This is a genomic window from Terriglobales bacterium (assembly GCA_035487355.1).
In the GTDB taxonomy this organism is placed as follows: Bacteria; Acidobacteriota; Terriglobia; order Terriglobales; family Acidobacteriaceae; genus QIAW01.
In genome coordinates this window covers 1-49,116 of sequence record DATHMF010000079.1, presented here as the reverse complement: position 1 = coordinate 49,116, position 49,116 = coordinate 1, and the positions used below count along the sequence as shown (strand labels likewise).

34 protein-coding genes are annotated in these 49,116 nt (G+C 56.0%); 7 read left to right on the top strand and 27 right to left on the bottom strand.

Translation table 11 applies throughout. From position 1 onward, the window contains the following. The 9 genes from VK738_14225 to VK738_14185 form a co-directional block, all read right to left on the bottom strand. Positions 1-342, bottom strand: a 342-nt coding sequence (locus VK738_14225) for a cytochrome c oxidase subunit II transmembrane domain-containing protein (protein ID HTD23812.1), incomplete at its 3' end; no start/stop codon positions are given. A gap of 151 nt (positions 343-493) precedes the next feature. Next, positions 494-1,330 carry an SCO family protein gene (locus tag VK738_14220; GenBank protein ID HTD23811.1) on the bottom strand — a complete coding sequence of 279 codons (837 nt, stop codon included), beginning with the start codon at positions 1,328-1,330 and terminating at the stop codon, positions 494-496. 118 nt (positions 1,331-1,448) lie between these two features. Continuing rightward, on the bottom strand, positions 1,449-1,961 hold the full coding sequence (locus VK738_14215) for a hypothetical protein (protein ID HTD23810.1): 513 nt from the start codon (positions 1,959-1,961) through the stop codon (positions 1,449-1,451). After that, positions 1,951-3,186, bottom strand: a complete 1,236-nt coding sequence (locus VK738_14210) for a hypothetical protein (protein HTD23809.1) — start codon at positions 3,184-3,186, stop codon at positions 1,951-1,953. The genes VK738_14215 and VK738_14210 overlap by 11 nt, the downstream gene beginning before the upstream one ends. Then, on the bottom strand, positions 3,183-3,800 hold the full coding sequence (locus VK738_14205) for a cytochrome c (GenBank protein ID HTD23808.1): 618 nt from the start codon (positions 3,798-3,800) through the stop codon (positions 3,183-3,185). The genes VK738_14210 and VK738_14205 overlap by 4 nt, the downstream gene beginning before the upstream one ends. Before the next feature lie 40 nt (positions 3,801-3,840). Then, entirely contained in the window at positions 3,841-4,377 is a 537-nt protein-coding gene (locus tag VK738_14200) for a DUF3341 domain-containing protein (GenBank protein ID HTD23807.1), read from the bottom strand. After that, positions 4,374-5,780 carry an NrfD/PsrC family molybdoenzyme membrane anchor subunit gene (gene nrfD, locus VK738_14195; GenBank protein ID HTD23806.1) on the bottom strand — a complete coding sequence of 469 codons (1,407 nt, stop codon included), beginning with the start codon at positions 5,778-5,780 and terminating at the stop codon, positions 4,374-4,376. Before nrfD ends, VK738_14200 begins: the two co-directional genes overlap by 4 nt. Then, positions 5,777-8,905, bottom strand: coding sequence for a TAT-variant-translocated molybdopterin oxidoreductase (locus VK738_14190; GenBank protein ID HTD23805.1), 3,129 nt, complete (start codon positions 8,903-8,905; stop codon positions 5,777-5,779). Before VK738_14190 ends, nrfD begins: the two co-directional genes overlap by 4 nt. 34 nt (positions 8,906-8,939) lie before the next feature. Further along, positions 8,940-9,683, bottom strand: a complete 744-nt coding sequence (locus tag VK738_14185; protein HTD23804.1) for a cytochrome c3 family protein — start codon at positions 9,681-9,683, stop codon at positions 8,940-8,942. A gap of 488 nt (positions 9,684-10,171) precedes the next feature. Between VK738_14185 and VK738_14180 the strand changes: the two genes are divergently transcribed. Both VK738_14180 and VK738_14175 read left to right on the top strand, forming a co-directional pair. Next, complete coding sequence (locus tag VK738_14180; GenBank protein HTD23803.1) at positions 10,172-10,516, top strand: PilZ domain-containing protein; 345 nt, start codon at positions 10,172-10,174, stop codon at positions 10,514-10,516. Positions 10,517-10,673: 157 nt separating this feature from the next. Beyond that, positions 10,674-11,336, top strand: a complete 663-nt coding sequence (locus VK738_14175; protein ID HTD23802.1) for a response regulator transcription factor — start codon at positions 10,674-10,676, stop codon at positions 11,334-11,336. 122 nt (positions 11,337-11,458) lie between these two features. Here VK738_14175 and VK738_14170 read toward each other — a convergent pair whose 3' ends face one another. From VK738_14170 to VK738_14160, 3 genes are all read right to left on the bottom strand, one after another. Then, positions 11,459-12,565, bottom strand: a complete 1,107-nt coding sequence (locus VK738_14170; protein HTD23801.1) for an ATP-binding protein — start codon at positions 12,563-12,565, stop codon at positions 11,459-11,461. 102 nt (positions 12,566-12,667) lie between these two features. Next, positions 12,668-13,030 carry a response regulator gene (locus VK738_14165; GenBank protein HTD23800.1) on the bottom strand — a complete coding sequence of 121 codons (363 nt, stop codon included), beginning with the start codon at positions 13,028-13,030 and terminating at the stop codon, positions 12,668-12,670. Positions 13,031-13,245: 215 nt separating this feature from the next. After that, on the bottom strand, positions 13,246-16,785 hold the full coding sequence (locus VK738_14160; protein HTD23799.1) for a polysaccharide deacetylase family protein: 3,540 nt from the start codon (positions 16,783-16,785) through the stop codon (positions 13,246-13,248). Positions 16,786-16,922: 137 nt separating this feature from the next. On the opposite strand from VK738_14160, the gene VK738_14155 reads away from it, so the two are divergent. Then, complete coding sequence (locus tag VK738_14155) at positions 16,923-18,353, top strand: glycosyltransferase family 39 protein (GenBank protein HTD23798.1); 1,431 nt, start codon at positions 16,923-16,925, stop codon at positions 18,351-18,353. A gap of 159 nt (positions 18,354-18,512) precedes the next feature. Here the strand turns inward: VK738_14155 and VK738_14150 are convergent, their stop codons facing one another. The 12 genes from VK738_14150 to VK738_14095 all read right to left on the bottom strand — a co-directional run bounded on the left by VK738_14150 (position 18,513) and on the right by VK738_14095 (position 30,801). Beyond that, positions 18,513-19,283, bottom strand: coding sequence for a LytTR family DNA-binding domain-containing protein (locus VK738_14150; protein HTD23797.1), 771 nt, complete (start codon positions 19,281-19,283; stop codon positions 18,513-18,515). After that, positions 19,280-20,344, bottom strand: coding sequence for a histidine kinase (locus VK738_14145; GenBank protein HTD23796.1), 1,065 nt, complete (start codon positions 20,342-20,344; stop codon positions 19,280-19,282). The genes VK738_14150 and VK738_14145 overlap by 4 nt, the downstream gene beginning before the upstream one ends. Before the next feature lie 30 nt (positions 20,345-20,374). Beyond that, the gene (locus tag VK738_14140; GenBank protein ID HTD23795.1) at positions 20,375-21,220 is read right to left on the bottom strand and encodes a hypothetical protein; all 846 of its coding nucleotides are present in this window, start codon (positions 21,218-21,220) and stop codon (positions 20,375-20,377) included. Between the two features lie 399 nt (positions 21,221-21,619). Next, positions 21,620-21,835: a hypothetical protein gene (locus tag VK738_14135; GenBank protein HTD23794.1), complete on the bottom strand. Its 216-nt coding sequence runs from the start codon at positions 21,833-21,835 to the stop codon at positions 21,620-21,622. A gap of 102 nt (positions 21,836-21,937) precedes the next feature. Further along, entirely contained in the window at positions 21,938-22,774 is an 837-nt protein-coding gene (locus VK738_14130) for an outer membrane lipoprotein carrier protein LolA (GenBank protein ID HTD23793.1), read from the bottom strand. Between the two features lie 93 nt (positions 22,775-22,867). Then, a complete protein-coding gene (locus VK738_14125; GenBank protein ID HTD23792.1) occupies positions 22,868-23,623 on the bottom strand; it encodes an outer membrane lipoprotein-sorting protein in 756 nt (251 codons plus the stop codon). Positions 23,624-23,631: 8 nt separating this feature from the next. Then, positions 23,632-24,003 (bottom strand): hypothetical protein, encoded by a 372-nt coding sequence (locus VK738_14120; GenBank protein HTD23791.1) that lies wholly within the window; start codon positions 24,001-24,003, stop codon positions 23,632-23,634. A gap of 142 nt (positions 24,004-24,145) precedes the next feature. Then, positions 24,146-24,751 (bottom strand): ribosome-associated translation inhibitor RaiA, encoded by a 606-nt coding sequence (raiA, locus tag VK738_14115; protein HTD23790.1) that lies wholly within the window; start codon positions 24,749-24,751, stop codon positions 24,146-24,148. 111 nt (positions 24,752-24,862) lie between these two features. Next, positions 24,863-26,626, bottom strand: a complete 1,764-nt coding sequence (rpoN, locus tag VK738_14110) for an RNA polymerase factor sigma-54 (GenBank protein ID HTD23789.1) — start codon at positions 26,624-26,626, stop codon at positions 24,863-24,865. Between the two features lie 195 nt (positions 26,627-26,821). Continuing rightward, positions 26,822-27,562, bottom strand: a complete 741-nt coding sequence (gene lptB / locus VK738_14105; protein HTD23788.1) for an LPS export ABC transporter ATP-binding protein — start codon at positions 27,560-27,562, stop codon at positions 26,822-26,824. Positions 27,563-27,585: 23 nt separating this feature from the next. Then, the gene (locus tag VK738_14100) at positions 27,586-29,844 is read right to left on the bottom strand and encodes an LptA/OstA family protein (protein ID HTD23787.1); all 2,259 of its coding nucleotides are present in this window, start codon (positions 29,842-29,844) and stop codon (positions 27,586-27,588) included. Between the two features lie 69 nt (positions 29,845-29,913). Next, positions 29,914-30,801 (bottom strand): hypothetical protein, encoded by an 888-nt coding sequence (locus VK738_14095; GenBank protein ID HTD23786.1) that lies wholly within the window; start codon positions 30,799-30,801, stop codon positions 29,914-29,916. A gap of 638 nt (positions 30,802-31,439) precedes the next feature. On the opposite strand from VK738_14095, the gene VK738_14090 reads away from it, so the two are divergent. Together VK738_14090 and VK738_14085 are read left to right on the top strand one after the other, a co-directional pair. Continuing rightward, on the top strand, positions 31,440-31,853 hold the full coding sequence (locus tag VK738_14090) for a hypothetical protein (GenBank protein HTD23785.1): 414 nt from the start codon (positions 31,440-31,442) through the stop codon (positions 31,851-31,853). A gap of 247 nt (positions 31,854-32,100) precedes the next feature. Then, on the top strand, positions 32,101-33,663 hold the full coding sequence (locus tag VK738_14085) for a serine/threonine-protein kinase (GenBank protein ID HTD23784.1): 1,563 nt from the start codon (positions 32,101-32,103) through the stop codon (positions 33,661-33,663). Positions 33,664-33,759: 96 nt separating this feature from the next. Here VK738_14085 and VK738_14080 read toward each other — a convergent pair whose 3' ends face one another. Next, on the bottom strand, positions 33,760-37,848 hold the full coding sequence (locus VK738_14080) for a winged helix-turn-helix domain-containing protein (GenBank protein ID HTD23783.1): 4,089 nt from the start codon (positions 37,846-37,848) through the stop codon (positions 33,760-33,762). A 574-nt stretch (positions 37,849-38,422) separates the two neighbouring features. Between VK738_14080 and VK738_14075 the strand changes: the two genes are divergently transcribed. Together VK738_14075 and VK738_14070 are read left to right on the top strand one after the other, a co-directional pair. Continuing rightward, on the top strand, positions 38,423-40,300 hold the full coding sequence (locus VK738_14075) for a hypothetical protein (GenBank protein HTD23782.1): 1,878 nt from the start codon (positions 38,423-38,425) through the stop codon (positions 40,298-40,300). A 16-nt stretch (positions 40,301-40,316) separates the two neighbouring features. After that, on the top strand, positions 40,317-42,410 hold the full coding sequence (locus VK738_14070; GenBank protein HTD23781.1) for an IPT/TIG domain-containing protein: 2,094 nt from the start codon (positions 40,317-40,319) through the stop codon (positions 42,408-42,410). Positions 42,411-43,452: 1,042 nt separating this feature from the next. Here the strand turns inward: VK738_14070 and VK738_14065 are convergent. Both VK738_14065 and VK738_14060 read right to left on the bottom strand, forming a co-directional pair. Beyond that, the gene (locus VK738_14065; GenBank protein ID HTD23780.1) at positions 43,453-43,920 is read right to left on the bottom strand and encodes a response regulator; all 468 of its coding nucleotides are present in this window, start codon (positions 43,918-43,920) and stop codon (positions 43,453-43,455) included. A 128-nt stretch (positions 43,921-44,048) separates the two neighbouring features. After that, positions 44,049-49,116, bottom strand: a 5,068-nt coding sequence (locus tag VK738_14060; protein ID HTD23779.1) for an Ig-like domain repeat protein, incomplete at its 5' end; no start/stop codon positions are given.

Here is a 49,116-nt window from a genome sequence, read left to right as displayed (position 1 = left end):
GTGCTGGAACTTCCACATCCATTGCTTCCCGGTCCCGTAGATTTCCATGGCATTGGCCGGCGGGCGATAGAAGTGGAAATACACCCACGCGCCCCAGACAAACATGACCAGCGAAATACCCAATGGAATAACGCTCCAGGCGACTTCCAGAATCATGGAGCCGTGAATCGGTTCAGATTTCGGACTCTTTTCGCGCCGGTAGCGGATAGCAAAGTAAACCACAAGGGCCGCAACCACACCTGCAAAGAAAAGCAGGTTCGCCACCTGGAAAAAGTACAGGTAGTCCACCTGGCTGGACATGCTGGAGGCGCTTTCGGGAAATAATGGAATGTTCGACTGCATAGTTATGTTATGAAAACCGTTGTTTCAACCTTCGTTTCTTTTACAAATCTCCTAATTTCGGTACGCCAGGGCTAAAGCTCAAAGTCTTGTAATCCTTGCCTCCCCCGGCTTAAAAGACGGGGCTCCCACCTTGCGCCGCAAAGCGGCGCGTTTATACCGTTCTGTGCGGCCGCAATTCGCGGCGCAAAGAAATGGTCACGAACAATACGAGAAGCAGCACAGTGATAATGCCGCCGAGCCGCACAATATTCATGACCGTAGCACCGTAATGCCCGGTCGCGGGATCGTAGTGAAAGCAATACAGCAGGACCTGGTCCACGACGGTGCCGATCTTGTTCTGCGACGACTGCACCAGGGACAACTGCAGGTCCCTGGGCGCATATTCAATCCCATAAAAATATTGCGACAGCTTACCTTGCGGCGTCAGCACCATAATGGCGCTGGCGTGCGCGTACTGATCCGTTTTCGGATCGTAGTTGTAGCGGAAGCCAACGGCTTTGGCCAAAGCGTCGATGCTGGCCTGGTCTCCGGTCAGGAAATGTACGCCTGACTCCGTTCCTGCGCGCTTATAACGCGCCAGAAATTGCTTCTTCTTCCTCTGCGCCGTCTCAAGCGGTTCGCGCGGGTTGATGCTCACCACCACCACTTCAAATTCCTGGCCGGCATTAAACTTCAAAATCGCCAGACTGCTGGCCAACCCGCTCTGCACTTCGTTGCACAACATGGGGCAGGTGTAATACACCAGCGTCAGTATCACCGGCTTGCTGCCGAAGTACCGGCCTAATTGAACCGGCTGCCCAGCTTCATCGCGAAACTTCAAATCCAGCGGAACCTGCTGATCGAGCCGCTGGTCAATGCCGATGTTCTGCAGCATCGTCGGCTTGCCCTGAGGGGCTACCGCTTTAGGCTCCGAGTAAAGCTGCGCCTGGGCTGCACTCGCAAGACATAGCAAGGCAACAGTCGCACAAAATTTACGGCACAACGTCATACATCCCTTTGCTCTCACGCAGAGACGTAGCAAGCTACGTCTCTACCTAACATCTTTGTGCTCGCGCGCGGAGACATGGCTTGCTACGTCTCCATACCCCACAAATTCTCCCCGCAAATTAATTGCGGCTGGCTACGAGCTTGGTCCGATTCTCCGAAGCTGGCGGCGTGCCTTGGGTTCGCGTACCAGCAGCAGGCTGCGCAGCACTCGTGCGTGCTGGAAGACCGCGCTCCAGCGTCAACCTCATAGCCTCATCAATGGGGATATGCACCACGCCGGCGTTTTTATCCTGCCATCCGTAGGTATCCAGTTGCGTCGCCCATTGTTTGCGGACTACGTCCAGGTCCCCGTAATAATTGGTTTGCAGGCGTGGGTTCGGAAAATCCTTCGGCGCATCCTCCGCTTCCACCGGCTCACGCACTCCTATCAGCGGACTGGGATGAACGGGCTGTACCGTAAAGTGGTCACGCAGAGAATTGAACCCCACGTAAAGCACCAGGGACGACAGGGCGATACACAACGCCAGGCCCAAGCCAAAACCTATAATGCCGCGTGCGTCAACATCGGACTCTTCGTGATGCAGCTCTGGGTTCTGTATGGGGGCGGAGGAACGTTCGTGTTTAGTGTCCATGGAGCTTTTCCACCTCCTTCCAGAGCGGATCGTAGACCGGGAACAGCGGGCGTGATTTCAATTGCCAGCAGAAGGCGGCAATCCACAAACTCACAACTGCAACCGGACAAGCCACGTCCAACCAGGAAAAAAGACCTCGCGGATCCGGGGCGCCGTTGATCGTGCCATTGAAGTTGGGGACCACATACCACAACAAATCAATATAGCGCGCCAGAAACAGTATGACCACGACAGGCACCAGCGTCTTCAGGTTGCGCTTGATCGGCTTATGCAATAACAAGAAGAAGGGGATGGCAAAATGAAGCAGCACAATGGCCAGCATCACTGCGCCCCAGCCGCCTTTAAGACGATCTATGTACCAGTGAATTTCTTCCGGCAAGTTGCCTGACCATGTAATCAGGAACTGCGAGAAGGAAAAATACGCGAACAGCATTACCATGGCCAACGTCAGGTTGCCCAGATCATGCAGGGTTTGAGGAACCAGCACCTGGGACATAGGCCGGTATTTAAACAGCGCGGCGGTCATCATGATCATGAAGCACATAGTAATCAGCCCCTGGCCGTCAATAAAGATCAGGCCATAGATGGTCGAATACCAGTGAATATCGAGCGACATGATCCAATCCACGACTGCGAAGGTGACGGTAATGCAGAAAATCACCAGACCCGGAGCAGCCAATGTTTGAAAGCGGCGGCTGCGCGGCAAATCGGGCACGTCATCGTAGTCCTGCTGCTTGCCCCATTTATTGAGGAAGAAGGCAATCACGATCCAAACCACGAAATATGCAACCGAGCGGACGATAAACCATTTGGGGGTCAGGTAAGCCTGCATCTTGAACTGGTGCAAATCTTCCTGACTGAGTTGTCCACCCCAGGGATACAGACCTTTGATGCCTGCCCAGATCGGCGCAAATAGCACGAACATCAGCGGGAGCACACGGCTGCCGGCCTCGAGTTGACGGCGGATGAGAAATCCCCAATTGCCCTTCGTCAGATATTGCACCATGAGCAGGCCCAGCGAGCCCAGGCTTAATCCCAAGCCCATCATGTATCCCACGAGGTAGGAGCGCAGGAACTGGTGCGGTGAAACCCGGGCACCCAGCAGACACGCCAGTCCGGCGATAACGCCGAGCAATAATGCGCGGCGCTGCAGGCGGTCGAGCATGATCGGCGGCATCAGATCTGCAATCGTACGTGCGGGCGAGGTTCGCGTGGTTTCGCTCATTTCGTTTGACCTCCCTCGCTCGGTTGTTCGGCTTCGGCCGGAGGCGCGTTGCCCAGTACTTTCACAGGTGTTGGCTCAGGCCAGTTTCCACGCTTGCCTGCGGGAACATCGGCCAGGGTGGCATGCTGGCTCAACTGCAAGGCCCGGATATAGGCGACAATTCTCCAACGGTCTTGCACGCTGATTTGCGCTGCATAGTCGGGCATAGCGCCGTAACCATTCGTCATCACGTCAAAGTAGTGCCCCACGGGGGTCTGCAACACTTTGGGATCGGTGTAAGCCGGCGGCTGTTTGTATCCGCGCTGTACCACGACGCCACGGCCATCTCCGACGGGAGAGTGGCAAGGTGTGCAATAAATGTTGTAACGCTGCTGGCCGCGCTTGAGATCATCCGCGGTAATAGGAAATGGAAAAACATCTCCCAAAACGCCGTTGACCTTGCCGGTATAGAGATACGTATCTTCATTCAGATGATCGCGCGCGACCACGCCCACAGGCAGCGGACGCGCGGAGCGCATGTCGCCGAAGAATTCGCTTTCACGCAGCGGAATGTACTTGGGCTGATCGTGCATGTCCTGACGGCAGCCGGCCATCAGCAGCCAGAGCGCTCCCACTGCAACCGCTCCCAGATAACGCAGGAATTTGGCGTGCGCTTTAATACGGCACCTCCCAAACTCCAGAAGGACTCAAACTCTTGAGAAAACTTTCTGTCGCTTGCGCGTCGAATTTCGGGTCGGTGGCCTCGATGATCAGGAAGAAACCGTCTTTGCTGGCATCTATAAAACGCTGCACATTGAACACCGGATGATAAGGCATGGGCAGACCGTTGAGCGCAAACATGCCGATCACTGCGGAGGCGGCCGAAAACAGCACGGTTAATTCGAAGCACACGATAATAAACGACGGCCATGAGTTGAAGGGACGCCCGCCGACGTTGATGGGGTAATCAATCACGGAGATCCAATACTGCATACCGAAGGCCGTGGCCAAACCTGTAAGGCCGCCGATCAGGACGATCAACGACAACCGACTCTTGTGAAATCCAACGGCTTCGGCAGCGGCTTCAATGGGAAAAGGCGAATAGGTGTCAATCTTGCGATAACCGTCGGCATACACCTTTTCGGCGGCCTGCACCAACTCGGTGGGATTTTCAAACTCCGCCAGGTATCCGAAAATTGAAGGATGCTTCATGCCTGCTTCACCTCAGCATGCTTCACCTCAGCCTCGGGCAGCAGAAGCTTCATCTCGGCAATCGAGATTGCCGGCAGCGTGCGCAGGAAGAGGAACATAAAGGTGGTAAACATTCCCAGGGTCCCGATAAAAATGGCCCAGTCGTAGCGTGTAGGGACATAGTGCCCCCAGGAGCTGGGCACGAAGTCGCGATGCAGGCTGACGACGACGATGATAAAGCGCTCGAGCCACATGCCCACCAGAATCACGCAGGAGATGACGAACAACCAGAAGGTGCTGGTGCGGAATTTCTTGCTCCAGAACACCTGCGGAATGACGATGTTGCAGGCAATCAGCGCCCAATAGAAGTATCTATACGGACCAAACAAACGATTGTTGGTCAGGAACCATTCAAACTTATTGTTGCCATACCAGGCCATGAAGGCTTCCACGGCGTAGCCATAACCCACAATCAAGCCGGTGGCCAGCATCAGCTTGGCGGAGTTTTCCAGGTGACGCATGGTGATCATGTCTTTCAGGCCGTACAGCGAACGGATGGGAATGGCCAGAATCACGACCATGGCGAATCCGGAGTAAATGGCGCCGGCGACAAAGTAGGGCGGGAAGATGGTCGTATGCCAGCCGGGAATCAGAGAAACTGCGAAGTCGAAGCTCACCACGGTGTGCACAGAGAGCACCAGAGGCGTGGCCAAGCCAGCCAGAATCATGTAGGCAGCTTCATAGCGGACCCAATGGCGGGCCGAGCCGCGCCATCCCATGGCAAGCATGCCGTAGATCATGCGCTGCCAGCGATGCGGAGCGTGATCGCGCAGCGAGGCCAGATCAGGAACCAGGCCAACAAACCAGAAGAGCGCCGACACAGAGAAATAAGTCGAGACCGCGAACACGTCCCAGATGAGCGGGCTGCGGAATTGCGGCCAGACCCCCATGGTCAAAGGCACGGGAAAGAGCCAGTAGGCCGCCAGCCAGGGACGCCCGGTGTGGATCAGCGGGAACAGGCCGGCGCACATGACGGCGAACAGCGTCATGGCTTCGGCAAAGCGGTTGATGGAGTTACGCCAGGATTGCTTCAGCAAAAACAAAATGGCGGAGATGAGCGTGCCGGCGTGGCCGATACCGATCCACCAAACGAAGTTGATGATGGCGAATCCCCAGCCCACCGGTATGTTGACGCCCCAGATGCCGGTACCTTTGATGAAAAGCCATGCAATGGCCATCAGCATCACATTCATGGCGCCGAAAGCCATCAGGAATCCCGCGAGCCACCACAGCGGCGTGCCACGGCGCACAATAATGGCGCTGATCTTTTCCGTAATGGTCGCAAATGTATGGCCCGGCTCAACCACCGGGAACACGCCCGCCTGGGTCACCTCTCCACTCGGGCTCTGGGGATGCGTACTCATGAATGCTCCGCCTGTTTTTCAGATTCTTCCATCAAATCCCGGTTGGGATTGGTAATCTCAGCCAGATACATTGTGCGCGGATGCGTATTCAGGTCCTCGGCCAGCATTCCGTAATTGTGCGGTAGGTTCTGTAACCTGTAGACCCGGCTTTGCTGGTCATTGAGGTTCCCAAACACAATCGCGTCAGCGGGACAGGATTGCTGGCATGCCGTCTTGACTTCACCATCAGCAATCTGCCTGCTCGCCTTCTCTGCTTCGATGCGTCCGCGATTGATGCGCTGAATGCAATAGGTGCACTTCTCCATGACACCGCGGCTGCGGACCGTCACATCCGGATTATTGAGCAACTTGAACTGCGGTGTCTCAAAATCGGAATACAACATGAAGTTAAAGCGCCGCACTTTGTAAGGGCAGTTGTTGGAGCAATAGCGCGTGCCCACGCAGCGGTTGTAGACCATGTCGTTCAGGCCTTCGGTGCTGTGTACGGTCGCCCCGACCGGACACACCACCTCGCAAGGCGCGTTCTCGCATTGCATGCAGGTCACCGGCTGGAAGTGGGTTTTGGGATTATCCAGGTCGCCCTGAAAATAATTGTCAATGCGGATCCAGTGCATCTCGCGTCCGCGGGTGACCTCAAACTGTCCCACAACAGGAATGTTGTTTTCCGACTGGCAGGCGACCACGCACGAGCTGCACCCAATACAGGAATTCAAATCAATCGACATGCCCCACTTGTAGGGAGTGGTTTGGGGGTCGTAGCGATGCTCCTGGGGCTTGTACATCGTGAGCTCTTGCGGTTTGTACTCGCCTTCGTGGGCAAACTGAGGGTTCGCTTTATATTCTTCCAGAGTTGCCGTGCGAACGATCCCGCGATTCTTCCACTCTTCACCCTTGGGCTCGAATTCTACGTTGTGATGGACGTGAACCGCAGCCACTTGATGCATCTCGTCGGTCAGAACAGGAGCACTTACGCCGGTGATTACAAGAGGGCTGCCGGTGGTAGAGAGCAGGTAGGCGTTGTAGCCATGTCCGTTGCCGTTGTGGCCTGCCCAAGTGCGTCCGTAACCGAGATGCAGGTTGATGCAATCATCGGGCATTCCAGGGATAAGCCAGGCCACGGTTCGCAGCTTTCGGCCACCAACCTCCAACTCAATCACGTGGTCGCTGGTGATGCCAAATTTCTTTGCGGTATTAAAACTAAACAGCGCTGCGTTGTCCCAGGTGAACAGCGTGATGGGCTTGGGCAACTCCTGCAGCCATCCGTTGTTGGCGAAGCGTCCGTCGTAGACATGCGGATCGGGACGCAGCACCAACTCTAATCCTTCGGCTGCCTTTGTCGGGGCTGGAATTCCGGCTGCGCGCGCGCTGACTTTCTTTTCGGGCAACGCCGGGCCATCTACATAACCATTGTGCAGCGCCTTGCGCCACCAGGCTTCAAAGTCGGCTGGGTTGTGCTGCGACTTCCAATATCCGCGCACCCAATCGTAGCTGCTGCTCCCCGGAGTCTCGGTGAAAGCCCCCAGAACTTCATGCGCCGTCTTGCCACCATACAAAGGATCAATCAGCGGCTGGATGATACCGAAGGTCCCATCCGGGGTGCGGGCATCGCTCCACGACTCCAGATAATGCGCGGCGTTGATGTGCCAGCGGCAAAACTGCGCGGTTTCATCCTGGTAAAGCCCAATATGCACGCAGTTCGGAACTTTTAGCAGAATGCTTTCCTGCTTCCACTCTGCCGGCGAATTATCGTCCATATGGAGATGAGCGAATTTCAAATCTGCCGGCGCGGTATACGCAGGATTGCTATCTATGATGACCAGCAGTTCAACTTTCTTGGCTTCGATATCACGGGCCAGATCGCGCAGCGATTCGATATGACTGGTGAAGCCATCGGGCAAAACAGTAACCGGATCAAAATATGTCACGGTTTTACCGGCATTCCCTAAAGCATCATTGATGGCATGGACAAGCGCGTGCACAGCCGGAGGCTGGGTTTCACCAGCCATCACCAAACTCTTGCCGCGATTCTTCTGGAGATCGGCGACTACCGCGTCAACAAACTTTGGGTTGCCGCTTTCTGCTGTAGCCCCGCCGCCAACTCCTAACTTGCCAGCAATGACGCGGGCAAAGCTCTCGATCTGCGTAGCCTTCACCGGCAGACGATGGTCTGCCTTTGCGCCGGTGGGGGAAAGTATGCTTTCAACCACATAAAGCCGGTTGAGATTTCCCGCTTCAACCTTGCGACGTTTACCGAAGGCGGCAGCGTAATGCAAAAATCCGGAATTATTGGCAGGTGAAAGAAAGTCGGCATCGAGCGAGAGAACAACGTCGGCGTTTTCAAGCTTGTATTGCGGCCTCAGCGTCTGACCAAAAGCCAACTGCGCTCCCGCGCGCCCGTTATCATGATTCACCGGCTCCCACACATGCCACTTGGCCTGCGGGAAGGTTTTGAGCACCGCCTTCATTTGGCTGGCCAGCGTGGGCGAGGTGAAATCTCCGGTCAGGAAACGCAGCCCTGCGCCTTTCGACGCCTTCTGCGCGTTCAGGGGCGCTTGCAAGGAGGTAAGAAAGTCTCCCCAGGTGCGAACTTCGCCGAGCTCGACGATAGTCTGCGAGCGATCGGGATCGTAGAGTCCTAGAATGGAAGCCTGGGTATAGACGTCACTGCCCGAACTGCCTGCAGGATGATCAGGATTGCCATCCACTTTGATCGGGCGACCCATATCGCTCTTAACCAAAACCGGCCGCGTAACAGCGCCCAGCGGCATGGAGGTGGCAAAATAAAGAGGCTTGCCCGGAATAATCTCTTCCGGCTGGCGAACATAGGGAACAATGTTTTCGACGGGCTGCTTGGTACAGGCGCTCAGCCCGGCCAGCGCCAGCGACGCGCCCATCAGTTGCATGAAGTTGCGGCGCGAAACACCATCGCTCCACTCGGAGGCGTGCCGCGGAAACTCGCGATGCAACATCTCCTTAAACTCTTCGGTCTCAGCCAATTCTTCCAGGCTGCGCCAATAGCGCTTGCCTTTGGCCTGGCTTAGTTTTTCACGCACAGCGGCCAGATCAAGCGGAGCCGCTTTCGGCGCCGGCGGCTTGAGTCTCTCGTCTTTGCAGTTATTGCTCATTCAGCTCGTTGTGATCCTGTTCCAATCCAATTTCCTAGCGGTGGCACGTGGAGCAACTGGTAATGTCTTCCACCTTGCGCAGGTTGTATTCCTTTTTCAGAATCTTCCCCAGTTCGATTTGGTCCGTGAAGGGCCGTATAGTTCCGTCGGCAAGCTTCACGTTCACCGGATTCATGCTGCTCGGCGACTCATACTTCATGCTAAAAATCTGATCGCCTTGCTCTTTGCCGTCCACAACGATGGTCTTGGGGCGCAGATACTTTTCAGGCTCGCGATGGCAGCTCAGGCACCACTCCATTTGCAGGGAGTGCTCCATATACATAAGAGGCATCTTATCCACCTGACCGTGGCAGCTCTGGCAACCGACGCCCTTGTTGATGTGAATGCTGTGGTCGAAATAGACAAAATCCGGCAGGTCGTGCACGCGGATCCACACCAGCGATTTGCCTGTGCGATAGCTCTCACGCACCGGCTCCAGCATGGGCTGGGTGCTCCAGATTTGCGCGTGGCAGTTCATACAGGTCTTGGTGGGCGGGATACCGGCAAAGTTGGAGTCTTCTACCGAGGTATGGCAGTAGCGGCAGTCCAACCCCATGCCCCCAACGTGGTGCTGGTGGCTAAAAGGAGGGTTTTGCACGCGGGCTTCGTGCTGACGGGTAACGTATGGAGAGCGTTGCAGTTCAGCCAGCACCGCACCAACGGTGACCAGAATGAACAGGCCCCCTAAAATTGACATCCGCGCCAAAGAATTGGCACTGCGATGAAAAATCTGCGCCATCGGGCGAATTATTCCTTGCAGCCTTCGCGCACCTGCGTCCAGGTCTGCGGTTGCACGTCTTTAAGGTATGTATTTAAGAGCTACGAACTATGATTAAAACAACAAGTACTAAGCAAACGCATGATTATAACAGGTGGAGCGAATTTGTCACGAGAAGAAAAATTTTTTGGAGACTCTGGCATGTTCAAATCCGTCCTGTTCAAAACGGGTTCAAAGAAACGGCTCCAGGTTTTGCATAAATGCCGCTCTGGTTCTGCGGATTGCTGTCGTAAATAAGTCTCTCGGTCATTGTATTGATCGGAAGGCACACACAACCGAAACAAAACAAAGCTGCTTGCACTGCGTTTTTCACTGCGGCGACAGCGGTGCTTTGGTTTACACTATGCTTTAAGCTGGATTTCTCCGCCCTATCTTTAAGGGCTATTTCGTGGTATAAAAACCGCCTAAGGGCTGGTTTCATTGTGGGAATCAGGGCCAGGAGGGGAATTGTGGCAGATTGGCGGACGGGAAAACGGTTCCCGCTGGAATTAAACGCGACCATTCGCGGCGTCAAGACGACCGCCAAGTTGGAGGGCAAGACGGCTGACCTGAGCGCAGCCGGGGTCTTTATTTTTGCTGACGGTAAATTCGACGTCGGCTCACCTATCGAGTTCGATATCACGTTGCCGGCCGAATTCATCGGAGCAAAAAAGGACGTGAAGATCCGCTGCCAGGGCCGCGTGGTCCGGGCCGGGGACCACCCCGACCGCGAGACCGGCAAGGGGAAAACAGCGTTGAAGAAGAAGACTGGCGTAGCCTGCGTGATTGATAGTTACGAATTCGTGCGTAAATAATATGCATCATTCCGGGGGCAAAGCTGGGTCGAGGCAAGATAGAATCGGACACAGAGCGGAGTTGCCGGGTAAGGCAAAGGGAACGACAACCAACGTGAGCGTAACCGGGCGAAGTGAGGGCACAAGCCCTGCTTCAGATGTGCAGGGCCAAAGACGTATGTTGAAACTGATTCTTGCCGATAATCAGGCGATCTTTCGTGCCGGAGCGGCCAAGGTGCTGGCGGTGGAAGACGAAATCCGCGTGGTGGCGCAGACGCAGAATTATGAGCAGACGCTGATGGCCCTGGAAAAGTTTCGCGCCTCCATCCTGATCTTTGCCAGCGTGCTGCACCCCGCCCTGCGCGACGTGATTGCCGCCACCGGCCGGCACAATACCAAGCTGGTTGTTGTGGCCGAGAACAGCGAGAACCTGTCACGCTATGTTACTCGCGGTGTGCACGGGGTCGTGTTCCGCAATGTGACGGGAACGGCGCTGGTGGAATGCATCCGCAAGATCGCCAAGGGACAGACCTGGGTGCAGAGTGAAACCCCCATTGCCATAAGCTCCGATAATGGCACCGACGACAAAGTCGGCGCCCGTGTACGAGACCGCCTCACTCCCAAGGAGCTGAAGATCGTCTCCCTGATCGTGCAGGGATATAAAAACAAAGAAATCGCCAGCCAGCTCGGCACCACGGAGCAGGTCATCAAGAATTATCTGCGCAACGTGTACGACAAGATCGGCGTCTCTGACCGCCTGGAGCTCGCTTTATTTACCATCCATCACCGTATGCTCGCAGAAGCAGCAGCCGCCTCAACTGCGGCAACCACACAACCCTAAGTACTCGGTACTCAGTTTTCAGCACTCAGTAAAGAACAAACTGAAGTCCGGGCTTCTCCATTGTGAAACCTTCTAGAGAGCAACTTAACAACTGTTTCAGTTCGTCACGTTCTCAGAACAGCTCAAGCCGCCACTTCCCCCTTATTGTTGATAAGCGGAAGCTGGACAAAGAATTTTGTTCCCCGATTAGGTTCGCTTTCAAAACGAATATCGCCGCCGTGGGTCTGCACAATGCGGCGCGCGCCGCTGAGCCCGAGTCCAGTGCCTTTGGCTTTGGTTGTGAAATAAGGAGAAAAAATCCGGGTGCGGGCTTCCGGCGTAATACCCACGCCGGTATCTTCAATTGCAATCACTGCACAATCTTTTTCTCTCCGGCACGAAATCTTCAACACGCCACCCTGGGGCATGGCCTCGATGGCATTGAGAATAATATTGCAAAACGAGCGGCGCAGATCGGCGGCGTTGGCCAGCACGGTGAGGGCCAGCAGCATGCCGGTCTGCAACTCAATATTGACCCGGGCGTCCAGCAGGGGCCGGGTCAGGTCCAGGGCTTCCCGTAGGATCTCGGTGACATCCACTGGCAGGCGCTCACCTTTACCGCCGCGAATGTATTCGCCCATCCGCTGGATGATTTCCGCGCCACGGCGCGCGGCATTTTGAATCGTGGCAAGAAAGAAGCGGCGCTCGCCGTCGCCGGCGTTTTGCTGTCGCTCCATCACCACCGCTGCCTGGGAGATGGCGCTCAATACATTGCTGATGTCATGGGCAATATCGGCGGCCATCTGGCCGATAGCGAGATAGCGTTCAGTATCCTCCAGGCGGCGCTGTAAGTCATATAGTTCGGTAACATCGCGAATGATCACTAAAACGCCCGTGATTTCGCCATCCAGAGAGCGCATGGGCTCGGCGGTAATCAAGGCGTCGAGTGGCTCCGCGCCTGCGCGGATGTAGACCCGCTGCTCGTGCTGTATGCTCTCACCCCTAAGAGCACGGCTGACGGCAGAGTCGGAAACTAGAAGGGGACGTCCCCCGCGCTCCACGGCTATGTCCTGCATCAGCGCAGTCAGCCCCATGCCCCTAAGACCATTTCCAAACAGCTTCTGGGCGGCCGAGTTGGTCTCGGCGACGACGCCATCCGCGCTAAAAATGAATACGGCCTCAGGCATGCTCTCGAGTAACACTTTCAGCTCAGACTGCAATAGACCTATCTTCTGGCGGCCATTAGACATAACACTCCTGGGACTAGCTTAATTATTTTGATGACATAAAGACATAAATAGGTTTTCGGATGGATGGCAACAAATTTCGGTCAAGCTGAAGGCAGGAACCGGTCAGGTGCGGTCAGCGGTCTTTAAGAGTTCATTCACAATGGTGACCAGTTCATCCGGATTGACAGGTTTTTCAAGGTAAAGGTCGGCCAGAGGCTCGGCGGCTTGAAAGGCTTCTGCCACATATCCAGAAACCACTACGACTGGCATGGAAGAGTGGTCTTTAGCGGCCTGGACGACGCTCCGGCCATTGGCATCCCCTAAACGCCAGTCGGTAACAACGGCGTCAAAGGCATTGTGCTGGAGTTTATTGATCGCGTCCTGGGCGGAGGTAGCTGCGGTCACGGTGTGTCCTGCGGCCTCTAGAATGGCGCACTTAAGGGTCACTACGTGAGGCTCATCGTCCACACATAAAATCTTGGCCATATAAAGGGTCCTTGGAGACCCGTGCACGTAACGGGAAGCAACGTGCTTGGGAGGTGCCGCTGTAGGCTGCATTTTACCGCCCTGCAACCCAATATTGGGCATATTGTTAAGCCTCTAGCAAGCAAAAGTCAAATGCAAACTTTGAGGACTCAGCCCACAGTATTCAGTTAGTTCTCAGTTTCTTAGCAGCAGAGATTGGCAGCGCCTGCACCGTGTCACTTCATGATGGCATGGGTTTCACGGGAAGCATGGTCGGAACCCATATCCTTCTGCGCGATGGGAATGGCGGCGGTGCGCTCGAGTTTATCCCAGGAGAACGGACGGCCATCAATGGCTCGCTTCAGGGTCTTAAACAACACCAGCGAGAACAATTGCCGGTAGGCAAAACGCTGCAGCCAAACTTGGCTGAGAAGCCAAATATCTTCTCCATTGCCCGGGTCGTGGCGCTCCAGCGAGAAGGCGATCACCGAAGTAATAAAATCCGTCACGAGAAACACGACAAAGAAGAGCAGCAGCTTCTCAAAGCTGGCAGGATTGGCCGTATAGGGATGAAAGTGCCGGTCTATGAAATACGACAGTCCACCAAAGACAAACATGAGATCAATCAAGGGCGAAACCATGGGCAGAAGGATCTGGAAAATGGCGATATTGGGCAAGGCAAACCAGCCCAGCGCACCCTTGTGGCGGAATGCGCCGCGATGCTTCCATAGCGACTGCAGAATTCCGAAAGACCAGCGGAAGCGTTGCCGCATAAGCCCATTGGCGTTGATGGGCGCTTCGGTAAAGGCAAGGGCGCGGTCTTCGTACTGGACGCGGAACCCCCGCTCCAGGAGAGACATGGTCAGATCGGCATCTTCGGCAACCGTGCCGAGCTGATATGCTCCTGCGGCCCGCACGGCGGAGGTGCGCCAGGCACCAATCGCCCCTGGAACAACGGAGACAGCGCCTAAAGCATCTAGTGCGCGCCGTTCAAAATTCTGGCTGGTAATGTACTCGAGTGCCTGCCAGCGGGTCCACACATTCACGCGATTGCCGACTTTTGTGTTGCCGGCCACGGCGGCCACCTTTGGATCCTGGAAATGCGGCACCAGGCGCGCGATGGCATTGCGCGCAATCGTGGTATCGGCGTCAATGCCAATGAAAATTGGCTCATCGTCGCGCACCTGTGCCAGGCCAAAGTTCAGGGCTTCAGCTTTTCCGGCGTTGGGCTTGGTGAGCACCTGCATCCGTCCCTCGGCAATTTCACCGGCGAAGGTCTGTTGGGTAACCAGAACAGTCGCATCGGTCGAACCATCGTCAATCACGATGACACGTAATTTGCCGGCTGGGTATTCGGAAGCCAGCACGGAGCACACCGTATTCACGATCACGCGCTCCTCGTTATAGGCCGGGATCAGCACCACCACCGGGGGCAAAGAGGAAGGATCAGAAGGTGCCTGCGTTCCCGTTTTAGGTTTTCGAAAGCGGTCAAAGACGGCCAGGCCACCCACAATCAGCAGGCGCGAGGTCATCAGGATATTGCCCAAAAAGAAGATGATGACAATCGCCTGATAGAAGAACCCGTAGAGAGTAAATGCAAGATTATCAACCCTGGCAGTCCAGCGTTCATTCGTGGTCAAAGGGGGCATGACTTCTGCCCGCGTCTTACCGATCAGTTGCGCGACAGGAACAATTTCAAAGCCGTGGGCACGCAGTTCGCGGATCATTATGGGAAGAGCGCGCACCGTGGCTTCACGATTGCCTCCGCCATCATGCAGCAACACAATATTGGCGCATGGAACCTGGGTGCAGGAGAGACGTGGTTGGGTGATCTGCTGGATCACATCTGCGGCAAGGTCTTCAGGAGTGCGGCGGGGCGTGGTGCGCCAGTCATTGGGATCAACCTTCGCTCCCACAGTGATATAGCCCATCTCCTGGGTCAGGCGAAGCGGCTCCACCTGCTCGGCGGTATCGGGCTCAGCATCAATGGAATATGGCGGACGAAAGAACAGGGGCTTCACGCCCAGCTTGGCTTCAAAAAGACGCTCGGTGGAATTGAGTTCCAGACGCATCAGGAAACTGGAGATGTTGCTGATATCGGGATGGGTAAATGTGTGGTTCCCGATTTCGTGCCCTTCGTCATAAATCCGATGGGTCAGCTCGGGAAACTTTTCCGCCTGCGCTCCGATAACGAAAAATGTCGCTTTGGCATTCTCCTGCTTCAGGACGTCAAGAATCTTGGGCGTATAGTTCGGGTCTGGCCCATCATCGAAGGTAAGTGCGACCTGGTTTTTCGACGCGCCATATTCATTCACCTGGAAGGGCATGGGATACGTGATAACTGCCTCGTTGTTGATCAACTGCGAATCCGTATCGAGGGTGACGTCACGCCAACCCCAGTCTGGGGCGCGTTCGATCTGCAGGATCTCCCCTTTGCCCTCCATGTCAACATCTTGTCCGGGTGGAATGCTGCGCAATTTTTGAGGAGCATCGGCTTCGCGGGGGCGGTCCCACACCGCCCATAGAGACCCGTCTTCGGAACCTAGCCGCCACAGAGCAAAGGTATTAATGCCCAGCGTACGTGCAGCACGCATTTGGTTGAGGGCCGTAACCGCATCGAGAAACCATACTTCATGGCGAAGATTGGATTCATCCATGTACGCGTAGTGGGGATTGAGCGAATCGGAATCGAATTCGATTGTATCTTCCGATTCCTGAGCATGCAGCCAGGCTTCTTGCACTGAGACCTTGCTGATATCAGCCAATGCCGGTGCGCGCGCGCCTTTGCGCACGGTCCAGTCGTAGCCATAATTTGCGATTCCAGCAATAGCTTTCTCGGGCGGAACTTCCTTCAAAGCCAGCCGCAGATTATTGACATACCAATCCTGCGCGGCAACCGGTCCATTCGCCATGCCGGGAGCGTGCTGGTCGTAATCCATCAGAACCAACCCATCCGCCTGAGCAGCCAGAAAATGATAATCAAAATCGGTATCGTGCGGCGGCACGTTGAGATAAAGCTTCATTCCGCGGCCATGCAGCTCCAGGGCAAGTTCGCGGACCAGGGCGTCGTACCCGGGCTGAGCATTGAGCGGAATTTCTTCAAAGTCTATCGAGACCCCATGATATTGATCGGTGGCCAGAAATTGCATTAACTCGTAGCGAAAACGCTGGCGTGCTGCAGGATCATTCAAAACTGTGCCGATACTGGTAAGCCACTGGTTGGAAACAGAGTCGTAGTTATTGACCAGCGGAAATACTTCTGTCTGGGCCTTTTCTTCGCGCAAGAACTGCATGATCTTGTGCGGAGGATCCACGGCATGCACCACGTTGCCCTGGATCAGATCGAACATCGTGTTGCTTTCGGTCACGGCTTGCAAGCGTCCATCGGGTGTGACCACGTGGAGCCATTCGGGAAACAAAAGATCTATTTGCGCTGAATACTCTTTCAGCGAAGCGTAACTGGCTTCATCCCAGGGCACATAAAAAGCGGCACGGACACCTTCATCAGAATCGGAGTTGGGTGCGACCTGCGAACTTGGCGGCCGGTTTCTGCGGCTGGTGGTGGCATGACGGCGCACTTTGCGGCCTGGTTCTTTGAGCGCCTTCAGAGGCCTCCGCATTTCCGGAAGCAACAGGTTGGTCAAATGCTCATCACGAAAAAGCGAATAGGCAAAAAACACGATCACTACCGTGAGAACAACACCGAGCGGATCTGTGATGAGCCGCAGCCGCTTCCAGCGTTTGCGCTGCGGGTCTAGAAATACAGGTTTTGCCATTCTTTTGTGTGTACCCTTACTATTTTCTCATTCTCTGGGCCGCTCAAGCAGCCACCCACCCTGAGAAACATTACCAGTTAAAACGATATAAAAATAGAGTATTGACGAGGGGGGCACGAACGCGCGATATTGCTTGCGTGCGCGAACTGCTGCACCATCACTTTAAATTCTTTCTCTTCTGCACCTTGGCAGCCATTGGGCTGCGCCTGATATTTATCTTCAAATTCCCGGTGCTCCAGGGAGATACCTTCGTTTACGGCGATATCGCCAAAAACTGGCTGCTGCACGGCGTCTATGGACTAACCAATGACGGCGTAGCGCAAGCCACGTACATCCGGCTGCCAGGATACCCAACCTTTCTGGCCATTCTCTTCAAGATATTCGGCATGGAGCACTATAACTCCGCCATGTTCACACAGGTAGTGGTTGATCTGGGAACATGTTTCGTAGTCAGCGCCCTGGCGCTTGAGATAACCCGCGCACAGGATTTTGCGGCGCAGGATGCTTCGCGGGCAGAGCGTCCAGCGTTGATCGCATTCTTGTTGACGGCGTTGTGTCCGTTTCTCGCCAATTTTGTTGCTACACCGCTCACGGAAACCTGGGCCATTTTTTTTACAGCATTGGCTCTTTATCTCGCGGTCAAAGGGTTGGGGTCTTTGTTCCATGGCTCCCCCGGCTACTGGAAGTGGTGGCTGGGTTGTGGATTTGCCCTGGGAGCCGGCCTCCTTTTTCGTCCTGATACCGGCATTGTGCTCGCCATGACCGGCGCAGTCCTGCTCCCGCTTCTGTTCAAATTTCCAAAGCGAACACTTGTTTCCGGCCTGCTCACGCTCATGGCGGTCATGGTATTGCTTACGCCCTGGACTGTACGCAACTGGCGAACAATGGGCCATTTTGAACCGTTGGCGCCACGCTATGCCAACGATCCCGGCGAATTTGTCAGTACGGGGTTCTATCATTGGCTGAAAACCTGGGTGGTGGATTACATCTCGGTATACAACGTCGAATGGCACGTGGATGGAGAGAAGATTGCCATGGAGGACCTGCCTCCCCGCGCCTGCGACTCGCAGCAGGAGTGCGCTCAAACTCAGGCCTTGGTGGATTCCTACAATGATGGCCTGACCCTGTCGCCCGAAGTTGACGCCCAATTCAACGAGCTGGCGCAGCAGCGCATCCGGCAGCACCCGTTCCGATATTACGTATGGCTTCCGGCCTTGCGCATCACCGACATGTGGCTGAGGCCTCGCGTTGATATGCTGCCACTGGATATTGACTGGTGGCGGATTGACGACAATGGCTGGGATTCATGGATTGCCATCGGGCTGGGAGCACTGAACCTGATCTTGATTCTGCTGGCCCTGATTGGCATGCTTCGAGTCTGGCCGCGGCATTGGATAAGTGCGCCCGCGCTGATTTTTGTCCTTCTGGTCGGATTTGTTGTGGTGCGTTCGCTGTTTCTGGGGACGCTGGAAAACCCCGAACCTCGCTACACGCTGGAATGCTTTCCCGTGGTGCTGGCATTTGCAGGTGTGGCTTTCGTGCGGAAAAAAGTTGGGCCCTCTTCATAAACGATTTGGATGGCAGATTCGAGACATGTGTCAGGACGCGACTTTAGAACTGTTTCAGAATTGCTGTATCCATCGAGACCGGGCTGAAAATCTATTTGTTTGTATCTTAACGCACGGCTGAAGGAGGCTGCGGAAACAGACCGATTGCATTGTGCAGGGCTAACACCCTGCCCACGCTTTGAATTCGCGCGACCGGTCTCGTGCAACGGTCAAAATCGTGTCTTTGACGTCTTTCAAGCGAACACTCAAGGCCCCTCCAGGGAGCGGTGCAACTTCTTTGATCCAGTCTATGTTCACTACGGTGCTGCGGTGGATGCGGAAGAATTTTTTCGAGTCCAGCTTTCTCTCCAACTCCGTAATCGCATAGTCCACGCAGTATGCTTTGCCCTCCGACACTGCATACGTCAGCTTGTCCTCAGCATAGAAGTGCGTCACCAGCGCAAGATCAATGAACCAGAGGCGGTCCCCCAGCCGCGAAGCAATGCGGTCCGGATACTCTGGTTTGGTCTCGTGCAAGGAATCCACAAGGTTTTTGAGGAGCGCCTGTAAATCTGGCTGCTGAGGCTGGCTCGAGCCGCGCAATCGCTCGACTTTTTTGAGGGCCCTGTCCAGAGACTCCGGCCCTACCGGCTTCAGCAGATAGTCAACGGAGTTTACCCGAAAGGCTTGCAGCGCGTACTGATCGTAGGCAGTGGTGAAAATCACGATTGGTTGGCTGGGTAACCGCGCCAAAACCTCAAAACCATTCAGTCGTGGCATTTGAATGTCTAAAAAGCACACGTCGGGTGGATTCGCTGTCAACGCTGCAACTGCTTCCTCGGGTTCGGTTGTGCTGCCGGTCACCTCCACGCGTTCCGTGCGCTCCAGCAATCTGCGCAGGCGCTCCAGCGCCAGCGGTTCATCATCCACCAGGTATGCACGCAGTTTCATAGACGGGGCAAAACCATCTCAACTACACAATCGCCGTCTCGCCGGAAAACATTCAGACGCGCCTTTGCGCCAAACAACGTATCCAGACGCTCCACCAGGCTGTCGAGTCCATGGCTGGCGCGAATGGCTGCCAGGTCGAAGCCTGGTCCGTTATCACGGACCTCGATTCGCAGGCTGCCATTCTCCGCCGATGCTGTGACCAGAAATTCTCCGCCGCCGCTTTGCGGAGTGATCCCGTGCTTTACGGCATTCTCGACCAGCGACTGCACCGACATGGGCGGCACCTTGGCGTCTTGCAGCTCTGAGGGCACGTTCACCGAGCCACGCAGTTTGTCTCCGAAGCGTGTTCTCTCAATGTCAACATAGCTTTCCACTATCGCCAACTCTTCCCGTAATGGAATCAGCGGTTGATGGCTGGTGTCCAGGGAAGCCCGCAGCAATGCTGCCAACCGGCCCACGATCTGCTCCGCACGGTCAGGATTCACTGTGATGAGTGAGCTGATGGAGTTCAGGGTGTTGAACAAAAAGTGCGGATGAATGCGGGATTCCAGCGACCGCAGCCGTGCTTCCAGGGCCAGCTTCTGTGTTCGCTCTTCTGCTACTTCTTTTTCGTGAAGCTTCTCCTCCATAACCTGCACGCGCTCCCGCAATGATCCATGGACTACAGCCCCCAGGCCGAACACCACCGCCAGGGGCATGGCGACACGTAATGTGTGAAAGTATTCCAGCCAGAAGTGTTGTGGAACCACGAAGCCTAACCCCATCAACAGTGTCTGTGCCATCAAACAGCCCAAAGCGCTAAATACGATAATGCCCACGGCCACGGCAGGAACCAGGCGGGATTGGCGGAGCGCCATTCTCTCGGCGAGTCCGCCCATTGCCCACATGCCAAGAATTCCCGTCAGGTTTGCATAGACCAGCGCGTAGGCCACTATATGCAGCAGTTCCCTGACGCCGGAAATCTGATTGCTCACAACCTGGATCAGGACCACCAGTGCAACCGCAAGATTGACCCACAGCAAAGAAAACACCCATCTGCGCTTGGTTGAAGTCAGGGCCATGTTCATTGCCTTTGCACAGTTTCAAAGTCCTTATTTCGTGTTCATCGGTTCCAGGCTGCCCGCCCGGAAAACACTCAGGGGCTGGGTTGTATCCTGACCTGCGAGTTTCAGTTCGCCAGTCACATTCTCATAGAGAGTGCCATATTCAATTTGCTTGGTTGCCAACGACACCCAAATCAACCCCCAGTAGTCGCTGCGCCCTTTCAGACTCATCCCGCCATTGACGATCTCCAGTGAATTGAAGAACGCCTGGTACTGAATCACGGCACACTCCTGGCCATTTCTTTGCGAACGCCCAATCCACTCTAGCACGACGTCGCGGTTATGAAAGGTGCCCACGTCCGGCATGTTTGCGTCCCCGTTGGAGATGTTATGGTAGGGCTCGTTGAGCTTCAGGTGCTCGAAAAAGTCTTGGCCAAAATGCTCAATCATGCCCGTGTCCCAGACCAGATTTCGCTCAAAAACCGCTGTAGGCGGAAACCCTTTGAAGAAATCGGGTTTCAAGGTGGCCCCAAGATCATTGTGATAGCGGAATCCTTCCATGAAATCGCGCTTCTGCGCCGCTCCGAACGGAGCTGTGGCGCCGTCGGCTTCGGCTTGGGCAACGTTCTTCCACATGACGTCTCCCTGCGTCAGCCCACGGGTGTATTCCCCCGTTAGACGCTGGCGGTGAACAATCTCGCCTTTGGTGTTGGCCGTGTTGTAATCCACCGTGAACCGGTACGTGCGAGGGCCGTTGTCCTTCACCGCTGTAACCTGCGGCAGGCTCCAGGTTTGCGCGGGCAAAGATTGCGCAAGCAAAAGCTGGCCCGGCTGACTGGAAATTACCATCATGGCAAAGCTGAGTATGAAAACTGAACTATTTCTGATGTGCATTGGATAATCCTCCTGACATGGAGTCTGCTGTAGAAGGAGGAATGCAGTCATTCCTTCAGCGACGAAAGGCAACAATTCCCGACTGCAGGTAGTTAGCGGCGGATGGACCGGACCATGTCAGAGTGGAAGCGCGGGCCTTTCTTCAGGCCCGCGCTAAGGTGCAGAACAAATGGCTTCAGCCCCTAATGCGACGGCGATAAACAATTTCTGGAATTGCCTAGCTCGGCCAGCGTCAAATCTGCTTGCTGACGCACAGCGGACTGACCCGGCTCAACGGACCGTGCTGCGACTGCACGGGGCGCTCCTTCTGCTGGGTCCGCAACTGCTGGCCTCGTATCTTCTTGCTGTATCCCCAACTGACTCCAAACTGCGCCGCCAGCTCCCATAGCTAGCCCGGCTCTAACTCAGAGGTGAATCGGACATGCGGAACTGGGTGCGAAAGTGCTGGGAAAGTAGCTCGATGGCCTGTTTGTTTTTCGCGGGATCGCTCTGGGCCAGATATTTCATGGCTTCAACCAGTAGGCGTTGTCCTTCAAGGTAACGTGGGTCGCCCGCCCGGGAAGACTTACGGCGGCTGGGATCAGGGATGGTCGGAATGAAAAGGACTTTACCCATGGTCTACTCCGTCAATGCACCCTATTATAGATGCGACTAAGGACACTTTCGGAGCTTAGTTTTCGGGTAGTTTTTAGAACTTTCTTGCACCACGGACTGTTTTTATGGCGTGACGGTTTTGGTTCGTCTCGTGGTCTTCAGTTTAAAAACACGGCCAGAAATCCTCTTATTCATTTTGATATTGCTGTAACAAGCCAGGTGGTAGTCGCCGCTGGGCTGCCAGAACTTCTGCCGAAGCGAGATGTCACGTGCTGGATCAACCCACAACTCGATGAGGGAAAAATATTTTTTGAGGCCCTCGGTTTTGGGCGTGAGTTCCAGTTTGCTGGTTTTGACGCCATCCATCACGGCAGAGCCCGCGACCTTGACGTCAAACGACTTCAGCAGATCATGGCTGCTTCCGCCGAAGCCCAGGGCAAACATGCTCTCCGTCTCAGAGCTGTTTTTACCCAACGGATGTTCGGTGACCTGGTCAATTTTCGGCTGATAGAAACTGATCTTATCGTCGGCGAGCAGCACATATTTCGAGTCCGGACTGCTCAGAAAATCCATCGCCACTTGCAAGCCCTTTTTCGTCCGGCGAAAGTAAATTTTGCCTGTCTCTATGGTGAGGTCCGCCACAACTTTCTGATAGTCCTCTTGCGTCAAATCCGCTTCCGCCCGGTGAAAAGCGCCTGCTGCAGCATCCATTTGCGAAAACAGCGATTTCAGCTCTGGCCCCTCGGGAGTTTCTGAGATTGTTGGGCATGCGACGGGTTTCTGGGCCGCAGCGGATCTGGATTTGTGCTTTTTGCCGGAGCTGGATTTGCGAGCAGCGCCAGGGCCGGATTTCTGTGCGGCCACGGACTGGGGCTTCTCATTGTGAACGCCCGACTGTTGCGCCGGAAAAGCACACACCGCCATGGCCAGTACTGCGAAGAAGCAAAATGAGCATTTCATTCGGTTCGTTACCGCCTGTGAATCCAAACCCGGCAGATTGATGCGATTGAGGGCACTTGCGGGGCTTAGTTTACCTGAACAGAACTCGGTTTTTTACGGCGTGACTGTTTTGGTCCGGTTGGTGGTCTTCAGCCTAAAAATACTATCAGGAATCCCATGATTCATCTTGATATTGCTGTAGTTGGCCAGGCGGTAGTCGCCGCTGGGCTCCCAGAACTGCTGCCGGAGCGAGATGCCACGCGTAGGATCAATCCACAATTCAATGCGGGAAAACATGTTTTTCACACGGTCGGTCTTGGGAGTGAGTTGCAACTTGCTGGTCTTTACTCCGTCAATCGTCTCGCTGCCCGCAAGCTCCACATCAAAAGATTTCAGCAGATCGTCCCCCCGCCCGCCGAAGCCCAGAGCAAACATCCCCTCAATGTCAGAGCGGTTTTTGCCCAGGCTATATTCGGTAACCTGATCAATTTTGGGCTGATAGAGGCGCACCTTGCTGTCGGTAAGCAGAACGTATTTCAAATCAGGGTCGGTAATATCAATCGCCATTTGCAGCTCTTTACTGGTGCGGCGGAAGTAAACCCTGCCCTTCTGAGTGTCCGTGTCATTCACAACTTTCTGATATTGAATTGAGGTTAAATCAGCTTCAGCCGAATGAAACCTGGTTGAGGCGGCATCCATCTGCGAAAGTACGGATGCCAGTCCTGGCTCCTTGGCTTCCGGCGATGAAGCGCCGGAGTTGGATTTTTGCGTGGCGCTCGCCTGGGGCTTCTCAGAGTGATGGTTGGATTGCTGCGCCGGGGCATACGCTGCCACAGCCAGCACAGCAAAAAAACAAACTGTGCATTTCATTCGGTTCGTCACCGTCTGTGAATCCAAACCCGGTAGAGTGAAACCTTGCCGCCATTTTTAACGGCTTCATAGCGGACCAGTTCCGCGTTGCCGGCATAGGGCTGAATGGCACGCAATAAATCTGCCTTGATTGCATCCGGCTCTCTGCTGGGGACGGCCGACGCTGCAACTTCAAAAACCAAGCCACGCTCCCCGTCGGGATAAGCAACTATACCGGTTGGATGTGGAATGCGCTCTGCCGGTTTGTCATTAAAATCAATCTTGAAAGGCGCAATAAAGATAAAGAGCAGGATAATCGTCACCATTACGTCGTAATGCACGCTGCCGCGCGCATGGGTCCACCAAACGTAACTGGAAAGAGTTTGCCAAAACTTCTTCATTCTGGGAAGGCCTTCGACACCTTTAAGATTGTAATCGCAAGACGGCATTGAAGGTGAGTGCTTGTTGGATTTCAATTGAAATTTGGCTGGAGAATAAAAAAGGGCACTTTGCCTGTGCCCTTTTTCTTGATATGGGGCGCGTCTAGGGCGCTTCGATCAGCTCCATCTTGCCGTTCTTGGTGCGGTGCAGCACTTTGACCTTGCCTTCATTGTCCCGGAAGACAAAGACCTCGCGGTCGCGAAACTCGCACTCTTTGATGGCCTCTTCCAGGGACATAGGAGTGTGTGAAACCGAATCATAGGACTTCACCACGTGGGCCTCAGCCATCTTCACAGTGGCGGGAAAGGCATGCACCACCACCTGAACGGCGGTTTTTTCATCGTTGCCCACGGCGACGACACGCTGCGGGGTCTGCAGACTGCGTCCGCTGACGGCGCTCCATTTTTTCCTGGCGGCGCGCTTGCGTGTACGCCAGCGGCTCTTATACTTCACGGCCTGACGGTCAATATGGTCCAGGGCTTGGGTCACGGCGGAGACCATTTCCAGGGCCTCCGCTGCCCCCACGATAGGATGATTGCGTATAGTAATGGTGATCTCAGCTTTATGACGGTGTTTTTCGACTGCCAGGATCACGTGCGTATCAAAATTGTCGCCCAGGAGTTTGCGAATCTTGGAGAGGCCGTGTTCGATCTGCTTGCGGATGATGGGAGTAATTTCATACTGTCTGCCGGTGTACTCAACGTTCATCGAACTCCCTCCTTATAGGGTCTATTCGTTTTGGGTTGTTTTTTGAAACCGGTACAGCTTCGATGCGCTGAGGCAAGTTTTTTTGTTTTCCAGTCACCTCCCGTGATGCAATCAGTCTTTGACCCGCCGTTGATGCGTGCTGGGAATCCTCATGTCCTCACGGTACTTGGCCACCGTCCGGCGTGTGACCTGGATCCCCTGTGATTGCAGTATGCGGGTGATTTGTTCGTCCGTCAATGGCCGACTTGGGTCCTCCTCCTCGATCAGCTTTTTGACCTTGCGCTTGAGGATGAGCAGCGACATGCCTTCGCCCTCGGGCCCGTTGACGCTCTCACTGAAGAAATAACGCAACTCGAAGACGCCCTGGGGGGTGTGGGCATATTTGCTGGCCACGGCGCGGCTCACGGTGGAAGGATGCACGCCGATCTCTTCGGCAACATCTTTGATCATCATGGGCTTGAGATGGTCCATGCCAAAATCGAGGAACTCATGCTGCCGCCGGATGATGGCATAACAAACCTTTAAAATCGTCTGCTTCCGCTGCTCGATGTTTTTAATAAGCTGAATCGCCGACTTATAGCGCTCTTTCACATAGACGCGCACATCTTTTTCCGCGGCTTCGCGGTGCAGAAGTTTTTTATAGGCGGGATTGAGGCGAAGCTGCGGAAGGTCTTCGTCGTTCATCAAGACCATGTATTCGTCGCCTTGCTTAAAGATAGCAACATCAGGTTCGATGAGCCTGGCCTGGACGATGTTATAGCGCAGGCCGGGGCGCGGATCGAGACGCTTGATGTAGTCCAGGGCCTGCATGACTGCTTCCAGCGGACGGCCCATGGCCTTGGTAATTTCCTTGAATTCCTTCTTTTGCAGGGCCTTCAGATGATTGGCGATAATGGCCTCGCAATCGGCCAGCAGTTGGCGGTTCTCGCCTTCCTCGCCATTCAGGTCCTCTTCGATGTGCTGGTAGTTATGAATCTGTGCCAGCAAGCATTCCCGCATGTCGCGCGCAGCCACACCCACGGGGTCCATTTGCTGCACAATCTGAATGGCCTCCCGCAACTGCTCAACCGTAAAGCTGGGTTTGGGCATGGGCATCTGCACAAGATTATTTGTGGCGGCCGATGCGGGCCTGGATCCGGTCTCAGCTTTGGGATTTTCCTGGGGATGACTGGCGGCGGGAGCTGTGGCTTCAGATTGGGCTGGATTCTGGGAGGAAGTGGCCGTGATGTCTGGCTCCGCGATAGGTCCTTCTTCTCCCCAAATTCCTTCCAGCTCACTGCTGGTCACTACGGAGGCTGGTTCCTCGGGAATATCCCGGCCAATGGCCTCAGGAGCAACCACGCCCATCAGTTCATCTTCGGTGGCTGTGAGATAACCTTCTTCGTTCAGGTTGCCAATCACCAGTTCGGCGGCCTCAGCCACCTCTTCTTTCAGGCGCATGGATGAAAGCTGCCACGTCAGATGATCGGTTAAGGTAGCAGGCCGGGAGAGGAAATTCTCAAAAGAAGGTTTCTCGACGTCTTCCCACTCCTGCCGGCTGCGGTATCCGGGGTCAAGATATTCCTGGAAGTACTGCCCAAAATCAACTTCGTCGAAGGGGTCTTTGGCCTCCTCCTTCGGTTCGGTTCGGGGTTCCTCGGTTGCCGCGGGTGAGGAAAGCCGGTCGCGGTCTTCTTCCCGCTGGGAGACTTCATCCAGCAGGGGCACGGTAGCTTCCAGCTCCTCCAGTACCGGGTTCTCGACCATCTCGGCCGTGATCATGTCACGCAGTTCTAGCTTGTTCAGGGCCAACACGCTGACCATCTGTACAAGGCCGGGCGTCAGAACCTGTTTTTGGCTCAACCGGACGTTTAATCTGGGTTGCAATAAAACCATGAGAAGAATGTTTGCAGGCTTTAAATTACTCCTATTATCGCGCAGTTTGGAAGATAAATTGCACTTAATTGGGGAGCTTTACACATTTTAATCTTCAGTAACTTGAGTAACTTGACATTCAATCTAAGAGCGGCGCTCATCGGCCTTTAATACACAATTTGATGCCTTGGAGTAGCTGGAAGCTGCAGGAATCACCTACACCAAAGAGAAGCTCTCGCCCAAATAGACGCGTTTCACTTCAGGATCGTTGCCGAGCTGCTCCGGCGTGCCGGTGCGGAAGATTCTGCCTTCATTAATGATATAAGCCCGGTCGGTGACGGAGAGGGTTTCGCGCACGTTGTGGTCGGTAACCAGCACACCGATGCCAGAGGCCTTGAGATCGAAGATGATTTTCTGCAAATCGAGTACGGCGATGGGATCAATGCCGGAAAAAGGTTCGTCGAGTAGAATAAAAGCCGGCCGGATGCACAGGGCGCGGGCGATTTCTACGCGGCGGCGTTCGCCTCCGGAGAGCGCATAGCCGCGGTTTCGGCGGATGACACCCAGCCCGAGCTGGTCAATCAGCTTTTCCATGCGCTCGCGGCGCTCATGCCAGGAGAGCGACTGCGCTTCCAACACCGCCATGATGTTTTCTTCGACGGTCAGCTTGCGAAAAACTGAGGGCTCCTGCGGCAGATAACTGATGCGGTGCACGCGGGCGCGCAAATACATGGGGACATCTGTAATATCGGCGCGATTTAAGAGAATGCGGCCTGAGTCAGGAGACGTGAGGCCCACAATCATATAAAAAGTTGTGGTTTTCCCGGCGCCGTTGGGACCCAGCAGCCCTACAACTTCTCCCTGGTTGATCTTCAAACTGACGCCGTTGACCACCCTGCGGCCGCCGTAGGATTTGCCCAGTTGCTCAGTCCACAAAGTGCTGGTTTTCGCTGTCATGAAAGACTTTTATATGTAAACCGCTATTTTACCCGGGTTTGGGTCACTGCCCGAACAGAACTTGAGCTTTCCACCAGGACCCGGTCATCCTGGCTGTAAAAAGTTACCGAATCGCCATGGACCGTGCCCCGCTCAGCATCGTATAAACTCGGCTGCGTGGAAGAAGTTCCGGTGAGCACGTATTTGCTGTCAGCGGTGGTGTAGACCAGCTTTTCTCCCTGGGCTGTGCGGGCCGGCTGCTGCACGAACACGTTGCCCTCGGCGATGGCGTGATCAATCTGACTGGCGCCTTGGGATTGGGCCCCAGGGGATGGTGCGCCTTTTGCGCTTTCGCCCGGCGTCAGATAAATATCCAAATGGTCGGACTTCATGGTGCCATCATTGGATAACAGGAACACCTCGCCTTCATAGCGGGCTTTGCGCTGGTCGTCCGCATAGTTCAAGTGATTCGAGGTCACGTGGACCGGAGACTGCTTGCCGTGCGAATCGTTCTGGATAAAGACGGATTTCACCGGCGCAGACGGGCTTCCCAGCGCAGCCATGGAGCGGTGTTCTCGCTGGAAATCAATTGCCGGAGCTTCCACCACATTTGGGCCCTGCCAGAGGCGGACGTCGCCGGTATAGTGGGCAATCCCGCTGGCTTTGGCTGCGGCCATGTGTTTGGCCGTAACGTGAATGGGATCGGCGGAAGAGAGCATCGCGCCTGAAGGCTGCTGCTTCAGGTTGTTATACGTGGTCTTCACATCGCCCTCGGCAAAGGCGTCGCCCGTGCCGCGGTTCAGGCGCATGGTGACTGCCGTGGTCTGCATTTTCGCACCATCTTTGCCGTTATCGATCACGCGAGGAGAGCCGGTGAGGTTCAGCATCTGGTCGGCGGGCGTATAGCGGGCATGATCGGAAAATGCCTGGCGCTCTTCATCCATATAATGCACGTTACCTTGCTGCACAATATTTTCGATGCCGTTTTCGTTCGATTTGGCATTAAAGAGCACATCTAAAGATTGGCTGGTGCTGACCCTGTCGGGCAGGTTGGGCGTGGGGTTCGGCGAAACGATTTTTGCATCGGGCTCGCCATGCAGGGTCTTAATGCGGCCTTCAGAATCAAAGGTTCCATTGAACACGCCGGCGGTGACTACGGTTTTTGGCGCTGCCGCCTGCTGAATTTCAATGCGGGCCGCGCCGCTGGTAACCGCACTCTGAAAAACACCATTGGCTCCGCTGAAAATATCCACCGCATCGGTGATTAATTCAAGCTGCTGAGCGCTTTTACCCGGCTTGGCGGCCTGGATCTGGCGAAAGTGGACATCTTCAGTAGCATGGATCTTGCTGGGATGGCGGTCGGGAGTAAAGTCAATCACTGCCGTACCCGCTGTACCATGAATCACTTGTCCGCCGGAAGAATCGAGAACTACATTCCCATGCAGCACCGCAGTTTGCAGAATGTTGTGCTCTCCGACCATGAAGGTCCCCTGCCCGGCGTGGACGTCATATTTTTCTCCGGCAGATTTGGTGGTGGTGGCGTGCACACCTGCTTCCGCCAGCATGTGCTCGACGGTGTTGTCCTCGCGCAGGAAGACTGTCAGCTTGTCAGTATCAAAAGTATTCTGCTTTTCTGCGATATGGGCGTTCAACAGCACGGCCTGACGTGGCTGCTTGGTCAGAACTGCGCGTTGTGCCTTAATGTTGGCCGGATTCTCGCCTATCGTGTTGACATTCACCTGGGACTGCAAAGTTATGATATTGCTCTTGGAATCAAGGATTGCGCCCACAGCGGTTCCGTTGGCCTGGGGCAGGCGAAATTCAACTAGACCCTCAGTGACCGCGTATCCGGTTTTCTGACTGAAGCTCAGACCATGAGTTTTAATGTGCACCAAGTTCTTTAAAATTTCTGGCGGGGCCTGGTCGGGGCGCGAGGGACCTTGGATGTTGTTTTCCAAATCTATCTGCACATCGCCCTGCGCAACCACGTCACCGGAGGCAGGATCGTAGTCAAAATCGGCTCCGTAGATCTGGTCGAACCGGTTGGATTCCTTGCCGTACACAATGATGGTTACGTCCTGCAATCTGGCGCGTCCGCCCACCTTGTATTCCAGGGCTTTTGCCGCGTGAATCGTAAACAAGGTCCGGCCGTGGTCCGACTTGGAGTAGGTGTATCCTTCCGAGCTTTTCTGGATCTCTGGGGCTAGCTTGGGCGGCAGATTGTGGCCTGCTGAGTGAAAGCGGTAACGCGCGTAGGAATAATATCCAACCACTACCAGTACGAGCCCGCAGGCAGCGTACAAAAACCAATTCCTGAGCTGTCGAGGATCAGAGACCATATGAATTAAGGAGAAGAGAAATTAAAGCTCTTATTACTCCTGCTGGTCAAGTTCTTCCGGCGCGCCGTGGCGGCGGAGCAACGCAGGCAGATTTTGCGAAAAAGCTGAGCGTGGCATTACGCTGTCGCAGCCGGCTTCCTGGGCCTTCATCTTCAGATCGCCCTGCACGTGCGAGACAAAGCCAAGGATGGAAGTCCCTTTTTTCAGTTTGGACTTTATCTTTGGAATGGTGGTCAGCGGCTTGGCGTTGACATTGTTGAGATCGAAAATGACCAGAGACGGTTTTTCTTCGGCTTGGGAACCTACTTTTTCCATCAGTTCGTCGAGTGTCTTTACGAATTCAACTTTCACATTCAACCTGCGGGCCGTATCCATGATCTTAGTCATGAAAAAGAGGTCTTCCACGAAAGCGAAGATGCGCGTGGCGGCGTCTTCATTCAGAGCTGACGGGTCCACAGGCCGGATTTCATTCTGCTGCGCAATCGCCATCCCGCGGCCGGCCGGTTTGCGATTTTTGAACGGCTGGCGGAAGCGATTACGCCTTCCGAAGCCGCCTCGATTGTTGCCCTGGCCTTGCTGCCCGCCATTCTCGCCGTTCTGTTGACGATAGCTGTGGTCCATGGGGCCGGTAAATACTCCGCGATTGCCGTTCCCCTGTCCGTTGCCGCGGTTTTGTTGACCGCCGCCACCACCGCCGCCACCCTGCCGGTTCTGTTTGCGTCCACGGAAGCGGCGGTTGCGGAAGTTGCGGCCTCCGTTGGGGCGCGTGCCGGGCACGGGCGGAGTGGTTGTCTCCGCTTGACCTGCTTCGGATTGACCTGCTTCGGAGGAAGGAGCCGGTGCAGAAGCCTTGGGCGCGGGAAATGATGAATCTTCCCCAAAAGTTTCCGGGGAATCGGATGGGAAATCGCTTGTATCCATTGTGTGTTTATTCTCTTCGTTCTATGGTTTCGCCGGGCGGAATTTACGCACGGCGAAAAATCTTTTAACTTAACTTGCCCTATAGGTTTGATGGCAGCAACGAGGATCGGTGCCTAAATTGCAATACTGCCTCATCATCAACCTGGTCTGAAAGTTCGAGTGTCATGAAGCCGTGCGGCGTGGTGTGCCAGCAGGCTGCTTCCAAAACTCTTCTGTTGCGTGACTGGCACAGCAAAGGAACTGTGCGGCTTTAAGGAACAAGACCATCTTACGCGCAACTCCAGAAACGCGCAAGCGCGATTACAAAATAATTACATAAACTAAAGTAACTTGGATTTGAAACCAAAGGTCACATTCGACGTGTGCGGTGAAGCTGGTGGTTTGCTATATACGTTGTTCATGTCAATGCAGCGCTTTCGATGGTACAGCAGCCGTAGGTCGCGCCACACATGCCGGTAGTGCGGCCGAGTTGTTATTCTAGGTCCACAATAAATCCCTTTTTGTGACCTCCCTGATGGCCACAGCCAGCCGTATCCGATAAGTAATGGCTATAAGGATCGCGATTTGCGGGTTACGTCCGCGACAAACCGTCTGAGTGCTGTAGGGTCACGCAATACGCGGAGCTCCGCGGTGGGGGCGTGCTTAGCGATCGCTTGCATGAGAACCGGACGGCTTCGACGGCGATACGCTATGAGCCAACACCAGAAGTCTGCACGTTCGCGCGATCGCCGGAATGCACGCCAAGCGCAGCGCAGGAGCGAGAAGTCCAAAACAATGATCGTGTCCGCCGCTCGAAGCCGAACCTCGATAATGTCGTAGGGACCAAGGTCACCATCCATGATCCAACCATCTTCCGCAACGAGCTTCTCTTGCACGACCGCCCACCGATCGCGAGGAGTTGCAATAAGACCTTGCTGCCAAAAGACCTTATCAAGCTCGATGACCGGGAGCCGGGTGATCTCGCCCAGGCGCCTCGCGAGAGTCGATTTGCCAGACGCTCCACGACCCAGGATGACCACGCGCTTCATATTCTCCAGCGTACGCTTATTTGATACCGCCATGGGGTGCCGGCATCATTCTTCCCGGAGTGGGAGGCAAACCGCAAGTTGGCCAGAAACGGCCTGTGGTCATTGACGAGCCGACTCCGGATTGTCGGCGATCAGAGAGTAATCCCCAGTTGGCCTTACAAACTGACCTCTACCGCTTCGATTCCACACTCCATAAACTGCTCGGGCTGTGCTAGCATCGCCCAGCAGGAAAAATCCCCCAAATCATCCCCATTTAAGGGTGCGGCTGCCTATGGAACAACTGGGACGTTATGAAATCCTCGCCGAGCTGGGTCGCGGCGCCATGGGAACGGTGTATCAGGCGCGTGACCCGCGCATTGATCGCATGGTGGCGCTCAAGATCATCAGCATCAGCGGGGCCTCCGCGTCTGAAGAAGTGGAATACCGGCGGCGGTTCTATCGCGAGGCCCAGGCAGCCGGTAAGCTGGCGCATCCAGGAATCGTAACCATTTATGACGTAGGCGAAGACCCGGTCACTCAGACCCCTTTCATTGTCATGGAGTACATCGCCGGCACTACCCTGGAAAGTATTGCCCACGAGCAGCGGCCTCCGATCGCCATTACGCTGGACCTGGTGAAGCAGGTTGCTGAAGCGCTGCACTATGCGCACTCGCAAGGCATTATTCATCGCGACATCAAGCCGGCCAACATCATCGTGACCAACGATTGGCGGGCCAAGATTACCGACTTCGGCGTGGCCAAACTGGCAGTCGCCGATTTCACCGTCGCCGGCCAGGTGCTGGGAACACCGACGTTCATGGCGCCGGAGCAGCTCTCGGGGCATCCCGTGGATGGCCGCTCAGATCTGTTTTCCCTGGGAATCATCCTTTACATCATGTTGGGCGGCGTGAAGCCGTTCATCGGCGGGACCCTCAGCGAGGTCATGTTCAAAGTCGTGAACAACGAACCCGCCCCGGTGACGCAGCACAACTCGACTCTCTCACCCGATTTCGATTACGTGATCGGCCGCGCGCTGGCAAAATTTCCGCAAAACCGCTACCAGAGCGGACGCGAATTTGCCTGCGACCTCGACGACCTGCTCTCGGGCCAGGGCCCACGCTCGCGCTACTCTGCCCCCACAACTACCGCCTGGGGCGAGGCGACGTTGGCGAAAATCACCAAGGAGCAGTCGGGGATCACGCAAGGACCGTTGTCCTCTTCCGCTGCCGGTAACAGATCAGGAACAGTCATTGCACCCAGTTCAAATTTTGCCGCGCAAGCTCCGGCAACCGAGGTCCATCTTCCGGAGCCGGTAGAATTCAATCCCTTGCGGCGGATGCCACATGGGATTCGGCTTGTAACCATCAGCGTAGTCCTGCTGGGTGCGTTAGCGGGAGTATGGTTTTGGATCAACTCAGGTTCTCCCAAGGAACCAATTCCCCCAACTCCTACTCCTATACCTTTACATCCCACGCATACCCCAGTTCCGTCGCATACACCTGTTCCCTACTCCACTCCATCAATTGTTCCAACCGGAGACATGGCCAGCCTCGTGGTGAAATGCGTGCACAGCTTCCACAGCGGCGAATTGGTCATCTGGATTGACGGCAAAGAGGTTGACACCGCAACCCTCAGCGGCGGCGGGATCGTGCGTAAAAGATTCGGCGGAAAAAGCGTGATCTCGGCCCGCTATGAAAACACCATTCCTGTTACCGCCGGCAGTCATACCATTCGGGTGCGCGTGACCAGCCGGGGCTATCACCAAACCAAGCAAATCCTGGGCGGCTTTTCTCCGAAAGGAGAAGATATTTTGCTGATCCGCGCCAGCCGCGAGCTAGAGCTGCAGTGGCAGTAAGGGCTTTTAAGCGTTCGACCAACACACCTGTACGAGCGGCCGAGTTTGTGCTTCCAGGGTGACCGTATTCAGAGTTTCTGGCGGGGGGACGCGCCCTCACTTGGCCAATATTCGGTTGACGTCGTCAAGCGTGAGCACTTGCCACACCCGCGCAGTTTGGTCCAAGCTGGCGGTGACGATGCGCTGCCCGTCGGGCGAGAACGCGACCGCGGTAATCTCTCCTGCGTGGCCTTGGAGGATCGCCAGCAAGCGGCTGTTCACACTATTCCACACCCGTGCCGTACGATCCTTGCCAGCAGTGACGATTCGCTGGCCGTCAGGGGAAAACATCGCCCACCAAACCGCATCAGTGTGGCCTTGCAGCGTAGCCATCAAATGGCCGTCAGAACTGTTCCAGATACGCGCGGTACGGTCCAGGCTGGCCGTTACAATGCGTTGTCCATCGGGAGAGAACTCTGCATCCCAAACGTCACCGGTGTGCCCTTGCAACGTAAACAACAAGCGGCCGTCGCTGCTGTTCCACACCCTCGCCGTATGGTCCCTGCTGGCCGTGACGACGCGCTCGCCATCACGAGAGAATGTTGCCTGCCAGACCTCGCCAGTATGCCCTTGCAGTGTAAACAGCAAGCGGCCGTCGCTGCTATTCCATATCCTCGCCGTATGGTCCTTACTGGCGGTGACGATGCGCTGCCCGTCAGAAGAAAACTGTGCTCTCCAAACTTCATCCGTGTGGCCTTGGAGGATCGCCAGCAAGCGGCCGTCGGCACTGTTCCACACCCGCGCGGTGTGATCCTTGCTGGCAGTAACGATGCGCTGACCGTCGGGAGAAAACTGCGCTCTCCAAATGTCATCGCTATGGCCTTGGAGGGTGGCCAGAAGACGGCCGTCAGCAGCATTCCACACCCGGGCTGTATGATCAGCGCTGGCGGTAACGATGCGTTGGTCATCGGGAGAGAATGCAGCATATATCACCCCTCCACCGTGGCCTTCGAGAGTCGTGAGTAAATGGCCGTTTGCGCTGTTCCACACCCGCGCCGTTTGGTCATAGCTCGCAGTAACTATGCGTTGGCCGTCTTTGGAGACCGCCAGGTTCAAAACCCATCCTGTGTGGCCTTGAAGCGAGACCACCATGCGGCCACACACGGTATTCCAAATCCGCATCGTGTTGTCAAAGCCAGCCGTTACGATGCGCTGCCCGTCGGGGGAGAACGCCGCGGAGTAGACCGTATTCGTGTGGCCCTGGAGAATGGCAAGCAGACGGCCATCATCGACGCTCCAAACCCGCGCCGTCTTATCGTGGCTCGCCGTTACGATGCGCCGTCCGTCGGGGGAGAATGCCGCGCTTACCACCGGACCATCGTGCTGCAGCGTAAACAGTAACCGGCCGTCGGCGTTGCCCCACACTCGCGCCGTATGGTCGCGACTGGTAGTGACGATCCGCTGTCCGTCAGGGAAGAACATAGCGTTCACAACCGGACCATCGTGCTGCAGCGTAAACAACAACCGGCCATCGGCGCTTCCCCAGACCCGTGCCGTCTTATCAAAGCTTGTGGTAACAATCCGCTGGCTGTCGGGCGAAAAATCCGCAGTGATAACCTCAGCCTGGTGGCCTGAGAAGGTGGTTAGCAAACGGCCGTCATTTGTGTTCCACACCCGCGCCGTATGGTCCCAACTTGTAGTGACGATGCGCTGTCCATCAGGGGAAAATCTTGCGCTTGCAACACTGCTTGTGTGCCCTTGTAGGGTCGTCAGAAGGCGCCCGTCGCCGCTGTTCCATACCCTAGCCGTACGGTCATCACTGGCGGTGACAATGCGCTGCCCGTCAGGCGAGAACTGGGCGGTCCAAATTCGATCTGTATGCCCTTGGAGGGTCGCCAGAAGGTGACCGTCAGTGCCACTCCACACCCTCGCCGTATGGTCATCGCTGGCGGTGACAACGCGCTGGCCGTCACCAGAAAACTCGGCGTACTGGACCGCATCATCGTGGGTGAGAGTGAATAGCAAACGACCATCGTCCGCGTTCCACACCCTCGCCGTATGATCGTCACTGGCGCTGAGTATCCGCTGGCCATCGGGCGAGAACATCGCCACATTAACGGGACCTTCATGCTTGAAGATCCCCAACGATTCCACAGATGCCTTGGCCACGGCGAGGTGCGTCTCTTGCGTCTTCGCCATGTGCCAACTACGTATCGCCAGATCGAGTGCCTGACCATGATCCTGTAGCAGCAGCTCCCCCGCCTGTGCGGCCAGGGCCCGCGACTCGGCAATCACCTGTTGTTGGTGCGCGAACCATGCGGTTCCAACTGCCACCAGCAGCATGAGAGCCAACGCGCAGGAGAACCAGCGCTGGCGCACTGCCGAGCGTCGCGCCAGAACGGCTGCCTCCCTTTGGTGGGCCAGTTCACGCTCCTGAGCTTCCGCTCGCGCCTCAACGCTGGCTTGCAGGAATTGCCGCAACAGAGTGGGCGCGTCCGCGTGCTTGGCCAGCCATTCTTCTGCTTGCGCCAGGCGCGCTCCTTGCAGCAGCGCTCCTGGGTCATGGTCCAGCCCCAGCCATTCTGCGGCCGCCTGCAGCAGCCGCCGCTCCAGTCTGAGTTCCTCGCGATTTTGTGCCAACCACTCGCACAAGGCAGGCCATTCGCGAATCAAGGCTTCATGCGAAACCTCAACGAACGTCTCCTGTCCTTCTCTCCCAATAGCGATGAGTCGCCTGGAGGCCAGACGCTCCAGCAACGCCTCCACCTCCTCCGCAGCACCTAAAGCAAGTAGGTCTGCTTTTGACACCCTGCGCCGCGTGTCCTGTGCGCCTTCGCCCAGATGCACCAGTTCAAGGAAAATCTTTTGCGCCAGCCGCTTCTGCTTCTCATCCCCGAGGCCCGCATAGACCTCATCGGCGTGCCGGCCCAGCGCACCCCGCAAACGCCCGATCTCCGCATACGCATGGTTGGTCACGGTACAGCCGTAACGTCCACACTTCTCCCACAACTGGCCGAGCGCGTGTTCGAGCAACGCCAAATTACCCGGCTCCGTACCAACGTCTTCCAGCATCGAATCAATCAGTCCGGGTTCGGCGCGCGCCGCAGCCAGCGCCAAACGCTTTTCGATGGTCTCGCGCAGTTGCTCGTGGGTCATGCGGGGCACGTTGTAAAGGTTGGCTTCCAAGCAACGGCTCAGCTGCGCATGTTCCAGGCAGTGCGCGTAAAAGTCCGCCCGCAGCGCCAGTACCACGTGTACAGGAATGGGATTGTCCGGGCGGCTGGCCGCCATGAGAGCATCAATGTAGCGGTCCCGGGCCTGCTGATTGGTGGTCAGCGTGAAGATCTCCTCGAACTGGTCCACCACCAGCAGGATGCGCGCGGATCCCGCCTTCTCTGGCATAGCACTGGCCAACGTGTTGATGGCATGGCGCAGCGTGTCCCCGCCTGCGGGCAGTTTGGTTCGCCACTCCGAGCTGAACTCTGCCTTCTCCTTCGAACTCAACTCCGGCGCCAATTGGCTGGGCAGGACTTCAGCCAGGTAATCGAAGGGAGTCCCAGAAGGACGAAACACCGCGATGCGCCACTGGTCGACCAACAAACCTTCGCTCTGAAAACGCCCCGCCCGCAACGCCGGGATGAGCCCTGCACGTACCAGCGATGACTTGCCGCTGCCCGAGTTACCCACCATCGCCAGCACCGATGAGCGGCCGAGACGAGCGAGCAGATCGTTGGTCTCGGTGTCGCGCCCGAAGAACAGCCAGGCGTCTTCCGGTTCGAACACTTGCAGGCTGCGAAATGGGCTGTGCCGGCTCCAATAATCGGACAGAAGAGCAAAGTGCGCCGCTCCCGAGAGACCGTTTCCCAGCGCTGCGGCATCTGCCTCCGCAACCGATGCTACAAATCTGTATCCTTTCCGCGGTACGGTCTGAATAAAGGAGTTGCCGTTGCGATCGTCTCCCAGAAGTCTCCTGAGAATAAAGATGTTCTGGCTCAGATTGCCCTCTTCCACAAAGGTTCCCGGCCAGAGGGCGTTCATGAGTTCATCTTTTTCCAATAGTTGGCCCCGGCTCTGCACCAGTAATATAAGGAGATCGATCCCCTTGGGCGTCAGAGCCACCAGTTCTCCGTTGCGAACCAGTGTTCGTTGGGTCAAGTGCAGCCGAAAACCACCGAACTCGTAGACTAAATCTACTTTCTCATCCATGTGGGCACCCTAAGGGATTGCCCCTGAATTATAGAGACTCCTCATTTTTGAAGATAGGACCATGCCGCTAACTCGAAGTGGCTGACAGTCTTACATCTCTTTTCAGCCTTTGATTCAGAGGCCGCCTTTCACAGATTTGCCCGCTCTTTGGAGCTCAACTGCTCGGGGATTGAATACCTGTGGAAAAAAATTGAGCGTTTCTTTGAGGACTTTGCGCTTCCTGTCGTCTATTGTTGCCCCGTTCGAGGCTAGAGATTGAGCGGGAGACGGCGATGCAACGGCGCCATGCCCTTACCCCAAGAATCTGTGCGAGGATAATATGCATGAAACCGTTTCCTTCTCAACGAGGTTTGGAGCCCGATGTCGGCCTGCCCGCAATCGAGGTTGGGCAAGCACAAACCATGATCTTAGGCTTACGAGAACTGAGGCTAGCTGGTCTTCGTGACCAGACCCTCCTGCAGAAGGTAGCGAACCAGCAAAACACACAGAGAGGAAGAAAACAATGACGGGTGCGGCATCAATGGTGAGGTGGTTGGGCAGGACATATCCTTTTTTGATGGTTGGTGCACTTTGCTTGCTCTTAGCGATCCCAGCAAGTGCACAATCAGCGGCCTCCACCCCGTGTCCAAATGTGACCGGTAACCCCAATCCTCCGCCGCCTTGTGTAAGCAGCTTCGTCATCTCGCCCAATGTGGTGGTGGGCAGTCAGCCGGTGACACTGGAGGCCACAGTGACGATCGCCAACTTCCCCTCGGCCCCCAATAGTTTTGTCCCAGTGGTGCTTGCACCCGGCGGATGGGGCTGTCGGCCTCCCGCGACCCCATTCAGTGGAGGCTGTTCCTTTAACGGACCGAAGGGGACCTTCTACTTTCCGCTTCCGAACGGAGCAACCCAAAGCTATACCGCAAATTTTGCGGCGTACGCGGCGTACGGTGGCGATTTAGGCATCATGCAATCTGTGACATTCGCTACGCAGGCCGGCCCAGCGGTGATGGTCGATCCGGTCCCGGACTTAGTGCAGAACTTTTCGGTTATCAGTGCGACGACTGATGCCAACACAGAACGGCTGGCAACCAAGGGCCGGCCAGTGCTCGGTGTTGCGGCAGACGGTGTAGCCCAGGTGCTGCTGCGAATCCCAACCGCCAATCCTGGAGATCAAATCACCCTCACTGTGCTGGATGACCAAGGTCAGCCGAGTACTTCTCCTGACCAATATGGAGAGTTGGGTGCCGTCGGCCCTGCGGTGAGCACGAGCAAAGGCCCAATGGCGTTCGCGATATATCAAGCCCCGAAGGATTACCCGAGACCAACGGGGCAGGATGCTGGCACTGCCACGCGGAAAGCATTCATACAGGTGCAGTCCGCGGATGGGAGTAAATTGACCACGACGGTTAACATCGTGCGGCCTCTTTTGGTCTTCATTCATGGACTTTGGGGAGACGCTAGGACTTGGGACGCTTTCACTATTGTTGGCCCGGGGGACATCGGGTTGTTTCACAACTTCCGAACAGAACTAGTTACCTACGACTACCGGATACCTTTCATCTCTTCATCAATTCCCAACTACGACAGCTTCAACGGCATCTTCCCCGTCCCGGCACGCGGAAATTCCCTAGGTTTTGGCGCTAATGCGGCCGTTGTGATGCAAAGTCTTGAGAGCAAGATCAAGGATTTCAAGGACAACAACCCAGCCGGAATCCCCGTGGCCGCTATTCAGGCGGACATCGTGGCTCACAGTATGGGAGGAGATATAACCCGCACGATGCCTTTGGTGCTGAATTTCATGCTTAATGACAATCTGGGACAAGGACCCGTTCATAAGGTCATTACAATCGATACCCCGCACCTGGGCTCCATATTGGCTACAAAGCTGCTCGACGATCGCAACGCTTGTGTACGCGACCTCATGGCCCGGTTCGGAAGCTATTCGTTTGAGCAAGTTACATTCTCCTTGGCTAGCGGCGGAGAGCATGTTTCCGGCGCGATAGGCGACTTGGCGCCATCGAGCCACTTGCTGCTAGCGATGGCGAATGACAATAGCCACCCTCTCAAGATCGCGCTCATTGCTGGGACGGAGGATGCTGGAAATCTCGCGGGCTTCAACAACAGTTTTGTTGCCAACCTCGTACGCTGCAAATGCAATGGCGATATCAATGTTGACGAAACGTGCGGCTTCTACACGTCTCGTGCCCCGCTAGCGGCAAGTTTCACGGCCGCAAATTGGCCTGGGGTTTTCGGCGAGGCTAGTGACGGGATTGTCGGTATTACCAGCATGTTGAACGGACTCGATTCGAGTGCTGGTTCTGTTTTTACCGGACGAGTGCATGGCAAGGGAGCCACAGCTTTGGGTCTCAATCCGCCCACCATGACCGATCGTGCTGTCGCACCAAAAGTACTGGACTTGTTGAATACCCCGATCAGTGATTCGGTATTCAATCAAATGAATCCTTAGGCGAGGCCAACATTTCATGACTAATCTCACGACGAAAGCTATTATCACAGCTCCCGGCTTCATTCGGATCATAACGCTATTGATTGGGACAGCTTGCTTGAGTGCCGCACAAAGCCAGCCAACTCTTCAGATCACGTCCCCTTCCGATGGCGCCGTTGTGAGCCCCGGCCAGGCAATTACAGTGAACATAGTATCTCTCACAGGTGTTACCGTTTCCGCTGTATTCGTCATTGCTGAAAACCCGCTTCTCGGCAGCGGTCCTGCGCATTCAACGCCAGCTCAACTTTCAGTTACAGTTCCGTCGAGTCTGTCCAGCAGAAGCTATACACTGACTGCTATCGGAGCCACCAGTGCGGGACAGGAAGTGCAATCGTTGCCCATCAGTGTTCATGTCGAGCGGCCGGATCCGCCTACGGCTCTCACGTCAGGTTCGCCGTCAGTCGTCCTGGAATCGCAGGGGCAACAAATGCCGGTCAATATCTCGGCCACTTTTGCCGATGCTAGCGTCATGGACGTCACTGAGTCCTCCAACTTGAGATATTCGACTTCGAACGGGAATGTTGCGACTGTGGATGCAAACGGTATGATCACGGCAGTCGCTGCCGGTAGAGCCTCGATCACTGCTGCCTATGGTGGAGGAAGCCAGAACCCGCTTAGCGTCAGCGTACCAATTACGGTCGAGCCTCCAATGCTCACCCCTTCTCCAAGCTCTCTGAATTTTGGCGGTGACCAGGGAGTGTTTGTTGGCACCAGTACCTCCGGACAAATAACACTAACTAATGGCACGAGCAACCCGACAGTCGGAGCTACAAGCATTACTGCTACAGGAGACTATTCCGAAACAGATAATTGCGTTTCTTCCTCTCCGCTGCCCGTGGGTGGCACCTGCACCATCACAGTCACCTTCTCTCCTACTGTCGCAGGTACTCGAGTGGGATCATTGACTGTTGCCAACAATTTCACAATCGCTCCTGCGGTGCTCCCCCTTTCAGGAGTCGCCAACAACAATTTCGCGATTCTTGCGTCACCTGGGAGCCAGACGGTCCCGGCCGGAGGGAGCACAGCCTACACGCCAACTGTCTCACTCTTTGCTGGCTTTAGCGGCGCGGTGGCGTTGAGCGTGAGCGGGCTGCCCTCAGGAGTGACCGCAACCTTCAGTCCGCAGTCAATCAACACCAATGGAGGGTCGTCGACGCTAACGGTTACCACTTCTTCATCAACACTCGCGGGAGACTATCCCTTCACTATCGCTGGCAACAATGGGAACGTTAGCCTCACGCAAAACCTGGTGTTGACCGTTACTTCTGCTGTTCCCGCCCCGCAAATCAGTCAAGTGACAGACAATACTGGCGGCACCTCAGCCATCTCTATAGGAAGCGCAACCTTCGTCAACGGCAGCGGGTTTGGGGACAGTCAAGGCTCTAGCACTTTGACGTTGAATGGCAGGACCGTAGCCCCTTATTTCTGGAGTGACGGCAGTGTGCACGCTTTCATTCCGGCCGACACGGTACCCGGCTCTGTTGCTGTACAGATTACGACCAGCCAGGGCGCGAGCAATACCGTGAACATCACAGTTACCGGGCAGCCTACCATCACGGGCATCAATCCCCCCAGTGGCCCGGCCGGTACACAGGTCACGGTCACTGGGACGAACTTTGGCCCGGCACCGGTTCCCAATCTTACGGGCATATTCATGAACAGTGGCCCGTTCATGCCGGTAGTGAGCTGGAGTGACAGCCAAATTGTGGTCACGGTGCCGGCCGGAGCGATGCCTATAAGCTACATGTTTTCCGTGTTGAATAACGGATTGATAGCTTCGTCGTCTGCATTTACCGTAATCCCTTCTCCGCATATCACAAGCATAAGTCCTGCGGCTGGCGCAGTGGGTACTCAAGTCACGATCACAGGCTCTGGGTTTGTCGACACGCAGAATCTTAACCAGGTATTCATTGGAGGCGTCGCCGCGGCTGTTGTCAGTTGGAGTGATACGCAAATCGTCGCCAACGTTCCGACTGGAGCGCAGACCGGAACCATTTATGTGGCAGTGACCGACGCATCTCTTAATTATGTGAACAGCAATGAGGTCGCGTTTACTGTCAGCGGGCCGTAGAAGCGCCTTTCTGACTTGAACCAAGTCGCGCCGGTAGAACCCGGGCCTCAGCCCCCAATACCAGGAGGAGATGAAAGAGCTGAAAACAGGAAGTCAGAAGATGGTTCTAAGACAGCTCCAAGCTCCCAAGAGCAGTCCTCAGTTGTCAGTCCTCAATCCTCAGAACGGATCAATACGGATAAACATGGCGAGCCTCTGACCACCGACTGGCACCAATCTGATATCAAAACCTTGCTTTCCCTGGAAACTACAGGCCATCATGGAGAAGCAGTTGCCAGCTACCGGTTGCCAGTGAAAAACAACTGCAAAAGAACTGGGTGAGCGCGAAGCGAGCGAAGCGTTGCGGAGCCCTTAGACTAACGACGGCATTCAAGAGCGCCGGGGCTTTGGCCTCTGAGGTCTTTGAAAATTCGAAGGGACGCGGGATTCTGGCGTTTGATTTTGCTGAGAACTGAGAACTGCTTTCAGCAAGTCCCCTGCTCCGGATTGATTTTCGCCAGCAATGACGCGGGTCAGACGCGATTTGGGGACTTCAAATCACCTGCGAGCAAGTGGGTGGGGCTGTCTGCCCTCTTCCAAAAATCTGCGTTGATCCGCGTTCATCCGCGGCGAAAAGGGTTTGCTTTTTCCGAGGAAGCTGCCACCTCAGCAAGTCTCCCACCCAAAAGCGCTTTTCCCCAATAAATATGCGGCGATCAACGCTGTTTTTAAGGTTCCAGGCACTAGCAGCAAGTACCCCACCCCCTCGCCTGTTTGGGCATGTTTCTGCGTCATTTTTCTCTCGGCCAAACCTGGATGAAATTGCGACTAAAACGGAACTCGAAACCAAAACGAGAGGTCCTGAATTTTCCTGCTTTTGTGAAGGAGCGGTTAGAGAAATGTCGTTTTCATGCTCAGGTGCGAAGCTTGCAATCATGCTTCTCCCCGGAGGTTAAAGATGTCAGTAAGGCGTCGCGGGCATGCATCAAAAGAATTCAACGCAAAAACCAAAAGCCGCCCGTTTGCTGGCGGCTTCTGGCTCTTTAGTTATAGCCAATTATGATCAGGCTGATTCGTCTTTCCGGCGAGCTGAACTTTTGGTCGCGGCAACTGATATCAAGGCCCCGGCTTCTTCCAGTACTTGTTGAATGGCGCTGTAGAGCGCTTCCGGTTTGACGGGTTTGTGTACGAAGTGCCGTGCCCCGCAGCGCAGCGCAGCCAGGATGTCCACCTGGTTTCCAACCGAAGATACCATCACGATGCGTGCCTGGGGGTTCCGCTGCAGGATGATCTCAGCCGCGTCAATCCCGCCCATCTTGGGCATGATGATATCCATGAGCACGATATCGGGCTTGACGCGGTCATACTCGGTGACCGCCGCCAGCCCATCAGCGGCTTCGCCCTCGACGTGGCCGCCAAAGGTTTCGATCACGAAGCGCAGGTTTTTGCGCGCGTAGATGGAGTCATCCACGATCATGCAGCGCAGTGGCTGGCCGTCCTTGTTCCATTTGACTGCCGCAGATTTTTTCATAACAAACTAGTTTCTTGGGGGGTAGGCACGGCTTTGGAAGCCGTGCCCTTTCGAGCAAACGCGCTGCATCCAAATTCTTCTTACAACTTCCAACTTCGTGCCCGACTTGCGTCCGCTCAACCCGTTCATTAGCGACGGATTGGGAGGAAGCGGACAGGGGCGTTGCAACTCGCCGTGTTGTTCGCCATGTTCGGGTCGGCTACATCGGACGATACCGTCGCCGTAGTCACAATCGCTCTGGTCAGATTGATCGGGGTCACGACTATGGTAACCATGGCCGTTCCACCGTTGGTCATCAAGCCCAGATTGCAGTTGATGGCGCCGGTCGCTACGCTGCACGATCCCTGCGTCGTATTCACAGAGACCACGTAGTAAGACCCGGCGAAAGTCTGGTTGAAGGTCACATTCGCCGAGCTGGGCCCGTTGTTCGCCACCGAGGCCGTAAAGGTGAGCTTGCCACCCAGATGCGCCGGATCAGGCGAGTGGATCATAGTGACAGCAATATCGGCTCCCTGAACCGTCTGGTTCAGAGCCGGAGATGTGCTGCCCAGGAAACTACCATCACCGCTATACACTGCGGTGATGGCATGGACGGCCACGGACAGCGACGAAGTCGTATACGTCGCTTGTCCGCTTGTGAGGGTCTGGGGGCCTCCGAGTGCGGAGGCGCCGTCCATAAACTGTACTGTGCCGGTCGGTACGCCCGCGCCGGGCAGCACCGGTGCTACCGTCGCGGTGAAGGTCACCGACTGGCCCGAATTAGATGGGTTCACCGAAGAGGTCACAGCCGCGCTCGTGCTGGCTTTGTTGACCACCTGCGGGTTGCCGGTCAGCGATCCCGTGCTGCCGCTGAAGCTGCCGTCGCCACCGTACACTGCGGTAATCGTATGGTTGCCCACCGCTAAGGCAGAGATGGCAAATGAAGCCGAGCCGCTGGTCAACGACATGGAACCGAGGGTCGTAACGCCATCCTTGAAGGTCACGGTTCCCGTTGCCGTGGACGGAGAGACCATCGCCGTGAAGGTCACCGTTTGACCAAACACCGAAGGATTGGCGGAAGAGATGACCGCCGTGGTGCTCGTACCGCTACTCACCACCTGCGGATTACCACTCAACGAACCGGTGCTGCTGTTGAAGTTGCCATCGGTAGCGTAACTCGCCGTGATGGTGTGGTTACCTACCGCCAGCGTAGAGGTTGTAAATGTTGCCACACCGCCGCCGTTCAGGGTTCCCGTGCCGATGTTGCTGGCGCCATCCAGGAACGTGACCGTTCCTGTCGGCGTGCCAGTTCCGGGCAGTACCGCGGCAACGGTGGCCGTGAAGGTCACCGATTGTCCGAAGTTGGACGGGTTCACTGACGATGTAACGCTCGTAGTGGTATTCGCTGGATTGACCGTCTGCGTGGGCAGCGATCCATTGCTGCCGCCGTAGTTCGGATCCCCGTTATAGACGATGGTGATAGCGTGGCTGCCTACCGACAGAGTTGCCGGGGTCAGCGACGCATGGCCGGTGTTATCCAGCGCGACTGTGCCGCCGGCGAAGCTGATGCCGCCATCCTTGAAGGTCACCGTGCCCGTGGGAATCCCGGTGGAAGGCGCGACCGGCGTAATGGTTGCGGTAAAGGTTACCGGCTGGCCATAGACCGATGGATTCACCGAAGAAGCCACCGCCGCCGCGCTGCTGGCCTGGTTGACCGTCTCCACCACTGTGTTGGAAGTGCTGGTAATGAAGTTGGTATCGCCACCGTAGACCGCGCTGATGGGATGCGCCGCCAGCGACAGCGAAGAGGTAATGAGCTGCGCCTGGCCTGCACCATTCAACGCTACCGGGGCGCCCAACGGGCTGGCCCCATCCATGAACTGCACCGTGCTGGTGGGAATGCCCGAGCCCGGCGCCAGGGCGATGACCGTGGCCGTGAAGGTCACCGGCTGCCCGAAGACCGAGGACGCCGTACTGGCCGAGAGGGTGGTGGAAGTGCTGGCCTGATTGACCTGCTGCATGAAGCTGGGTGAGGTGCTGGTGGCGAAGCTCGAATCCCCACCATAAACCGCAGTGATGTTACGGTTGCCCGCAACCACTGCTGAAGTCGTAAGCGTAGCAACTAGGGAACCATTCACTACGCCTGTACCCAGGACGGTAGCGCCATCCTTGAAGGTCACCGTGCCCGTCGGCGTGCCTGCCCCGGGTCCGACCACTGTAAGGGTCGCGGTAAAGGTCACCGATTGTCCGAAGGTGGAGGGGTTCAGCGACGAATTTGTAATCGTGGTTGTGGTTGATGCCTGGTTTACGGTCTGCGTCAGCGCAGGAGAGGTGACACTGAAGTAGGTGGTGTCTCCGTTATAGACAACCGTAATGGTGTGTCCGCCCACCGAGAGTGTCGAAGTTGAGAATGTTGCCTGCGCGGTAACGCCCGATCCGCCGATGGGCACTGTTCCCAGAGTGGCAGCCCCATCCTTGAAGGTCACCGTGCCGCTCGGGGTGCTGCTGGCCGGCGGCTGTCCTGTCACCGTGGCCGTGAAGACGACAGACTGGCCGTAGATCGAGGGATTAATCGAGCTGGTCACACCCGCCGTGGCGCTGGCCTTTACTGCCTGGACCAGTACGGTTGACGTGCTGCCAAGATCATTGGCATCGCCGCCATAAACCGCGGTGATGTTGTGGTTGCCCAGGGTCAACGATGAGGTGGAGAAGGTCGCTGAGCCACTGCTCAACGCGCCGCTGCCGATGTTGCTGGCCCCATCAAAGAAGGTCACAGTACCGGTCGCGGTTCCAGGTGTAACCGTAGCTGTAAAGGTCACGGATTGACCTGAGAGAGACGGGTTGACGGAAGAGATGACCGCTGTCGTAGTACTGTTTTTCACCGTCACCGTGGCTGAGCCGCTGATGCCGCCGTTGGTCACCGGGTCGGTGGCCGTGACCGTCCTGCTGCCCGCTGTGTTCAGCGTGACGCCGTTGTTGAAGGTGTGCACGCCATTGTCGCCGGCTACGAAGGTGTAATTCGCCGGCAGAGTCGCTGCGCCATCGTTGCTGGTGAAGTGTACTGTGCCGGTATAGCTTGTGATCGTGTTCCCGAATTGGTCTTGTGCGGTTACCGTGACACTGAAGGCCGTGCCAGCAGTTGCATTGGCCGGCGCAGTCACACTCAACTTTGTCGCTCCGGTTGCAGCCGAGACATTCACCGACGCCGAGCCGGTAATGCTGCCGTTCGCCTGGTCGGTCGCCACCACGGTCTGACTGCCCGCTGTCTTTAACATGATATTGGGGAAGACATGCGTGCCGTTATCCGCGAGGACAAAGGTGTAATTCCCGGGCAGGGTTGCCTGCGCGTCAGAGCTGGTGAACTGCACCGTGCCGGTGTAGTTGGTCACCGTGTTGTTGAACTGATCTTGCGCAGTCACGGTGACGCTGAAGGCTGATCCAGCCGTCGCATTGGCCGGAGCGGTGACCGCAAAGTGTGTCGCACCGCCGGAAGCAAAGGTCACATTTATCGTCGCTGATCCGGTATGGCCACCGCCATCGGTTGCCGTCACCGTCTGGCTGCCTGCCGTCTTCAAGGTCACGCCGTTGTTGAAGGTGTGTACGCCATTGTCACCGGCTACGAAGGTGTAGCTGCCCGGTAAGACTGCCTGGAGGTCGGAACTGGTGAACGTAATCGTGCCCGTGTAGTTGGTCACCGTGTTGCCGTACTGATCTTGGGCCGTCACCGTCACGCTGAACGCTGAACCCGCCGCGCTGCTGGCAGGAGCGGTTACCAGTAACTTCGTCGCTCCACCGGAGGCAAACGTTACATTGACCGTCGCCGACCCGGTATGGCCGCCGCCATCTGTTGCTGTCACCGTCTGGCTGCCCGCTGTCTTCAAGGTCACGCCGTTGGTGAAGGTGTGTACGCCATTGTCGCCGGCTACGAAGGTGTAGTTCCCGGGCAGGACTGCCTGTCCATCCGAACTGGTGAACTGCACCGTGCCGGTGTAGTTGGTCACGGTGTTGTTGAACTGATCGAGCGCCGTCACGGTCACGTCGAATGCCGCACCTGCCGCACTGCTGGCAGGAGCGGTTACCAGTAACTTCGTCGCTCCACCAGAGGCAAAGGTTACATTTACCGTCGCTGATCCGGTATGGCCACCACCATCGGTTGCCGTCACCGTCTGGCTGCCTGCTGTCTTCAAGGTCACGCCGTTGCTGAAGGTGTGTACGCCATTGTCGCCGGCTACGAAGGTGTAGTTCCCGGGCAGGACTGCCTGTCCATCCGAGCTGGTGAACTGCACCGTGCCGGTGTAGTTGGTCACGGTATTGTTGAACTGATCGAGCGCAGTCACCGTAACGCTGAACGCTGAACCTGCCGCACTGCTGGCAGGAGCGGTTACCAGTAACTTCGTCGCTCCACCAGAGGCAAACGTTACATTGACCGTCGCCGATCCGGTATGGCCACCGCCGTCGGTCGCCGTCACCGTCTGGCTGCCTGCCGTCTTCAAGGTCACGCCGTTGCTAAAGGTGTGTACGCCATTGTCCCCGGCTACGAAGGTGTAGTTCCCGGGCAGGACTGCCTGTCCATCCGAACTGGTGAACTGCACCGTGCCGGTGTAGTTGGTCACGGTATTGTTGAACTGATCGAGCGCCGTCACTGTAACGCTGAATGCCGCACCTGCCGCACTGCTCGCAGGCGCCGTCACCAGGAATTTCGTCGCTCCACCGGAGGCAAACGTTACATTTACCGTCGCCGACCCGGTATGGCCACCGCCGTCGGTTGCCGTCACCGTCTGGTTACCCGAAGTCTTCAGGGTCACGCTGCTTGCGAAAGTATGTGAACCGTTATCTCCAACAACAAAGGTATAGTTGCCCGGCAAGACCGCCTGGCCATCCGAACTGGTGAACTGCACTGTGCCGGTGTAGTTGGTCACGGTGTTGTTGAACTGATCGAGCGCAGTCACTGTCACGCTGAATGCCGCACCTGCCGCACTGCTGGCAGGAGCGGTTACCAGTAACTTCGTCGCTCCACCGGAGGCAAAGGTCACATTGACCGTCGCCGACCCGGTATGGCCACCGCCATCGGTTGCCGTCACCGTCTGGTTGCCCGCTATCTTCAAGGTCACGCCATTGTTGAAGGTGTGTACGCCGTTATCCCCAGCTACGAAGGTGTAGCTGCCCGGTAAGACTGCCTGGACATCCGAACTGGTGAACGTAATCGTGCCGGTGTAG

Excerpts from the sequence above, each read along its gene's own strand:
- VK738_14220 (HTD23811.1), bottom strand. The coding sequence starts at position 1,330 with ATGACGTTGTGCCGTAAATTTTGTGCGACTGTTGCCTTGCTATGTCTT.
- VK738_14215 (HTD23810.1), bottom strand. The coding sequence starts at position 1,961 with ATGGACACTAAACACGAACGTTCCTCCGCCCCCATACAGAACCCAGAG.
- VK738_14210 (HTD23809.1), bottom strand. The coding sequence starts at position 3,186 with ATGAGCGAAACCACGCGAACCTCGCCCGCACGTACGATTGCAGATCTG.
- VK738_14200 (HTD23807.1), bottom strand. The coding sequence starts at position 4,377 with ATGAAGCATCCTTCAATTTTCGGATACCTGGCGGAGTTTGAAAATCCC.
- nrfD (HTD23806.1), bottom strand. The coding sequence starts at position 5,780 with ATGAGTACGCATCCCCAGAGCCCGAGTGGAGAGGTGACCCAGGCGGGC.
- VK738_14190 (HTD23805.1), bottom strand. The coding sequence starts at position 8,905 with ATGAGCAATAACTGCAAAGACGAGAGACTCAAGCCGCCGGCGCCGAAA.
- VK738_14185 (HTD23804.1), bottom strand. The coding sequence starts at position 9,683 with ATGGCGCAGATTTTTCATCGCAGTGCCAATTCTTTGGCGCGGATGTCA.
- VK738_14175 (HTD23802.1), top strand. The coding sequence starts at position 10,674 with ATGTTGAAACTGATTCTTGCCGATAATCAGGCGATCTTTCGTGCCGGA.
- VK738_14170 (HTD23801.1), bottom strand. The coding sequence starts at position 12,565 with ATGTCTAATGGCCGCCAGAAGATAGGTCTATTGCAGTCTGAGCTGAAA.
- VK738_14165 (HTD23800.1), bottom strand. The coding sequence starts at position 13,030 with ATGGCCAAGATTTTATGTGTGGACGATGAGCCTCACGTAGTGACCCTT.
- VK738_14160 (HTD23799.1), bottom strand. The coding sequence starts at position 16,785 with ATGGCAAAACCTGTATTTCTAGACCCGCAGCGCAAACGCTGGAAGCGG.
- VK738_14150 (HTD23797.1), bottom strand. The coding sequence starts at position 19,283 with ATGAAACTGCGTGCATACCTGGTGGATGATGAACCGCTGGCGCTGGAG.
- VK738_14145 (HTD23796.1), bottom strand. The coding sequence starts at position 20,344 with ATGGCCCTGACTTCAACCAAGCGCAGATGGGTGTTTTCTTTGCTGTGG.
- VK738_14140 (HTD23795.1), bottom strand. The coding sequence starts at position 21,220 with ATGCACATCAGAAATAGTTCAGTTTTCATACTCAGCTTTGCCATGATG.
- VK738_14135 (HTD23794.1), bottom strand. The coding sequence starts at position 21,835 with ATGGGTAAAGTCCTTTTCATTCCGACCATCCCTGATCCCAGCCGCCGT.
- VK738_14130 (HTD23793.1), bottom strand. The coding sequence starts at position 22,774 with ATGAAATGCTCATTTTGCTTCTTCGCAGTACTGGCCATGGCGGTGTGT.
- VK738_14125 (HTD23792.1), bottom strand. The coding sequence starts at position 23,623 with ATGAAATGCACAGTTTGTTTTTTTGCTGTGCTGGCTGTGGCAGCGTAT.
- VK738_14120 (HTD23791.1), bottom strand. The coding sequence starts at position 24,003 with ATGAAGAAGTTTTGGCAAACTCTTTCCAGTTACGTTTGGTGGACCCAT.
- raiA (HTD23790.1), bottom strand. The coding sequence starts at position 24,751 with ATGAACGTTGAGTACACCGGCAGACAGTATGAAATTACTCCCATCATC.
- rpoN (HTD23789.1), bottom strand. The coding sequence starts at position 26,626 with ATGGTTTTATTGCAACCCAGATTAAACGTCCGGTTGAGCCAAAAACAG.
- lptB (HTD23788.1), bottom strand. The coding sequence starts at position 27,562 with ATGACAGCGAAAACCAGCACTTTGTGGACTGAGCAACTGGGCAAATCC.
- VK738_14095 (HTD23786.1), bottom strand. The coding sequence starts at position 30,801 with ATGGATACAAGCGATTTCCCATCCGATTCCCCGGAAACTTTTGGGGAA.
- VK738_14085 (HTD23784.1), top strand. The coding sequence starts at position 32,101 with ATGGAACAACTGGGACGTTATGAAATCCTCGCCGAGCTGGGTCGCGGC.
- VK738_14080 (HTD23783.1), bottom strand. The coding sequence starts at position 37,848 with ATGGATGAGAAAGTAGATTTAGTCTACGAGTTCGGTGGTTTTCGGCTG.
- VK738_14070 (HTD23781.1), top strand. The coding sequence starts at position 40,317 with ATGACTAATCTCACGACGAAAGCTATTATCACAGCTCCCGGCTTCATT.
- VK738_14065 (HTD23780.1), bottom strand. The coding sequence starts at position 43,920 with ATGAAAAAATCTGCGGCAGTCAAATGGAACAAGGACGGCCAGCCACTG.